Annotated in this window: 47 protein-coding genes and 1 riboswitch (2 of these 48 cut by a window edge); of the genes, 11 read left to right on the top strand and 36 right to left on the bottom strand. The window is 72.0% G+C overall.

Annotation, left to right across the window (positions count from 1 at the left end):
* The 6 genes from U5C87_RS13010 to U5C87_RS12985 all read right to left on the bottom strand — a co-directional run.
* Positions 1-174, bottom strand: the beginning of a protein-coding gene (locus U5C87_RS13010) for a pseudouridine synthase (protein WP_330472985.1). It extends 744 nt beyond the left edge of the window; only the first 174 of its 918 coding nucleotides appear in the window; the start codon lies at positions 172-174; the stop codon falls past the left edge of the window.
* 70 nt (positions 175-244) lie between these two features.
* Positions 245-1,360 carry a winged helix DNA-binding domain-containing protein gene (locus tag U5C87_RS13005; protein ID WP_330476691.1) on the bottom strand — a complete coding sequence of 372 codons (1,116 nt, stop codon included), beginning with the start codon at positions 1,358-1,360 and terminating at the stop codon, positions 245-247.
* Between the two features lie 21 nt (positions 1,361-1,381).
* Positions 1,382-4,975 carry a DNA polymerase III subunit alpha gene (dnaE, locus tag U5C87_RS13000; RefSeq protein ID WP_030199980.1) on the bottom strand — a complete coding sequence of 1,198 codons (3,594 nt, stop codon included), beginning with the start codon at positions 4,973-4,975 and terminating at the stop codon, positions 1,382-1,384.
* Between the two features lie 161 nt (positions 4,976-5,136).
* Positions 5,137-6,069: an RluA family pseudouridine synthase gene (locus U5C87_RS12995; RefSeq protein WP_330472984.1), complete on the bottom strand. Its 933-nt coding sequence runs from the start codon at positions 6,067-6,069 to the stop codon at positions 5,137-5,139.
* On the bottom strand, positions 6,062-6,829 hold the full coding sequence (gene lspA / locus U5C87_RS12990; protein WP_330472983.1) for a signal peptidase II: 768 nt from the start codon (positions 6,827-6,829) through the stop codon (positions 6,062-6,064). The genes U5C87_RS12995 and lspA overlap by 8 nt, the downstream gene beginning before the upstream one ends.
* Positions 6,830-6,912: 83 nt before the next feature.
* A complete protein-coding gene (locus U5C87_RS12985) occupies positions 6,913-7,389 on the bottom strand; it encodes a TraR/DksA family transcriptional regulator (RefSeq protein WP_330472982.1) in 477 nt (158 codons plus the stop codon).
* Between U5C87_RS12985 and U5C87_RS12980 the strand changes: the two genes are divergently transcribed.
* Positions 7,373-7,978 (top strand): hypothetical protein, encoded by a 606-nt coding sequence (locus U5C87_RS12980; RefSeq protein WP_330472981.1) that lies wholly within the window; start codon positions 7,373-7,375, stop codon positions 7,976-7,978. The two genes, U5C87_RS12985 and U5C87_RS12980, sit on opposite strands and share 17 nt — an antisense overlap.
* Positions 7,979-8,107: 129 nt before the next feature.
* On the opposite strand, the gene U5C87_RS12975 is transcribed toward U5C87_RS12980, so the two are convergent.
* The 18 genes from U5C87_RS12975 to mraZ all read right to left on the bottom strand — a co-directional run bounded on the left by U5C87_RS12975 (position 8,108) and on the right by mraZ (position 28,776).
* On the bottom strand, positions 8,108-9,343 hold the full coding sequence (locus U5C87_RS12975; RefSeq protein ID WP_330472980.1) for a DivIVA domain-containing protein: 1,236 nt from the start codon (positions 9,341-9,343) through the stop codon (positions 8,108-8,110).
* A 142-nt stretch (positions 9,344-9,485) separates the two neighbouring features.
* Positions 9,486-9,770 (bottom strand): YggT family protein, encoded by a 285-nt coding sequence (locus U5C87_RS12970; RefSeq protein ID WP_030199992.1) that lies wholly within the window; start codon positions 9,768-9,770, stop codon positions 9,486-9,488.
* Positions 9,771-9,870: 100 nt separating this feature from the next.
* Entirely contained in the window at positions 9,871-10,353 is a 483-nt protein-coding gene (locus U5C87_RS12965; RefSeq protein WP_330472979.1) for a cell division protein SepF, read from the bottom strand.
* A gap of 40 nt (positions 10,354-10,393) precedes the next feature.
* Complete coding sequence (locus U5C87_RS12960; RefSeq protein WP_330472978.1) at positions 10,394-11,122, bottom strand: YggS family pyridoxal phosphate-dependent enzyme; 729 nt, start codon at positions 11,120-11,122, stop codon at positions 10,394-10,396.
* Positions 11,119-11,865 carry a polyphenol oxidase family protein gene (locus tag U5C87_RS12955; RefSeq protein ID WP_330472977.1) on the bottom strand — a complete coding sequence of 249 codons (747 nt, stop codon included), beginning with the start codon at positions 11,863-11,865 and terminating at the stop codon, positions 11,119-11,121. Before U5C87_RS12955 ends, U5C87_RS12960 begins: the two co-directional genes overlap by 4 nt.
* Before the next feature lie 99 nt (positions 11,866-11,964).
* Complete coding sequence (gene ftsZ / locus U5C87_RS12950; RefSeq protein ID WP_330472976.1) at positions 11,965-13,281, bottom strand: cell division protein FtsZ; 1,317 nt, start codon at positions 13,279-13,281, stop codon at positions 11,965-11,967.
* A gap of 375 nt (positions 13,282-13,656) precedes the next feature.
* On the bottom strand, positions 13,657-14,430 hold the full coding sequence (locus U5C87_RS12945; protein ID WP_330476690.1) for a cell division protein FtsQ/DivIB: 774 nt from the start codon (positions 14,428-14,430) through the stop codon (positions 13,657-13,659).
* Positions 14,430-15,905 carry a UDP-N-acetylmuramate--L-alanine ligase gene (murC, locus tag U5C87_RS12940; protein WP_330472975.1) on the bottom strand — a complete coding sequence of 492 codons (1,476 nt, stop codon included), beginning with the start codon at positions 15,903-15,905 and terminating at the stop codon, positions 14,430-14,432. The genes U5C87_RS12945 and murC overlap by 1 nt, the downstream gene beginning before the upstream one ends.
* Positions 15,902-17,023, bottom strand: coding sequence for an undecaprenyldiphospho-muramoylpentapeptide beta-N-acetylglucosaminyltransferase (gene murG, locus U5C87_RS12935; RefSeq protein ID WP_330472974.1), 1,122 nt, complete (start codon positions 17,021-17,023; stop codon positions 15,902-15,904). Before murG ends, murC begins: the two co-directional genes overlap by 4 nt.
* The gene (gene ftsW, locus U5C87_RS12930; RefSeq protein WP_330472973.1) at positions 17,020-18,369 is read right to left on the bottom strand and encodes a putative lipid II flippase FtsW; all 1,350 of its coding nucleotides are present in this window, start codon (positions 18,367-18,369) and stop codon (positions 17,020-17,022) included. Before ftsW ends, murG begins: the two co-directional genes overlap by 4 nt.
* On the bottom strand, positions 18,366-19,856 hold the full coding sequence (gene murD, locus U5C87_RS12925; protein ID WP_330472972.1) for a UDP-N-acetylmuramoyl-L-alanine--D-glutamate ligase: 1,491 nt from the start codon (positions 19,854-19,856) through the stop codon (positions 18,366-18,368). Before murD ends, ftsW begins: the two co-directional genes overlap by 4 nt.
* Entirely contained in the window at positions 19,853-20,938 is a 1,086-nt protein-coding gene (gene mraY / locus U5C87_RS12920; protein ID WP_030200009.1) for a phospho-N-acetylmuramoyl-pentapeptide-transferase, read from the bottom strand. The genes murD and mraY overlap by 4 nt, the downstream gene beginning before the upstream one ends.
* Positions 20,935-22,356: a UDP-N-acetylmuramoyl-tripeptide--D-alanyl-D-alanine ligase gene (locus U5C87_RS12915; protein ID WP_330472971.1), complete on the bottom strand. Its 1,422-nt coding sequence runs from the start codon at positions 22,354-22,356 to the stop codon at positions 20,935-20,937. Before U5C87_RS12915 ends, mraY begins: the two co-directional genes overlap by 4 nt.
* Complete coding sequence (locus U5C87_RS12910) at positions 22,353-24,041, bottom strand: UDP-N-acetylmuramoyl-L-alanyl-D-glutamate--2,6-diaminopimelate ligase (protein ID WP_330472970.1); 1,689 nt, start codon at positions 24,039-24,041, stop codon at positions 22,353-22,355. Before U5C87_RS12910 ends, U5C87_RS12915 begins: the two co-directional genes overlap by 4 nt.
* An 11-nt stretch (positions 24,042-24,052) precedes the next feature.
* Entirely contained in the window at positions 24,053-26,278 is a 2,226-nt protein-coding gene (locus U5C87_RS12905) for a peptidoglycan D,D-transpeptidase FtsI family protein (protein WP_330472969.1), read from the bottom strand.
* A gap of 4 nt (positions 26,279-26,282) precedes the next feature.
* On the bottom strand, positions 26,283-26,951 hold the full coding sequence (locus tag U5C87_RS12900) for a hypothetical protein (RefSeq protein WP_330472968.1): 669 nt from the start codon (positions 26,949-26,951) through the stop codon (positions 26,283-26,285).
* Complete coding sequence (gene rsmH / locus U5C87_RS12895) at positions 26,948-27,970, bottom strand: 16S rRNA (cytosine(1402)-N(4))-methyltransferase RsmH (protein ID WP_330472967.1); 1,023 nt, start codon at positions 27,968-27,970, stop codon at positions 26,948-26,950. Before rsmH ends, U5C87_RS12900 begins: the two co-directional genes overlap by 4 nt.
* Before the next feature lie 374 nt (positions 27,971-28,344).
* Positions 28,345-28,776, bottom strand: coding sequence for a division/cell wall cluster transcriptional repressor MraZ (gene mraZ / locus U5C87_RS12890; RefSeq protein ID WP_330472966.1), 432 nt, complete (start codon positions 28,774-28,776; stop codon positions 28,345-28,347).
* A gap of 462 nt (positions 28,777-29,238) precedes the next feature.
* Between mraZ and U5C87_RS12885 the strand changes: the two genes are divergently transcribed.
* Genes U5C87_RS12885 through U5C87_RS12875 form a run of 3 tightly spaced genes read left to right on the top strand, consistent with a single transcriptional unit; the run spans position 29,239 to position 33,826 of the window.
* Entirely contained in the window at positions 29,239-30,261 is a 1,023-nt protein-coding gene (locus U5C87_RS12885; RefSeq protein ID WP_030200024.1) for an AAA family ATPase, read from the top strand.
* A 14-nt stretch (positions 30,262-30,275) separates the two neighbouring features.
* Positions 30,276-31,520: a DUF58 domain-containing protein gene (locus tag U5C87_RS12880; RefSeq protein WP_030200026.1), complete on the top strand. Its 1,245-nt coding sequence runs from the start codon at positions 30,276-30,278 to the stop codon at positions 31,518-31,520.
* Positions 31,517-33,826 (top strand): transglutaminase family protein, encoded by a 2,310-nt coding sequence (locus U5C87_RS12875; RefSeq protein ID WP_330472965.1) that lies wholly within the window; start codon positions 31,517-31,519, stop codon positions 33,824-33,826. Before U5C87_RS12880 ends, U5C87_RS12875 begins: the two co-directional genes overlap by 4 nt.
* Before the next feature lie 121 nt (positions 33,827-33,947).
* Here the strand turns inward: U5C87_RS12875 and U5C87_RS12870 are convergent, their stop codons facing one another.
* From U5C87_RS12870 to U5C87_RS12845, 6 genes are all read right to left on the bottom strand, one after another.
* Positions 33,948-35,558, bottom strand: coding sequence for an RNA polymerase sigma factor (locus U5C87_RS12870; protein WP_330476689.1), 1,611 nt, complete (start codon positions 35,556-35,558; stop codon positions 33,948-33,950).
* A gap of 349 nt (positions 35,559-35,907) precedes the next feature.
* Positions 35,908-36,306 (bottom strand): universal stress protein, encoded by a 399-nt coding sequence (locus U5C87_RS12865; RefSeq protein WP_030200032.1) that lies wholly within the window; start codon positions 36,304-36,306, stop codon positions 35,908-35,910.
* Positions 36,307-36,473: 167 nt separating this feature from the next.
* Positions 36,474-37,748, bottom strand: coding sequence for a homoserine O-acetyltransferase MetX (metX, locus tag U5C87_RS12860; protein ID WP_330472964.1), 1,275 nt, complete (start codon positions 37,746-37,748; stop codon positions 36,474-36,476).
* A gap of 15 nt (positions 37,749-37,763) precedes the next feature.
* A riboswitch (SAM riboswitch) is annotated at positions 37,764-37,878 on the bottom strand.
* A gap of 120 nt (positions 37,879-37,998) precedes the next feature.
* Positions 37,999-39,492, bottom strand: a complete 1,494-nt coding sequence (locus U5C87_RS12855) for a DUF4192 domain-containing protein (protein ID WP_330472963.1) — start codon at positions 39,490-39,492, stop codon at positions 37,999-38,001.
* A gap of 132 nt (positions 39,493-39,624) precedes the next feature.
* Positions 39,625-40,308: a YkvA family protein gene (locus U5C87_RS12850; RefSeq protein ID WP_330472962.1), complete on the bottom strand. Its 684-nt coding sequence runs from the start codon at positions 40,306-40,308 to the stop codon at positions 39,625-39,627.
* 102 nt (positions 40,309-40,410) lie between these two features.
* Positions 40,411-41,166 carry an EcsC family protein gene (locus tag U5C87_RS12845; protein ID WP_330472961.1) on the bottom strand — a complete coding sequence of 252 codons (756 nt, stop codon included), beginning with the start codon at positions 41,164-41,166 and terminating at the stop codon, positions 40,411-40,413.
* A 160-nt stretch (positions 41,167-41,326) separates the two neighbouring features.
* Between U5C87_RS12845 and U5C87_RS12840 the strand changes: the two genes are divergently transcribed.
* The gene (locus U5C87_RS12840; RefSeq protein ID WP_330472960.1) at positions 41,327-42,490 is read left to right on the top strand and encodes a MalY/PatB family protein; all 1,164 of its coding nucleotides are present in this window, start codon (positions 41,327-41,329) and stop codon (positions 42,488-42,490) included.
* A complete protein-coding gene (locus U5C87_RS12835; RefSeq protein WP_330472959.1) occupies positions 42,483-44,234 on the top strand; it encodes a DNA polymerase in 1,752 nt (583 codons plus the stop codon). The genes U5C87_RS12840 and U5C87_RS12835 overlap by 8 nt, the downstream gene beginning before the upstream one ends.
* Before the next feature lie 131 nt (positions 44,235-44,365).
* Here U5C87_RS12835 and U5C87_RS12830 read toward each other — a convergent pair whose 3' ends face one another.
* Both U5C87_RS12830 and hrpA read right to left on the bottom strand, forming a co-directional pair.
* Positions 44,366-45,331, bottom strand: coding sequence for a proteasome assembly chaperone family protein (locus U5C87_RS12830; RefSeq protein ID WP_330472958.1), 966 nt, complete (start codon positions 45,329-45,331; stop codon positions 44,366-44,368).
* An 85-nt stretch (positions 45,332-45,416) separates the two neighbouring features.
* Positions 45,417-49,352: an ATP-dependent RNA helicase HrpA gene (gene hrpA, locus U5C87_RS12825; RefSeq protein ID WP_330472957.1), complete on the bottom strand. Its 3,936-nt coding sequence runs from the start codon at positions 49,350-49,352 to the stop codon at positions 45,417-45,419.
* A 599-nt stretch (positions 49,353-49,951) separates the two neighbouring features.
* Between hrpA and U5C87_RS12820 the strand changes: the two genes are divergently transcribed.
* The 3 genes from U5C87_RS12820 (at position 49,952) to U5C87_RS12810 (ending at position 52,457) form a co-directional block, all read left to right on the top strand.
* Positions 49,952-50,416: a hypothetical protein gene (locus tag U5C87_RS12820; protein ID WP_330472956.1), complete on the top strand. Its 465-nt coding sequence runs from the start codon at positions 49,952-49,954 to the stop codon at positions 50,414-50,416.
* 91 nt (positions 50,417-50,507) lie between these two features.
* On the top strand, positions 50,508-51,401 hold the full coding sequence (locus U5C87_RS12815) for a hypothetical protein (protein WP_330472955.1): 894 nt from the start codon (positions 50,508-50,510) through the stop codon (positions 51,399-51,401).
* Positions 51,402-51,479: 78 nt separating this feature from the next.
* Positions 51,480-52,457 carry a hypothetical protein gene (locus tag U5C87_RS12810; protein ID WP_330472954.1) on the top strand — a complete coding sequence of 326 codons (978 nt, stop codon included), beginning with the start codon at positions 51,480-51,482 and terminating at the stop codon, positions 52,455-52,457.
* 48 nt (positions 52,458-52,505) lie between these two features.
* Here U5C87_RS12810 and U5C87_RS12805 read toward each other — a convergent pair whose 3' ends face one another.
* The 3 genes from U5C87_RS12805 to U5C87_RS12795 are packed head-to-tail and all read right to left on the bottom strand — an operon-like array spanning position 52,506 to position 54,627.
* Positions 52,506-53,762, bottom strand: a complete 1,257-nt coding sequence (locus tag U5C87_RS12805) for a lipid II:glycine glycyltransferase FemX (RefSeq protein WP_330472953.1) — start codon at positions 53,760-53,762, stop codon at positions 52,506-52,508.
* 24 nt (positions 53,763-53,786) lie between these two features.
* The gene (locus U5C87_RS12800; protein WP_330472952.1) at positions 53,787-54,272 is read right to left on the bottom strand and encodes a hypothetical protein; all 486 of its coding nucleotides are present in this window, start codon (positions 54,270-54,272) and stop codon (positions 53,787-53,789) included.
* On the bottom strand, positions 54,265-54,627 hold the full coding sequence (locus U5C87_RS12795) for a hypothetical protein (RefSeq protein WP_330472951.1): 363 nt from the start codon (positions 54,625-54,627) through the stop codon (positions 54,265-54,267). The genes U5C87_RS12800 and U5C87_RS12795 overlap by 8 nt, the downstream gene beginning before the upstream one ends.
* A 127-nt stretch (positions 54,628-54,754) precedes the next feature.
* On the opposite strand from U5C87_RS12795, the gene U5C87_RS12790 reads away from it, so the two are divergent.
* A complete protein-coding gene (locus tag U5C87_RS12790) occupies positions 54,755-56,200 on the top strand; it encodes an ADP-ribosylglycohydrolase family protein (protein ID WP_330472950.1) in 1,446 nt (481 codons plus the stop codon).
* Between the two features lie 57 nt (positions 56,201-56,257).
* Positions 56,258-56,713, top strand: a complete 456-nt coding sequence (locus U5C87_RS12785) for a hypothetical protein (RefSeq protein ID WP_330472949.1) — start codon at positions 56,258-56,260, stop codon at positions 56,711-56,713.
* A 78-nt stretch (positions 56,714-56,791) separates the two neighbouring features.
* On the opposite strand, the gene U5C87_RS12780 is transcribed toward U5C87_RS12785, so the two are convergent.
* Positions 56,792-57,671, bottom strand: partial view of a TM0106 family RecB-like putative nuclease gene (locus U5C87_RS12780; protein ID WP_330472948.1) — the 3' end only. Its footprint extends 2,474 nt past the window's final position; 880 of the gene's 3,354 nt are visible here — the last part of the coding sequence; the start codon falls outside the window, past its right edge — the gene reads right to left on this strand; the stop codon is at positions 56,792-56,794.

Here is a 57,671-nt window from a genome sequence, read left to right as displayed (position 1 = left end):
CGCCCAGACCGCCGACTGCGGCACGAACGGCGCGTCAGGTGCCACGGCGCGGCCGTCGGCATCGACGAACTCTCCCGCCGCGAGCATCCGGTCGACGTCGTCGGGCGTCAGCCCCGGCGCGAGGCGCTCGACGAGGTGGTCCCGCAGCGACATCCACGGGCCGGCCTGCGGCATGCGGAAGCGCTGGGCGTCCACACCGTGGCGCGGCGGGAGCGGCGAGGGTGGGACCGGCCCACGCGCCACGTCAGGTGCCCTCGTCGGCCGGCCCGACGCGTACGACCTCGGCCTCGGTGCCCAGGAACGTGCCGTAGGCAGCGGCTGTCGTCTCGACCTCGCGCCACCGGCGCGTCGACAGCTCGGCGAACGGCGAGACCTCGATGACGACGTGCGCGCGCTTCTGGACGCGGCGCCATGTGCCCGCGACCTCGCCGTCGACGACGAGCGTCGGCTTGAAGACCATGTTGCGCCCCGGCACGACCTTGTCGAAGTGCTCGGTGGGCAGACTGACGTCGCGCGACTTGAAGCCGAGGAGGAGCTCGTCCCACTGCGGCAGCAGGTGCACGCCACCGGGTCCCCCAGGGACGTCTCGGGCGTCGACGTGCGTCAGCCACGTCTGCCCGTCGAGCTCCTCGCGCTGGATCCGGTCGTCGACGAGCGCGAGCGCCTCGCGGGTCAGCCCGAGCGGCTTCAGCAGCCAGCCGGCGAGGTCCTTCTCGGTGACGGGCCCGTGGCTGCGGACGTAGCGCTCGGCCACCGTCGCCAGGCCTTCTTCGCGAGAAGGCTTGCGGGACTGAGGAACCCACGTGTCGATGAGGACGAAGCTCGGCTGCTTGCCGATGATCGGGCCTTGGCAGATGAGTCCGCTCATGCAGTGGTGGCCGATGAGGTGGTAGTTGCGCTGGTCGGTGGGGTCGATGCCGTGCTCGACGAGCAGCGCCGCGACGTCGGGCCGGCTCATCGGCTCGCGCAGGTGCTCCTCGAAGAGCCGACCGGCCAGCTCGACGTCGCGCTCGGTGAGTCCCAGCTGAGCGAACCGTGTGGCCAGGCTCGTGCTGCGCGGCGCAGCGAGCAGCTCGCACATCCAGCGGGCGTCCTCGGCCGGCACCCAGTGGATCGTGCCGCGCATCGGCCAGGTGCGCACGACCTCACGGTCGCGCACGGCCTGCTCGACCTGCTCGAGGGTGAGGCCGGAGCGCACGCCGAGCGACCACGCACCGCTCGCGTAGTCCTGGGCCTGCAGCGCCCCGAGCTCGCGGGCCACGTCGAGGGCGGAGACGGGCCCGCCGGCGTCGAGCCGAGGAGCGAGACCGAGCGCGGCCATGCGCGCCCGGCGCAGGCGCCGGCGGTCGCTCTCGCGCATCACGCCCGCATCACTCGCGCATCAGCTGAGGCAGGCCGGACCGAGCAGGGCCTTGAGGTCGCCGAAGAGCGCGGACGTCGCGTTGACCCGCAGCGAGTCGTCGAGGGACATCAGCACCGAGCGGCCGGGCTGGGTCAGCTTGACCTGCACCTCGGTCGCGCCGGGGTGCTCGCCGAGCACCCGTTTGAGGCTCTCGGCGACGGCCGGCGTCGCCCGACCGAGCGGCAGCGTCAGCACGACCGGCCCGCGCGGCCCCTCCTTGATGTCGGGGATCGTCAGCTCCTGGGCGAAGATCGAGATCGAGTCGTCGCGGGCGCTGATGCGGCCCTTCACGGCGCACACGGTGTCCTGCGCCAGCATCGTGGAGTAGGTCATGTAGGCCGACGGGAAGAAGAGGCACTCGATGGCGCCGTCGAGGTCCTCGACGGTGGCGATGGCCCAGAGGTCGCCCTTCTTGGTGCGCTTCAGCTGCAGGCTCGTGATGAGACCGGCCACGGTGACCGGCGTGCCGTCGGCCTTGGGGTCGTCGCCCATGAGCGAGGCGATCGAGGTGTCGGCGTGCGTGGCGAGGATGTGCTCGATGCCGAAGAGCGGGTGGTCGCTGACGTAGAGGCCGAGCATCTCGCGCTCGAAGGAGAGCAGGCTGGCCTTGTCCCACTCGAGCGTGGGCACGGGCGGCAGCCCGTCGAAGGCGCCCGGCCCGTCGGCGGCGCCGGCGTCGGTGTCGTCGCCGAAGCTGCCGAAGAGGCTGTCCTGGCCGATGGCCTCCTGCTTCTTCACCTCGACGAGGGCGTCGATGTAGCGCTCGTGCACCTCGACCATGCCGCGGCGGCTCTCGCCGAGCGAGTCGAACGCGCCGCCCTTGATGAGCGACTCGATGGTCCGCTTGTTGCAGACGACGGCCGGCACCTTGGAGAGGAAGTCCTTGAACGAGGCGAAGGCGCCCTTCTCCTCGCGGGCCTTGACGATCGCCTGGACGACGGGCAGGCCGACGTTGCGGATGGCGGCGAGGCCGAAACGGATGTCGGTGCCGACGGCGGCGAAGTTGGCGATCGACTCGTTGACGTCGGGCGGCAGCACCTTGATGCCCATGTGCCGGCACTCGTTGAGGTAGAGCGCCGACTTGTCCTTGTCGTCGCGCACGCTCGTCAGCAGGGCCGCCATGTACTCGGCCGGGTAGTTGGCCTTGAGGTAGCCCGTCCAGTACGACACGAGGCCGTATGCCGCCGTGTGCGCCTTGTTGAACGCGTAGTCCGAGAAGGGGACGAGGACACCCCAGAGCGCCGCGATCGAGGCCTCGTTGAAGCCCTGCGACTTCATGCCCTCGGAGAAGGGGACGTACTCGGCGTCGAGGACCTCCTTCTTCTTCTTGCCCATGGCGCGACGGAGCAGGTCGGCGTTGCCGAGCGTGTAGCCGGCGAGCTTCTGGGCGATCTCCATGACCTGCTCCTGGTAGATGACCAGGCCGTAGGTCATCCCGAGGATCGGGTCGAGGGCGTCGATCATCTCCTGCTGGAGCTTGCCCTTCAGCTGGGGGTCGAGCGGGACGACCTCCTGCTTGCCGTTCTTGCGCAGCGCGAAGTTCGTGTGGGCGTTGACGCCCATCGGGCCCGGTCGGTAGAGCGCGAGGGCGGCGGAGATGTCCTCGAAGTTGTCGGGCTGCATGAGGCGCAGCAGCGAGCGCATGCCGCCGCCGTCGAGCTGGAAGACGCCGAGGGTGTCACCGCGGCCGAGCAGCTCGTAGGTGGCGCGGTCGTCGAGGGTCTTGGACAGCTCGTCGAGGTCGATGTCCTCGTCGCGGTTGAGCTTGATGTTCTCGATGGCGTCGTCGAGGATCGTCAGGTTGCGCAGCCCGAGGAAGTCCATCTTGACCAGGCCGAGCGACTCGCAGCTCGGGTAGTCGAACTGGGTGATGATCTGGCCGTCCTGCAGGCGGCGCATGATCGGGATGACGTCGACGAGCGGCTCGCTGCTCATGATGACGCCGGCCGCGTGCACGCCCCACTGGCGCTTCAGGCCCTCGAGGCCGAGCGCCGTCGCGACGACCTCCTGGGCCTGCGGGTCCTCGTCGTGGACGACGCGGAAGTCGCCGGCCTCGTTGTAGCGCTTGGAGTCGGGCTTGAAGACGTCGGCGAGCGGCATGCCCTTGCCCATGACGTCCGGCGGCATCGCCTTGGTGAGCTTCTCGCCCATCGCGAAGGGGTGGCCGAGGACGCGGCTCGCGTCCTTGAGGGCCTGCTTGGCCTTGATCGTGCCGTACGTGACGATCTGGGCGACGCGCTCCTCGCCGTACTTCTCCGTGACGTAGCGGATGACCTCACCGCGCCGGCGCTCGTCGAAGTCGACGTCGAAGTCGGGCATCGACATGCGCTCGGGGTTGAGGAACCGCTCGAAGATCAGACCGTGCGGCACGGGGTCGAGGTCGGTGATGCCCATCGCGTAGGCGCACATCGAGCCGGCGCCCGAGCCACGGCCCGGGCCGACGCGGATGCCGTTGCGCTTGGCCCAGTTGATGAAGTCGGCGACGACGAGGAAGTAGCCGGGGTAGCCCTTGGAGACGATGACGTCCTCCTCGAAGGCCGCCTGCTTGCGGGCGTAGTCCGGCACCCCTCCGGGGAACCGGCGTGCGAGGCCGGTCTCGACCTCCTTGATGAACCACGAGGTCTCGTCCTCGCCCTCGGGGCAGGGGAACCGCGGCATGTAGCGGCCCTCCCCCTCGGTGAAGGAGACCTCGCAGCGCTCGGCGATGAGCAGGGTGTTGTCGCACGCCTCGGGCAGCTCGCGCCACAGGTGGCGCATCTCCTGGGCGGACTTGAGGTAGAAGTCGTCGGCGTCGAACTTGAACCGGTTGGGGTCCATCAGCGTCGAGCCGGACTGGACGCACAGCAGGGCCGCGTGCGCCTTGGCGTCCTCGGCCCGCGTGTAGTGCAGGTCGTTGGTGGCCACGAGCGGCAGCTTGAGGTCGCGCGCGAGCCGGATGAGCTCCTTCTGCGTGCGCCGCTCGATGTCGAGGCCGTGGTCCATCAGCTCGACGTAGACGTTCTCGTTGCCGAAGATGTCGCGCAGCTCGGCCGCGACCTCGCGGGCCTCGTCGTACATCCCGAAGCGCAGCTTGGTCTGGATCTCGCTCGACGGGCAGCCCGTCGTGACGATGAGGCCCTTGCCGTAGGTCGAGAGCAGGTCCCGGTCGATGCGGGGCCACTTCGTGTAGACCTGGTCGAGGCTCGCGATGGAGCTCATCCGGAAGAGGTTGTGCATGCCCTGGTTGTTCTGGGCGAGCATCGTCATGTGGGTGTACGCGCCACTGCCCGAGACGTCGTCGCGGCCGCCGTCACCCCAGCTGATCTTGGTGCGGTCGGTGCGGTGCGTGCCGGGGGTGATGTAGGCCTCGACGCCGATGATCGGCTTGACCCCCGTGCCCTGCGCCTTCTTCCAGAACTCGTAGGCGCCGAACACGTAGCCGTGGTCGGTCGTCGCGAGGGCCGGCATGCCCATCCGCGCCGCCTCGCTGAAGAGGTCGCCGATACGGGCGGCCCCGTCGAGCATGGAGTACTCCGTGTGCACGTGGAGGTGCACGAAGTTCGGGTCGTTTCGCGGGGCGGCTTCGGTCGACATCGTGGACGAGTCTAAGCCTCCCCGCGGACACTCCTCGCGTGTCGGGGCAGGGTGTCGGGCCGGGGTTGCGACGGCCACCCGGCACCCCGCTCACGCGCCCCCCGAAGGTGCGCTGACGGCATACGCCAGCGGGCTTCACCCTCAGGTCGAAGGTGCAGGTCTCAGAACGTCGAGACGATGTCGAGGGCCCGCTGGAGGTCCTCCGGGTAGGGGCTCTCGAAGTGGACGTACTCCCCCGTGCCCGGGTGCTCGAACCCCAGCCCCACGGCATGCAGCCACTGCCGTTCGAGCTTGAGGCGCGCCGCCAGCTTGGGGTCGGCCCCGTAGGTCAGGTCGCCGCAGCACGGGTGGTGCAGCGCCGCGAAGTGGACGCGGATCTGGTGCGTGCGACCCGTCTCGAGGTGGATCTCGAGCAGGCTCGCGTGCCGGAACGCCTCGACCACCTCGTAGTGGGTGACCGAGGGCTTGCCGCTCTTCATGACCGCGAACTTGTAGTCGTGGCCCGGGTGGCGCCCGATCGGCGCGTCGACGGTGCCGACGACGGGGTCGGGAAGCCCCTGCACGAGCGCGTGGTACGTCTTGTCGACGGTCCGGCTGCGGAAGGCCTGCTTGAGCCGGGAGTAGGCGTACTCGCTCTTCGCCACGACCATGAGGCCCGAGGTGCCGACGTCGAGACGGCTCACGATCCCCTGGCGCTCCGGCGCCCCCGAGGTGGAGATGCGGTAGCCGGCGGCGGCGAGGCCGGACACGACATCGGGCCCGCTCCAGCCCACGCTCGGGTGGGCTGCGACACCGACGGGCTTGTCGACGACGACGATGTCGTCGTCGTCGTGGACGATCGACATGCCCGGGACCGGTTGGGCGATGACCTGCAGGCTGGGGCTCTCCTCGGGCCGCGGCAGCGACACCTCGAGCATCGAGCCGGCCGAGAGCCGCTCGGACTTGGCGACGGACTTGCCGTCGAGCACGACGTGGCCCTCGGCGGCGAGGTCGGCGGCCTTGGTGCGCGAGACCCCGAAGAGTCGGGCCACCCCGGCGTCCACCCGCTCGCCCTCGAGCCCGTCCGGCACGAGCACGGTGCGCACGTCAGGCATGCTCGCCCCCCGGACGGCGCTCGTCGCGCGGGTCGGACGCCTCGGGCGTCCGGTCGGTCTGTCGGGTCATGTCGTGGTCGCCGTTCGCGGTGGTCTGGTCGGTGGGTCCGTGGGTGGGTTCGTGGGTGGGCTCGTCGGTGGCCCGGTGGCTGGCGTCGCCGGCGGTGTCGGCGGTGTCGGCGGTGGGGTCCTCGCCGCCCCGACCGGTCGGGGCGGCGACGGCCGCGCCACGGCCGTGGTCGCGGCGCCCGTCGACGCCGATCCCGACGAGCGCGAGGATCACGATGAGCCCCGCCGCCGAGACGATCCAGATGTCGGCGACGTTGCCGATGAACCACCGGTTGTAGTCGATGAAGTCGACGACGTGGCCCTGTCCGCCGCCCGGCGGTCGGACGAAGCGGTCGGTGAGGTTGCCGATCGCGGCGCCGAGCAGCAGCCCGAGCGCGATGGCCCACGCCCGGGAGCCCAGCTGGCGCGCCACGACGATGATCGCGACGAGCACCGCGAGGGCGATGCCGGTCATGACCCACGTGTTGCCCGCGCCGAGCGACAGGGCCGCCCCGGGGTTGCCGATGAGCTTGAACCGGATGACGTCGCCGATGAAGGGACGTGGCTCGCCGTCGGCGAGGACGTCGAGGGCGACCATCTTCGTCAGCTGGTCGGTGGCGTACGCGAGGACGGCGACGACGCCGAGGACGACGAAGAGCCGTCTGCGACGCTCGGGTCCCGGGCGAGGCTCCTCGGCGGCCCTCGAGCTCACGGCCTCATGGGTCGTGGACGGGGTGGTAGTGGTGGACGCGCCGTCGACCCCCGCTCGGGGGGTCGACGTGGCGTGTTCGGGCGTCAGTGGCGGTCCTGCTTCTCCTGGCATGTCATGCACAGGGTCGCACGAGGACGGGCCTGAAGTCGAAGCTTGCCGATCGGGTTGCCGCAGTTCTCGCAGATGCCGTACGTCCCGGCCTCGAGCTGCTCGAGCGCGTGCTCGGCCTGGCGCAGGCTCGCACGGGCGTTCGCGGCCACGGAGATCTCGTGCTCTCGCTCGGCGGTCTTGGCGCCGGCGTCGGCCTGGTCGTCACCCGAACCGTCACCCGAGGCGCGCAGGAGGTCGTCGAGCTCGTCCTCGGCCAGCTTGAGCTCGACGCGGTGCTGCTCGATCTCCTCGAGGAGCACGCCGCGCACCTCGCTGATCTCGTCCTCGCTCCACGGGCTCTCGTCGTCCTTGACCCGGAGCTGCTCCGCGATCTTGCGGGCGCTGGGGCGGTTCGTGCCGGCGGCCTTCTTCGCGGCCGTGCGGGGTCCTGCGGTGGAGCTCGTCGTCACTGCTGCCTTCTTGGTTCGGGTTGCCGGGGCCTTGGCTGCGGGCTTGGCGGCCGCGGCTCCAGCTGTGGTGGTCTTGGTGGCCCGCTTCGTCGCGGGGGTGGACTTCGTCGTCGATGCCTTGCCGGCCGGTGCAGCCTTGCTCGCCGACGCCTTCTTCGCGGGCGCCGCCTTGGTGGCCGGCGCCTTCTTCGCCGGGGCCTTGGTCGCCGGCGCCTTCTTGGCCGGTGCAGCCTTGCTCGCCGCCGCCTTCTTCGCCGGTGCAGCCTTGGCGGCCGAGGCCTTGGTGGCCGGTGCAGCCTTGGGGGCCGGCGACTTCTTCGCGGGCGCCGCCTTGGTGGCCGGCGCCTTCTTCGCGGGTGCAGCCTTGGCGGTCGACGCCTTCGGGGCCGGCTTGGCCTTCGTCGTCAGCGCCTTCGCGGTGGTGGCCTTCTTCGACGCAGACGTCTTGGGAGCGGGCGTGGCCTTCGTGGCTGCGCCCGTCGTCCTGCTCGTGGTTGACCGCCGGGCCGCGGTCGTCGCCGCTGCCGTCTTCTTAGCCGCCATCAGACCCTCCGTCGCTCAAGCCGTCGACGCTGACAAGTGGGGCTGACAATAAGCCCCGCACGGGTCGTGCACAAACGCGAAACGCGCATGAGGGCAAAGTGTTCGCCCCTCAGGACGACGAAGGCCGTCCGGGATGGTTCCCGGACGGCCTTCGTGCGTCTGTTCGAGGCGGGGCTCAGCCCTGGTTGCCGTCTCCGGCGCCGACGTGGGCCGGCTCCTGGGCACTCGAGTCGAGGTCGTGGAGCTGACCTTCGATGTAGGACTTGAGGTTGCTGCGGTAGTTCTTCTCGAAGCCCCGTAGCTCGGCGATCTTGCGGTCGAGCAGGCCCTTCTGCTTGTCGAGCTCCTCGAGCAGGGCGGCCTTCTTCTGCTGGGCCTCGGCGACCATGCCGGTCGCGCGCTCGCGGGCCTCGGTCAGCATCTCGTCGCGCTTGGTCGTCGCCTCGGCGATCATCTGGTCGCGGTGCGAGGTGGCCTCGGCGATCATCTGGTCACGCTGGGCGGCCGCGGCCGCCGAGATCTGCTCGGCCTGCTCGGTGGCCTCCTTGTGGCGGTTCTGACCGGTGCTGATCAGCTCGTCGTGACGAGCCTGCGCCGCCGCGAGCATCTCGCGGTGACGGTTCTCGGCCTCGGAGATGAGCTCGTCGCGCCGGGTCTCACCCGCAGCCACGTGCTCGTCGTGGAGACGCTGCGCGAGGGCGATGACGCCCGCTGCGTCGAGGTTGCCCGAGGCGGCGGCGGCCGGGGCCGCGGCCGCCGCAGCGGCGACCGGGGCCGAAGCAGGGGCCTGGGCGGCCTTGGCGGCCTGCTCACGCAGGCGGGCGGCCTCGGCGGCAGCAGCTTCGGCGTCGGCCTGGGCCTTGGCGGCACGCTCCTCGGAGGCGCGGGCGTTCTCCTGGGCCTTGGTGAGCTTGGCCTCGGCGTCGGCGACCTGCGAGTTGAGGCCGTTGAGCTTCGCCTGCGCGTCGTCGAGGGCCTGGGAGTCCACCGCGGACTTGGCGGCAGCCTCGGCGCGGTCGGCCTCGGCCTTGGCGCGCTCGATGCGCTCCTTGGCGACGCGCTCGGCGTTCTCGGCGTCGGCCTTGGCCTTGGCGGCGCGGTCCGAAGCGGCCTTGAAGGCGCGCTCGGCGTCCTGGATCTTCGCCGTGAGGCCACCGAGCTTGGCCTCGTCGCCGGGGCGACCGACGGCCGGCATGGCCGCGGTGGCGCCGTCGGCACGGACGGCCGACTGGTTCTTGCTCGCGCGGCAGTCGTTGAGCTGCTTCAGGTAGTCGTCACGCTGCTCGATGAGCGAACGCATCTCCGCCACGATCTCGTCGAGGAAGTCGTCAACATCCCGCTCCTCGTAGCCACGACGGAACTGCGTGGTCTGGAAGTGCTTGTTGAGCACCTGTTCAGGCGTAAGCGCCATGTGTCACCTCGATACAGACGTAATGGTTCGGGTCAACGGTATCTAACGTTCCGGTCACGAACCAAAGCCATGCTCACCGATCGGCGTGTGGACCCCGTGGCCCGCACGTGTCAGACGAGGGGACGAGGTGGCCGCCGGTCGGTCAGAAGAAGCTCGGCACGTTGAGAGCGAGAGAGGTCAGCAACATCAGGACGAGGAAGCTGAGGTCGAGTCGGACGCCACCGAGGTTCGGTGACGGGATCACCTTGCGCAGGGCGCGCAGCGGCGGGTCGGTCACGGTGTAGACGGCCTCGGCCAGGACGAGGACGACCCCGGAGGGCCGCCACGACCGAGCCAGCACCTGCACCCAGTCGATGACGAAGCGACCGATGAGGGCGATGAAGAAGGTGAAGACCACCACCCCGTAGATCGTCCAGAACACGTCCATGTCCGTCAGTGTCCCTGATCCGGGGGCAGGAGTGTGAACCGGGGTGCGGGAGGGCGTCGTCGCGGCACGGGTTCCTGCTCAGGACTGGGCGCCGCGCCGATCAGCTCTGGTTGAAGAATCCGCGCGTCGAGGCGGCCGGCGCCTCGGGCTCGTCGGCGGAGATCTCGACGTGGGCCGGCGAGAGGAGGAACACCTTGGAGGTGACCCGCTCGATGGTGCCGTGCAGGCCGAAGACGAGGCCGGCCGCGAAGTCGACGAGTCGCTTGGCGTCGGCGTCGTCCATGTCGCTGAGGTTCATGATGACCGGGACCTGGTCACGGAACCACTCGCCGATGTTCTTGGCCTCGTTGTACGTCCGCGGGTGGATCGTCGTGATGCGGTTGAGCGAGCCGACCTCGACGTCCCGCACGACGGCGGCCACGGGTCGCTTGGTGGGCAGCTGCGTCACGGCTGCGGTGTGCTCGGTCTCGTCGTCGTAGCGGTCGGAGTCGTCATAGGCGTCGTACTCGTCGTAACGGTCGTGACGCTGGTCCTCCTCGCTGAGTCCGAGGTACACCATCGTCTTGCGCAGTGCCCCTGCCATGGCCAACTCCCAAAACGTCGGATTGTGATCGCCCCCGACGTTACAGAAGTGACGGGCGTGAACCGAGGATTGCGGTGCCGACACGCAGGTGTGTCGCACCGTGCCGGAGGCCCGCCTCGAGATCGCCACTCATCCCGGCGGAGATCCAGTCGGCGTCCGGGTGACGAGCACGTATGCCGTCAGCGACGTCGTGCAGCCGAGCGAACGCCTCGTCGGGGTCGGCGCCCAGCGGCGCGACGGCCATGACGCCGCGCAGCTCCAGAAGTCCTTGTGCCGCAACGACGTCCGCCAGCTCGTCGGCCTGCTCCGGCAGCACCCCGCCGCGAGAGGCCGCGCCGTCGAGGCTCACCTGGAGGAGCACCTGCAGGCGTCGGTCGGCGGCGTGCGCGCCCTTGGCGAGAGCCGTCACGAGCTTGGCGCGGTCGACGGACTCGACGACGTCGGCATAGCCCGCGACGTGGGCTGCCTTGTTGCTCTGGAGCTGCCCGATGAAGTGCAGCGTGAGGTAGGGCTCGCCGGCGTCGTCGAGGGCGCGACGCACCTCTGCGAACTTCTCGCCGGCCTCCTGGTCGCGATTCTCGCCGAAGTGCCGCACCCCCAGCCGGTGGAGCAGCAGGACGTCCGAGGCCGGGAAGTACTTCGTGACGACGACGAGGGTGACGGCGCCGGGGTCGCGCCCTGCCTCGGCACAACCGCGGGCGATGCGCTCGTGGACGGCCGCGAGGTTGGCACGCAGCTGCTCCAGCCGGGCCGCGGCGTCGGCGGTCATGACGGCGCCCCGCGTCGCACGACGACGCCGGCGAACCGGCCCGTGCGGCCGTCGCGACGGTAGGAGTAGAGGTCGCCGCTCTCACGCGTGCAACCCGGAACCCATTGCACGGCAACGTTCTCGGCCGCCAGCTGCTCGACCACGCCCGCCGCGACGTCGATGGCGTGGGTGCCGGTCCACGACCGTGCGACGGACGACGCCGCGGCCTCGGCCGCCGCGCGCGCCAGGTCGTCGGGGACCTCGTAGCAGCGACCGCAGACCGACGGGCCGACGGTGGCTGACACGGACGTCGCCCCGAGGTCGCGCATGGCGTCGACGGCTCGTCCGACGATGCCTCCGACCATGCCGGGCCGGCCCGCGTGGACGGCTCCGACGACCCCCGCGTCCGCGTCGTGCAGGAGAACGGGGACGCAGTCGGCCACGAGGACCGCGAGGGCGAGGTCCGGCACGCGACTGACGATCGCGTCCACCTCGGGCGCCTCGCCGTCCCAGGGCGCGTCGACCTCGACGACGTCGCAGCCGTGCACCTGGTTCATGAAGAGCAGACGCTCGCGGGCCACGTCGACCTCGTGGGCCAGGGCGACCCGGTTGAACTCGACGTCGGCGACGTCGTCCCCGACGTGACCGCCGAGGTTGAGCCCGGCATACGCCCCGCTCCCCCGGCCCGCCGAACGGCCGGTGAAATGGAGGTCGACCACCGGGCCGCCGCCGTCGTCGGGAGTGCTGGAGCGCCAGTAGAACACGGTGACCAACCTACGTCGAGTGCTCACTTCCCCACGAGGCAACCCTGGTCAAGCGCGGCGGGCGCCACGGGCGTGGGGAAGTGAGCACTCGACTGAGGCCTACTTGAGGAAGTCCGGCACGTCGAGGTCGTCACCCTCGTCGAAGGTCACCTGGCGCGGCGGCTGCTGCACCGGCTGCGCGGCCGGAGCCGGAGCGTGGTGCTGCGGCTGCTGCTGGGCCGGCGCCGTGGCCGGCTGCTGCGTGGGCAGCTGCTGCCCCTGGGGCTGGTGCTGCTGGTGCTGCTGGGGCTGGTGCTGCTGCACGGGGGCGGCGTGCATCTGCTGCGAGGCGGGCTGCGGCACACCGTTGGTCTGGTGCTGCTGCGGCTGCTGCGGCGCCGGAGCGGCGGCGGGACGCTGCTGCTGGGCCTGCTGGGGACGTCCCATGACCTGTCCGAGCGCACGGTCGTCGTGACGCTGGGTGGGGCCGCCACTGTCGAACCCGGCCGCGATGACCGTGACGCGGACCTCGTCGCCGAGGGCGTCGTCGATGACCGCACCGAAGATGATGTTCGCCTCGGGGTGCGCGGCCTCCTGGACGAGTCGCGCAGCCTCGTTGATCTCGAAGAGACCGAGGTCGGACCCGCCCTGGATCGACAGGAGCACGCCGTGGGCGCCGTCGATGGACGCCTCCAGGAGGGGGCTGCTGATGGCCAGCTCGGCGGCCTGGACGGCACGGTCCTCGCCGCGGGCGGAGCCGATGCCCATGAGCGCCGAGCCGGCGCCCTGCATGACCGACTTGACGTCGGCGAAGTCGAGGTTGATCAGGCCGGGCGTCGTGATCAGGTCGGTGATGCCCTGGACACCGGAGAGCAGGACCTGGTCGGCCGATCGGAAGGCGTCCATCATCGAGACGTTGCGGTCGCTGATCGACAGGAGGCGGTCGTTGGGAATGACGATCAGCGTGTCGACCTCCTCGCGGAGGCTCCCGATGCCCGACTCGGCCTGGTTGGCCCGGCGACGGCCCTCGAACGTGAACGGCCGCGTCACGACACCGATCGTCAGGGCGCCCAGCTGTCGGGCGATGCGAGCCACGACGGGCGCGCCGCCTGTGCCGGTGCCGCCGCCCTCGCCTGCCGTGACGAAGACCATGTCGGCCCCCTTGAGGACCTCCTCGATCTCCTCGGCATGGTCCTCGGCGGCCTTCTTGCCGACCTCAGGGTCGGCGCCGGCACCGAGGCCGCGGGTGAGCTCGCGGCCGACGTCGAGCTTGACGTCGGCGTCGCTCATCAGCAGCGCCTGGGCATCGGTGTTGATGGCGATGAACTCGACACCCTTGAGGCCGACCTCGATCATGCGATTGATGGCATTGACGCCGCCGCCGCCGATGCCGACGACCTTGATGACGGCCAAGTAGTTCTGCGGTGCTGCTGCCACGAGAGTGGGCCTTCCTGACTGGTGGTGCCGGTGCTACGGGTGGTCTGGGGGACGAACAGGTGCGGGTGGTGCGTGCCGAGCCGCTGGCTGGGCACCGGGGCCGGGCGGGATGGGGCTGTGGAGATTGGTGCGGCTCGCGCCGTGCGTGTAGCCCTCTAACCTTAAACGTAGACATAAAGGTTACAGTTTGGTCACGAACCAGTGCCCTGACGGTATGACGAGCCACGGGGTCGTTCAACCCACGCTGCGGCGTGTCGCTGCGGGGATTGCCCCAATTCCGGGAGCGGTGCCCCACGGGCCACAGCAGCACCAACAGGCACCAGCCTCCCACGCCCGCAACGACTCTCGGCGCCGGGGCACCCGAGACGGTACCGATCAGCGGGTCACCGGGGACGACGGGACGCTGACGTCGATCGTCGAGCCGGGCTGGGTCAGGAGGATCTGGACGAGCTCGGCCTTGCGGCTGCCGTTGTCGGCGCCACCCCACACGACCGTCTTGCGCTTCTCGCCCTTGGCCTTGACCGTGAAGGACACCTGGTCTGCGGTCGACACCGAGACGCCCGATACGTCGCCACGAAGCGACGGGGACAACGACCCCAGGGCCGCGAGGGCCGCGTCGACACCGGCCTTGGTGACCTGGGCCGCGCCGGAGCTGACGAGGGGCACGCCGTCGGGGGCGGTGCCGACGGTGCGGAAGGTGAAGCCCTCGCGGTCCACGACGTCGACCTCACCTCGAGGGTTGCGCACGGCGAGCACGGCGACGCGAGGGGTCACCGTGACGACGACGGTGTCGGGGAGGCTCCGGCTGACCGAGACGCTGCTCCAGGCCCGGCCGGCGACCAGCCGGGCGGTGACGGCGTCGGTGTCGACGCGCATGAGGGGGCCGCCGAGCGGCACCTGTGCGACGGCACGCACCTGGCCCGCCGCAGCGGGAGCGACTCCACGGACCTCGACCCGAGAGGCGGTCAGGACGGTGCTGAACCATCCGAGCCACGCCACGAGCCCGGCGACGAGCAGGAGGGCGACGAGGACGCCTGCGACGAGGCGCGGACGGCGGCGGGCTGCCGCTGCCCGACGCTCGAACCGGGTGCGCGACGAGGCGAGCCCGGTGCCGGCGACCCGGCGTCGGGTGCCGCCCCGTTCGAGCATCACGGCGTCCCTCCTCCGAGGGCCCGCAGCACCTCCGGGCCGATCATCGTCACGTCGCCGGCGCCGACGGTGAGCACCAGGTCACCGGGCCGCGCCAGCGCCGCAACCGTGGGAGCCACCTCGGACCAGGAGGGCACGTAGTGGACCTCGACCTCGGGCCGGGCAGCCGTGACCGCGTCGGCGACGAGCCGGCCGGACACCCCGGGCACGGGATCCTCGCGCGCGGCGTAGACGTCCATGACGAGCACCACGTCCGCGGGCGACAGACCCGCCCCGAGCTCGGCGGCAAAGTCACGTGTGCGGCTGTAGAGGTGCGGCTGGAAGACGACGACGAGACGGCCGCTGTCGCCGACGAGGTCCTTGGCCGTGCTGACGACCGCGGCGACCTTGCCGGCGTTGTGGGCGTAGTCGTCGACGACGACGACTCCCCCGGCCTCGCCCTTGGGCTCGAACCGGCGGCGGGTGCCGGTGAAGGACGCGAGCCCGGACAGGACCCGCTCGGGGGCCTGGCCGAGTCCGTGGACGGCTGCGACGTAGGCAGCCGCGGCGTTGAGGGCGTTGTGGCGGCCGGGCACGCCGAGCGTCATCCGGCGCTCGACCCCCTCGTCGCGCAGGGTCACCGACGAGGTGACGCCGTCCTGCCGGTGGTCGCCGAGCACGACGTCGGATGCCGGGTCGAAGCCGTAGGTGAACACCCGCGTGCCGGCAGCCCGGGCCCGGTCGGCCAGCGCCACGGCCCCCGCGTCGTCCGCGCAGGTGACGAGCAGCCCGCCGGGCCTGATCGTGTCGACGAAGGCGTCGTAGGCGGCCTGCACAACAGTGAAGTTCGAGTAGAAGTCCAGGTGGTCCGGCTGCACGTTGGTGACGATCGCGACCTCGGGCCGGTAGACGACGAAGGACCCGTCGCTCTCGTCGGCCTCGACGACGAAGATGTCGTCGGAGCCGTCGTGGGCGTTCGTGCCGTGCTTGGCCAGCTCGCCTCCGACGGCGAAGGACGGGTCGAGTCCGCAACCCTGGAGGGCCACCGTCAGCATCGAGGTCGTCGTCGTCTTGCCGTTGGCGCCGGCCACGGCGACGGGCCGTCGGCCGTGCATGAGCGCGGCGAGGCCCTGGGCCCGGTGCAGGACCGGGACCCCCCGCTCCCGGGCGGCGACGAGCTCGACGTTGTCGTCACGGATCGAGGAGCTCATGACGATCGCGTCGGCGCGCTCCTGGTGTCCCTCGTGGAACCCGACCCAGACACCGGCCCCCTCGCTCTCGAGGGCCTTGAGCACCGGCACGTCCTTGGCGTCGCTTCCGGTGACGCGGATCCCCCGGGCGAGCATGATGCGGGCGACACCCGACATCCCGGCGCCGCCGATGGCGAGGAAGTGCACGCGACCGAGGTCGGCGACGTCGGGCACCGGCGCCCTGAAGTGGAAGCGGGCGGCGGCGAACGGGTCGTCGACGGTCGGCTGGTGCGGGGTCTGGGTCACGAGCGGTTCCTGCCTTGTCCAGCGTCCTGAACAGCGCGGTCGACGAGGTCGGCGAGCGTCTCGTCGGCCGTGGGCTCGCCCAGCGTCCTGGCGGCCGCCGCCATCGCGGTCAGCCGGTCCCGGTCGGTCGCGAGCGGGAGCAGGACGGTGTCGATCCATTCCGGCGTGAACGCGGCGTCGTCGACGAGGACGCCCCCACCCGCGGCGACGACGTCGGACGCGTTGAGCACCTGCTCGCCGTTGCCCACCGGCAGCGGCACGTAGACCGCGGGCAGGCCCACCGCAGTCAGCTCGCAGACGGTGTTGGCGCCCGAGCGTGCGACGACCAGGTCGGCGACGGCATACGCGAGCTCCATCCGGTCCGCGTAGGGGACGACGACGTAGGGCGCGCCCGAGGAGGACTCCGGGACGAACTCCTTGCCGAGGCCCGTCACGTGGAGCACCTGCACCCCGCTCTCGGAGAGCCGGGCGACCCGGGTCCGGAAGGCGTCGTTGAGCCGCTGCGCGCCCAGCGAACCGCCGGTGACGAGCACCGTGGGCCACTGCGGCTCGAGCCCTAAGTGCTCGAGCGCCTCGGACCGGACGGCCGCCCGGTCGAGGGTGCTGACCTCGCGGCGCAGGGGCATGCCGACCCTCTGGGCGTGCGGCAGGGACGTGCTGGAGAACGTCGTGGCCACGGCGCTGGCCCAACGCGCGCCGAGGCGGTTGGCCAGGCCCGGGCGGGCGTTCTGCTCGTGCACGACGATCGGCACGCGGCGACGGCGTGCCGCGAGGTAGGCCGGGGTGCTGACGTAGCCGCCGAAGCCGACGACGACCTCGGCGCCGGTCTCGTCGATGGCGGCGCCTGCCGCGTCGACGGCGGCTTTGAGGCGACCTGGGAGCCGGAGCAGGTCAGCGCTCGGACGGCGGGGCAGCGGCACCTTCGGGACGAACCTCAGGTCGTAGCCGCGCGCCGGCACGAGGCGTGCCTCGAGGCCCTCCTGCGTGCCGAGCGCCGTCACCCGCACATCGGGGTGACGGCGGCGCAGGGCGTCGGCGAGGGCGAGGAGCGGCGACACGTGGCCGGCACTCCCTCCCCCGGCGAGCAGGACGGAGGTGGGCGAGGACAGCGGGATCACCGGCTTCTACGACGTTGCGGGACGGTACGGACGCGGGACGGTAGCACCGCGAGGGATCGGCGGACCAGGCTGGGACGGGCGTCGAGCAGGGCCTTGCAGCCCGGCTCGTGGCGCGCGAAGGACAGCAGGATGCCGAGGGCGACCAGGGTCGTCACGAGTGACGAGCCGCCGGCCGAGACGAGCGGGAGCGGGACGCCGATGACGGGGAAGAGACCGATGACCGCGCCGATGTTGATGATGGCCTGACCGAGCAGCCACGCCATGATGCCGAAGCCGGCTATGCGCACGAAGCGGTCCTGGGTGCGGCTCACGAGCCGGAAGCAGGCCCACGCGAGGATGCCGAAGAGCAGCAGGATCATCAGGGTGCCCGGGAGCCCGAGCTCCTCGCCGATGATGGCGAAGATGAAGTCGTTGTGCGCCTCGGAGAGCCACTCCCACTTCTCCTTGGACGCACCCAGCCCGACCCCCCACCAGCCGCCGTCGGCCAGCGCGTAGAGACCGTGCACTGACTGTCCGCACCACCCGTCGGGGTCGGCGTTGCAGGCGGGGCTGAGCCAGTTGGAGATGCGGCTGGTGCGGTTGCTGCTGCCCGTGACCATGAGCAGGACACCGACGGCCGCGAAGCCACCCGCGATGGCGAAGACGCGCTTGGGCGCGCCGGCCACGAGCAGGACCGCCGCGACGATGACGAGCACGACCATGGCCGTGCCGAGGTCGTGGCCGGCGAGGATGAGGCCGATGACGACGGTGGCGATGGGCACGAGGTAGGGCAGCACGACGTGGAGCATGCTCGTCATGCGCGAGGACTTGTTGGCGAAGATGACCGCCCCGACGAGCACGAGCCCGACCTTGGCGAACTCGGCCGGCTGGAACTGGACCGGGCCGATCGCGAGCCAGTTGCGGTTGCCGTTGACGCTCCGGCCGAACGGGATGACCGCGGCGAGCAGGACGACGGACACGAGCATCGTCGGGAAGGCGTAGCGCTTCCACGCCGCCACCGGGACGCGGCTGGCCACCGTGGCCGCGACGGCACCGATGACCGCGAAGAGCAGCTGGCGCAGGAAGACGGTGTACGAGGCCTCGTCGGCGAGCAGCTGCTCGACGCTCGAGGCCGAGAAGACCATGATCAGGCCGAAGACGACGAGCGTCGAGGTGGCGCCGAGGATGAGGTAGTAGGTCGTCAGCGGCGACTCGAGCTTGCCGATGACCGGCAGGGATCGCGGACCGCTCGTGTCAGCCGCCGCGCCGCCCTTGCCAGGCTTGGTGGCCGTCCTGGCGCGCGCCTTCGGGCTGGTCTTGACGCCGCCTTTGGCACCCGCCTTGTCGTCGGCCGTCGTCGTGCTCACTCCAGACCCCCGTGTGCCTCGAGGTGGCGCCGGACCGCCTCCTCGAAGGCGTCGCCGCGGGCCCCGTAGTTGGTGAACATGTCCATCGACGCCGCAGCAGGCGCGAGCAGCACGACGTCGCCCGGCTGGGCGAGGCGCGCGGCCTCCCTGACGACTCGGTCCATGACTCCAGTGTCGGTCTCGGACAGGTCGACGACCGGGACATCCGGCGCGTGTCGGGAAAGGGCCTGGGCGATCTGGTCACGGTCCGCGCCGATGAGGACGACACCGCGCAGCCGCGAGGCCATCTCCTCGACGAGGCTGTCGACGTCGGCGCCCTTGAGCAGGCCGCCGGCGATCCACACGACCGAGTCGAAGGACCGGATCGCCGCCGCTGCCGCGTGGGGATTGGTGGCCTTGGAGTCGTTGACGAACCGGACGCCCTTGACCGTCGCGATCTCGGCGATCCGGTGCCGGTCGGGACGGAAGGCGCGCAGACCGTCGCGCACCGCGATGGGCCCGACGCCGTAGGCGCGAGCCAGGGCCGCGGCGGCGAGGGCGTTGGCGATGTAGTGCGGCGCGATGGACGGGGCGTCGCCCTGGAGGTCGGCGATCGTGCAGAGCTCGGCGGCAGAGCGCTGACGCTGCTCGACGAAGGCCCGGTCGGCGAGGACGTCCTCGACGACCCCGACCATCGACGGGGCCGGGATGCCGGTCGTGAACCCGACGGCGCGGCAGCCCTCGACGACGTTGGCCTCCATGACGAGCTGCTCGGTCTGGATGTCCGCGACGTTGTAGATGCAGGCGAGATGGGTGTTCTCGTAGATCTTGCCCTTGGCCCGGAGGTACTCCGCGTAGCTGCCGTGCCAGTCGATGTGGTCCGGCGCGACGTTGAGGACCGCCGACGCGACGGCCGAGACCGAGCGCTGCCAGTGCAGCTGGAAGCTCGAGAGCTCGACCGCGAGCACGTCGTAGGGCTCCGGGTGGAGCACCGCCTCGAGCAGCGGGGTGCCGACGTTGCCGGCGGAGGTGGCGCGCAGCCCCGCGTGGCGCAGGATCGAGGCGAGCATGTTGACGGTCGTCGTCTTGCCGTTGGTGCCCGTGACGGTGAGCCACGGCGCGGCGCCCTCCTTGGCGCGCATGCGCCAGGCGAGCTCGACCTCGCCCCACACCGGGATGCCGGCCGTGGCCGCAGCGAGCATGAGGGGGTCGTGCGGCGGGACACCCGGGGAGGTGACGACGAGCTCGGTCCCGGGGGGCGGCGACACCATGTGCTCGGGGCCGAGCCGGACGTCGACGTCGAGGATCTCGAGGATCGTCGCGCGCTCCCGGATCGCCTCGGTCTCGTCGCGCGAGACCGCGACGACGTGCGCGCCGCGGTCGGCGAGGGCGTCGGCGGCCGCGAAGCCGGACACGCCGAGGCCGACGACGAGGACGTTGATCCCCGACCAGTCGGCGTCGCGGTGGGTCAGTCCCTCACGGGGCTCGTAGAGCGGGTCGTAGCTCACTGGGACCCCACCACCCACTCGGCGTAGAACACGCCGAGGCCGAAGGCGGCGAAGAGCCCGGCGATGATCCAGAAGCGGACCACGACCGTCACCTCGTTCCACCCGACCATCTCGAAGTGGTGGTGCAACGGTGCCATCCTCAGCACCCGTTTACCGGTGGTCTTGAACGAGGCGACCTGCGCGACCACGGAGAGCGTCTCGAGGACGAACATGCCACCTAGGATGACGAGCAGCAGCTCGGTGTGGGTCGTGATGGCGAGGCCGGCGAGGGCGCCACCGAGGGCGAGCGAGCCGGTGTCACCCATGAAGATCTTGGCGGGCGTCGCGTTCCACCAGAGGAAGCCGAAGCAGGCCCCCATGCCGGCCGCGGCGACGAGCGCGAGGTCGTGGGAGTCGCGCACCTCGTAGCACTTGATGCCCGGGTTGGTCTGGCAGTTCTGGTTGTAGGTCCAGATGCTGATGAGGACGTACGCGCCAAAGACCATCGTGGACACGCCGGTGGCGAGGCCGTCGAGACCGTCGGTGAGGTTCACGCCGTTGGACGCCCCCGCGATCATGACGTTGGCGAAGATGACGAAGAGGATCACCCCGACGACGGTGCTGCCGCCGAGCGCGAGGCTGATGTTGGTGTCGCGCACGAACGACACGAGCAGCGACGCGGGCGTGCGGTACTGCTCGTTGGGGAACTGGAGCGCGAGGCCAGCGAAGGTGACGCCGACGAGGGCCTGCCCGAGCAGCTTCTGCTTGGACCGGAGGCCGAGACTGCGCTGCTTGCTGATCTTGATGAAGTCGTCGAGGAAGCCGACGAACCCGAGCCCCGCCATGAGGAAGAGCACGAGCAGACCGCTCGCGGTCGGCGGGTTGAGGGTCAGCAGGTGGGCCAGGAAGTAGGCGCCGAGCGTCGCGGCGAGGATGACGGCGCCGCCCATCGTCGGCGTGCCGCGCTTCGTGTGGTGCGAGGTGGGGCCGTCGTCGCGGATGAACTGGCCGTAGCCGCGCTTGACGAGGAACTTGATGAACAGCGGCGTGCCGAACAACGAGATGAGCAGCGAGACCGACGCTGCGAGCAGGACGCCCTTCACGGCCTTGCCTCCTCTCGGGACGTCGGTGCGTCCGGTGTCGCCGCGACGTCCCCACCCTCGGCCGCGAGCCGTTCGCCGAGCCAGCGCAGTCCGCTGTCGCGGCTCGACTTGAGCAGGACGACGTCGCCTGCGCGCAGGCGGGGGGCGAGCAGGTCGTGGGCTGCGTCGGTGTCGGGCACCCACTCCGAGCCGGGGAACGCGTCGGCGAGCGGGCGGGCGCCCTCGCCGACGGCCACGACGTGGTCGAAACCGAGCGACGCGGCATACGACCCCACGCCCGCGTGCTCGGCGTCGCTGTCGGGACCGAGCTCGAGCATGCCGCCGAGGACCGCCCAGCGCTCCCCCGCGACGTGCATGGCGGCGACCGCGTCGAGCGCGGCGCGCATCGAGTGGGGGTTGGCGTTGTAGGCGTCGTTGACGACGACGACCCCGTCGGGGCGGTCGGTGATCTCCATGCGCCAGCGGCTCGCGGGCTCCGCGGCGACGAGGCCGGCGACGACCTGGTCGAGCGAGAGGCCGAGCTCGAGCGCCGCGGCAGCGACGGCGAGCGAGTTGCCGACGTGGTGGGCACCGCTCTGCTGCAAGGTGACCCGGGCGGTGCCCTGCGGGCAGACGATGGTGTATGCCGCCCTCCCGCGCTCGTCGAGGTGGACGTCCTCCGCGCGCACGTCCGCCTGCGGGGCGAGCCCCACGAGCTGGACGCGGGAGGCGAGACCGGCGGCCATGGCCGCGACGAGGTCGTCGTCGGCGTTGAGGATCGACAGGCCCTCGGCCGGCACGGCGCGGGGCAGCTCGGACTTGGCGCGGGCGATGTTCTCGCGCGAACCGAACTCGCCGATGTGGGCGGTGCCGACGTTGAGCACGATCGCGACCTGCGGAGGCGCGATGCGCGTCAGGTAGTCGATGTGGCCGATGCCGCGGGCACCCATCTCGGCGACGAGGAAGCGCGTGGTCGGGGTCACCCGGCAGACGGTGAGCGGCACGCCGATCTCGCCGTTGAGCGAGTTGACCGGTGCGACGGTCTCGGCGACGGACGACAGGACGGACGCGAGCAGGTCCTTGACGCTCGTCTTGCCGGACGAGCCGGTGACGCCGACGATGCGCAGCTCGGGCGCCCGGTCCACGACGCCGCGCGCGACGCGACCGAAGGCGGTCTGGACGTCGTCGACGACGACGCACGGCACGCCGTCGACCGGACGGGAGGTCAGCGCGGCCGCGGCGCCTGCCTCCACGGCGGACGCGACGAAGTCGTGACCGTCGGCGGTCTCGCCGACGCGTGCCACGTAGAGGCTGCCCGGTCCGCACTCGCGCGAGTCGGTGGTGACGGTGCCGTCGATGACGACGGCCTCGGGGCTCTGGGTGCCGTGCACCTCACCACCGGTGAGGTCACGGATCTCGCTGAGCGACAGGGAGATCACGACGTCACCCCCGACGAGGTGACGGCTGCGAGGGCGGCGCGCACGGCGTCGCGGTCGTCGAACGGGTGCTTCACTCCGTGGATCTCCTGACCCTTCTCGTGTCCCTTGCCGAGCACCACGACGGTGTCGACAGGGCGGTCCTCCCCCGCATCGACCACCGCGAGCGCGATGGCCTCGGCGATGGCGCTCGAACGCGGCCCACCGTCGATGATCTCGGTCGCCCCCAGTGCCCGGTCCGGGCCCTCGTCCTGGCCCTCGACTTGGCCCTCGACTTGGCTCCCGTCCTGGCTCGCGCCCTGTGCCGCGTCTCGGACCGCCTCGCGTGCCCCGGCGATCACCGCTGCCCGGATCTCACCCGGGTCCTCGGAGCGGGGGTTGTCGTCGGTGACGACGACGACGTCGGCCCGACGCGCGGCCGCCGCGCCCATGGCGGGGCGCTTGCCCCGGTCGCGGTCCCCGCCGGCGCCCAGGACGGCGATGAGCCGCCCCGGGGTCGAGCCGCGGAGCGCTGCGAGGGCGGCGTCCACTGCATCGGGGGTGTGCGCGAAGTCGACGACGCACCGCGGACCCTCCGGTCCACCCGGCGCGACGACCTCCATGCGTCCCGGCACGTCCGGGGCCACGGACATCGCAGCCTCGACCTCGGCCGGTGACAGACCGATCTGCAGCAGCCCGAGGGCGGCAAGGGCGGTGTTGGCGACGTTGAAGCCGCCGGGCAGGTGGGAGACGAGTCGCAGCACGCGACCGGTCGCCGGCTCGCGCAGCGAGAACGCACCCGGTGCGTCCCTCTCCTCGACCCGGTCGGCGACCCAGTCGCTCTCGCCGCCACCCTCGGGCTTCGTCCCCAGGGTGGTCGTCGGCACGGTGGCCTGGGCCGCAAGACGCCGACCCCAGGCGTCGTCGACGCACACGACCGCGGCGCGGGAGCGCTCCGGCGTGAAGAGGGACGCCTTGGCGACGAAGTAGTCCTCCATCGTGGGATGGAAGTCCAAGTGGTCCTGGGAGAGGTTGGTGAAGAGCGCCACGTCGTAGACGACGCCGTCGACCCGGCGCAGCTCGAGGGCGTGGCTCGAGACCTCCATGACGCAGGCGTCGAGGTCTCGCTCGCGCATGAGGCCGAGCAGCGCGTGCAGGTCGGTTGCCTCGGGGGTCGTGCGCACCGACTCGATGCGCTCGTCGCCGATCCGCGTCTCGACCGTGCCGATGAGGCCGGTGCGCTGCCCGTGGGCGCGCAGCGCCGACTCGACGAGGTAGGCCGTCGTCGTCTTGCCGTTGGTGCCCGTGATGCCGACCATCGTCAGCTCCTCGGACGGGTGCCCGTAGACCTCGGCGGCGATGGCGCCGAGGACCGCACGGGGGTCGTCGGCCACGATGACGGGCACGTCCGACGCCACGGTCGTCGACAGCTCGGCGAGGCCGGCCTCGTCCGTGAGGACGGTCACGGCGCCGGCGGCCACCGCGTCGCCGGCGAAGCGGGCGCCGTGCACGTTGAAGCCGGGCAGGGCGGCATACAGATCGCCGGGGAGGACGGCACGGCTGTCGAGCGTCACACCGGTGACGGCCACGTCGGCACCGTCGGCACCGTCGGGCCAGGCGTCGCGCAGGCGGGAGCCGGTCCCGATCCGGGCGGTCAGGTCGCGAAGGAGCACGCCCGAGCTGGCGGGTCGGAGAGGGGAAGGTGACACGTCATCCCAACTTACAGGCCATCCCGCTTGGCCCGCGCATTGCTGATGACCGCAGGGTCGTCGGACGACAGCGGCTTGTCGGCCCAGACGTGGTAGTCCAGGTTCGACTTCGGGCTGGGCGGAGCGGCGGTGCGCTCGAGGAGGTAGGACATCACCTGGTTGAAGACCGGCCCGGCGAGGGCGCCACCGAACATGCCGGCGCTCGGCTTCTGGATGAAGACGGCGACGACGTACTTGGGCGCCTCGGCCGGCGCGAAGCCGATGAAGGAGGCCGTGAAGCCGTTGTAGCGCTTGAGCTTGTCGTCGTAGCGGTCGGCGGTGCCCGTCTTGCCGGCGACGCGGTAGCCCTTGATGCGGGCCGCGCTCGCCGTGCCGTTCTCGCCCGTGACCTCCTCCATCATCCGCGACAGCTTGACCGCCGTGTCCTCGGTGACGACGCGCGAGGGCGTCGTCGCGGGCGACGGGATGAAGGTCCCGCTGTCGTTGACCGTGCCCTCGACGAGGGACGGCGGCACGCGTACGCCCTTGTTGGCGATGGCCTGGAAGACACCGGCCTGCTGGATGGCCGTCACGGCATAGCCCTGGCCGAAGAGGATGGTGTAGCGGCGGGTGGAGACCCAGTCCTTGGCGCCGGCGAGCAGGCCGGCCGACTCGCCGGGGAAGCCGACGGGCGTCTTGGACCCGATCCCGAACTTGCGGTAGTACGCCTCCATGATCGCCGGCGAGACGCGCTCGCCGATGAGGATCGTGCCCATGTTGGAGGACTTGGCGAGCACGCCGGTCGCCGTCATGTTCTCGACGCCGTGCGGCTCGTTGTCCTTGAACGAGGTGCCGGCCCGCGGCAGTCGCGGCGGGACGATGACGCCGGTGTCGGGGGTGATGACGCCCTGCTCGAGCGCAGCGGCCATGGTCATGAGCTTGCCGGTGGAACCGGGCTCGAACGCGTCGTTGAAGGCGTAGTTGCCCAGGGCTGCCGACTTGGCGTCCGCGAGGTCGTTGGGGTCGAACGTCGGGTAGCTCGCGGCGGCCCGGACCTTGCCGGTGGCGACCTCCAGCACGACGGCGGTGCCGGACTCGGCGCCGACCGCGGTGACCTGCTTGGCGAGGGCGTTCTGGGCGTACCACTGCAGGTCGGCGTCGATCGTCAGCTTGACGTCGCGCCCGTTGACGACGGGGGTGTCGACGCGCTGGGAGCCGGGGATGATGTAGCCGTCGCGAGCCCGCTCGGCGACGCTGCGACCGGGGGTGCCCCGCAGCGCGGTGTCGAGCATCTGCTCGATGCCGCCGGCGCCGCTCTGGTCGTCGGGGCGGACGAAGCCGACGAGCTGGCCGAGGGCCATGGAGGTCGGGTAGATGCGCTGCGCCGTGCGCTCACCGGTGATGCCGGGGATGCCGAGGGCCCGGATCTCGCGGTAGATCGCCGGGTTGACCTCCTTCTTGATGACGACGTAGCGCGTGCCCGAGCGGGTGAAGAGCTTGGTCAGGGCGGTCGGCGTCATCTGGAGCAGCGGCGCGAGGTCCGCGGCGGCGCGGGTGACGCCGACCTTGGTGCGCACGCCGTCGATCCGGACGACGTACTCGGGGATGATCTTCGGGTCCGCGGCGATGGTGAAGCGCTCGACGGAGTCGGCGAGGACCTGGCCGTTGGTGTCGAGGATCTGGCCGCGCATGGCCGGCGTGATGGTCTGGACCGAGCGCTTGAACAGCGCCGCCTCCTGAGTCGCCGACGCGTCGAACGCCTGGATGCGCAGCAGCTGTCCGGCGAAGATCGTGAAGACGAAGAGGATCGCGACGAAGATGACCCGCGCACGGCGGCGCGGGTTCGCACGCGAGATCCGCAGCTGGCGGCGTGGTCGACGAGGGCCCCGAGGTCCACCCGGACCCGACGCGGTCCCGCGCTTCGGCGCCGGCCCGCGGCCCCGCGCAGCGGGCGCGGACCTGGCAGGTGCCGGCCGACCGGCCCCGGGCGCTCCGCTCCGGGTCGGCGCAGCACCCCGGCCGGCCGACGTCGCTCGCGCCGAGGTGCCCGCCTTGGGGTTGGTGGGACGACCGGCAGCGCCCTGACGGGCCTGGCCGGGCTGGGTGGCGCGGCCCTGGGTCGTGCGCCCCTGGCCGGTGCGTGCCTGGGTCGTGCGTGCCTGGGTCGTGCGCCCCTGGGCAGACCGTGGCTGGGTCGCTCGTGCAGGCGCAGCGCCCCGACCGGTCCTTCGTGGATCGGTCCCTCGGGTCTGCGTCACGGGATCACCTCACCGTCGTCTGCTGGGCCTGCCCGCTCGGGTCCGACGTGGCACCGCCCGTGGGTCGGCCCGTCGCCGCACCCGGCGTCGTGCCCAGTGTGGGTGCTGCGGTGGCCTGCGCCCCGGCACCCGGCGTCGTCGGCGTGGCGGCCGACCCGTTCGCCGCGGCGGACGCCGCCGACGCGTTGGCTCCGACCTTGCTGGCGGAGGACAGGATCTTCTTCACCGAGGCGGTGACAGCGGGCGGCGTCGGGCTCGTGACGATCGGGAAGGCGTTGTTCTTCGTCGCCGCCTCGGGCTCGCCCGTGACGGTGCCCTTCGCCAGGTCGACGTAGCCGCGGGTGTTCATCCGCACCATCCCGAGCTCGGCGGCGCTGCGCGCGAGCGCGCCGGTCGCGGACGCCCGGTCGATCTCCTCCTGGAGGTTGCCCGCGGTGTCGCTGAGGCGGGCGGACTCGCGCTGCAGGTCACCGAGGGCGAGCGAGCCCTGGGCCAGGGCGGTGTTGAGCAGCAGCAGGGCGATGAGGCCCGCGATGAGCAGCGCGATGCACGTCGAGGCGAAGGCGCCGTTGCCCGTGCGCGTGATGCTGCTCGGGATGACCCGGAGCGGAGTCGGGGCTGGCCCGCGCCGCGGCGCGCGGAGCGGCCGGGCCGTGGCGGTCATCTGGCTCATCGGGTGGTTCCCTTCCTGGTCCTGCTGTCCGTGCTGCTGGCTGAGGTGCTCGTGGAGGTGTCGCGGATGCGTTCCGCGACCCGGAGTCGGGCCGACGCGGCCCGGGGGTTGGTGGTGACCTCCTCGTCCGACGGCGCCTCGGCGCCGCGCGTGACGAGGGAGAGGTACGCCGCGTGCTCGGGGAGCTCGACGGGCAGACCCGGCGGGGTGCTGGAGGTGGCACCCGCGGCGAACGCGCGCTTCGTCGCGCGGTCCTCGAGCGAGTGGTAGGACAGCACCGCGATCCGGCCGCCGACGGCGAGGACGTCGATCGCCTCGTCGATGGCACGGCGCCAGACCTCGAGCTCGTCGTTGACCTCGATGCGCAGGGCCTGGAAGGTCCGCTTGGCCGGGTGCCCGCTCTGCCGCTGCGAGGCCGCCGGGATGACGCGCCGCAGCATCTCGACGAGGCGGCCCGAGGAGGAGTAGGGCTCGATCTCACGGTCGTGGACGACCGCCTTGGCGATCTTGCGGGCGAAGCGCTCCTCGCCGTAGTCGCGCAGGATGCGGGTGAGGTCCTCGACCGAGTAGGTGTTGAGGACGTCCGCCGCGGTGATCCCGCTCGACTGGTCCATGCGCATGTCGAGCGGTGCGTCGACGCGGTAGGCGAAGCCGCGGTCGGTCTCGTCGAGCTGGAGCGAGCTGACGCCGAGGTCGAAGAGGATGCCGTCGACGGTAGGCACGTCGAGGTCGGCGACGACCTGCTTGATGTCGTCGTAGACGGCGTGCACCGGCCGGAACCGGTCGCCGAAGCGTGCGAGGCGCCCCCCCGCGAGCGCCAGGGCCTCACGGTCGCGGTCGATGCCGACGACGGTGCACTCCGGGAAGCGCTCGAGCACGCCCTCGGCGTGGCCGCCCATGCCGAGCGTGCCGTCGACGTGCAGGGCGCCGGGACGCTCCAGGGCGGGCGCGAGCAGGTCGAGGATCCGGTCGCGCATGACGGGGACGTGGCGTCCCTGCGCCGGTCCTCGATCGCTCATGGTGCGTCCCTCTCACGGTGGTGCTGCGGATGCCCGGTCGGTCGTGCGCCTGTGGTGCACGGGGGCTGTGTGGCTGGTGTGGCTGGTGTGACCAAGACGCGGGTAGAGCCGTGCTCTCGGTGCGGGGTGGGGGTGGCCGGTCGGCCGGTGCTGGCGACGATCAGGTGGAGGGTGCTGATCGCTGCCGGGTGTGAGGTGGTCGTGCTGCTCGTGTCCACCTGGGGGCTGGTCCCCATCCGCTACCTCGCCCGGGACGGGGGAAGTCGTCCCGGGAGCGGAGCGGCTGGAGGCCGGCACTCAGGTGCAGTCAATCGGTCTCGGTCGGTGTCGGTCGGGGTGCGGTGGGTGGCTGGTCGGGGGCGGCGGTCCGGGGCTCAGAAGAGCCCGGGGATCACCTCCTCCGCCGTGTCGGCGAAGCTCTGCTCGGTCTGCTCGAGGTAGGCGTTCCAGACCGCGCTGTCCCAGACCTCGAGGCGGGAGCCGGCACCGATGACCGTGACCTCGCGGTCGAGGCCGGCGTACTGGCGCAGGTTGGCCGGGATGGTGAAGCGCCCCTGCTTGTCCGGGATCTCGTCGGAGGCACCGGAGAGGAAGACGCGCATGTAGTCGCGAGCGACCTTGCTCGTCGTCGGGGCCTGGCGCATCTGGTCGGCGACCCGGACGAACTCGTCCATCGGGTAGATGAACAGGCTGCGCTCCTGGCCCCGGGTGACGACGAGGCCACCGGCCATCCGCTCGCGGTACTTCGCGGGCAGGAACAGTCGGCCCTTCTCGTCGAGCCGGGGTGTGTGCGTCCCGAGAAACATGGACCGCCACCTCCCCTTTGTCGACCCTCAGGCGCACCCATTCACTACCTTGATGCTCCACGATACTCCACTCTCCTCCACCGTCAACGATCTTTTACCCAATTTGCTCCGGCGAGTTGCACGTTTGCGCAGGTCAGATGTGGTGGAGCGAAGTGGAGTACTTCGAGCCCGCGCAGGACGCAGGCGACGCAGCCCCACCGCCCGCTCCCCCGTCGCACGCGCACGAACCACACGGCATACGCCCGGGAACGAACCGAACGGCTCCCCCGGACGTTGCAGGTGGAGGAAAGTGGAGGCAGGGTGCTCGGCCCTGTTGCCCCAGTCCCTGCAGGTCTCCATCCGGTCACGACCGGGTCGGCCCTACCGGTGACGTGGGTCCATGGGAGAAGATCACCTGACGGGTGGCCAGCCCGCCACGAACGGCTCTGCGCCACGACATGGGGACGACAAGCGGAGGACAGTGTGACGACGACGGACACGGGGCTCGAGACCACGGCATCGGCCGGCTCGCCCGCGGGCGCCAGCGGTGACGGGGCCGACCTCGGCCTGATCCACGACGTGGCCGACCGCCTCATCGGTGCGATGACGAGCGTCATCGAGGGCAAGGCCGACGTCGTCCGCACCACCGTGACCGTGCTCTTCGCCGGTGGGCACCTGCTCATCGAGGACGTTCCCGGCGTCGGCAAGACGATGCTCGCCAAGACGCTGGCCCGTTCGATCGACGCCACGGTGCGCCGCATCCAGTTCACGCCGGACCTGCTGCCGAGCGACGTGACGGGCGTCAGCATCTTCAACCAGGACGCGCGCCGCTTCGAGTTCCGGCCGGGCGCCATCTTCGCCAACGTCGTCGTCGGCGACGAGATCAACCGCGCCTCCCCCAAGACCCAGTCGGCGCTGCTCGAGTCGATGGAGGAGCGCCAGGTCACCGTCGACGGCACGACCTACACGCTGCAGGCCCCCTTCATCGTCATGGCCACCCAGAACCCCATCGAGATGGAGGGCACCTACCCCCTCCCCGAGGCCCAGCGCGACCGGTTCATGGCCCGCATCTCGATGGGCTACCCCTCCCCCCGCGCGGAGCTCGACCTGCTCGAGACCCACGGCTCGACCTCGCCGCTCGACGCGCTGACCCCGGTGACCGACGCCGAGACGATCAACCGCGTCGTGCAGTCCGTCAGCCACGTCCACGCGAGCCCGGCGGTGCGCCAGTACATCGTCGACCTCGTCACCCGCTCTCGGTCCACGACGGCGCTGCGGCTCGGCGCGTCCCCCCGCGCGGCCCTGCACCTGCTGCGTGCCTCGCGGGCGTACGCCGCGCTCGAGGGGCGCGACCACGTGATCCCCGACGACGTCCAGGTCCTGGCCGGTCCCGTGCTCGCGCACCGGCTCATGCCCTCGAGCGAGACCCAGCTCGCGCGCCGCACGACCGCCGAGGTGGTCACCGACCTGCTCCGCCAGGTGCCGGTGCCGCCCACAGCCCGCTGAGCGGGGACGCGTACATGCGCTCGCTGTGGAGCGTGCTGACGACGAGGGGCCGGGCCTTCATGGGCTCCGGCGCCGTCCTCGTGCTCGCCGGCGTCATCTTCGGCTTCCGTGACCTCACGCGCTTCGGGGTGCTGCTCGTCGCACTGCCCATCATCTCGGCGGTGCTCGTGCGCACGCGCAAGACGCGCATGCGCATCGAGCGGCACACCCACCCGGAACGGATCAGCGTCGGCCAGGACGCCCACGTCACCCTCTCCTTCGAGAACGTCTCGAGCGCCACGACCCCGATCTTCCTCGCGGAGGAGCGCCTCGACTACGTCCTCGGTGACCGGCCGCGCTTCGTCGTCGGCCGTATCCCGTCCGGACGGGTGCGCGCCATCGACTATGCCGTCCGCTCCCACCTGCGCGGACGCCACCACCTCGGCCCCCTCGGCGTGCAGGTGCAGGACCCCTTCGGCCTCGCCAACCGCAACGCGGTGCTCGAGGGGACGGCGGACCTCATCGTGCTCCCGGCCGTGCACCCGCTCTCGTCCAACCGTCAGCCGAGCGCCGGGGTCGGCTCGGAGGGCGAGCAGGCCCAGCTCATCTCCCTGCACGGCGAGGACGACGTCACCATCCGCGAGTACCGCGACGGCGACGACCTGCGTCGCATCCACTGGCCGGCGACGGCCCGCACGGGTGACCTCATGGTGCGCCAGGAGGACCGACCGGCCCAGCGTCGCGCCGTCGTCATCATCGACCCGCGCCCCTCCGCCCACGGTGGCACTGGAGCGAGCAGCTCGTTCGAGTGGGCGGTGACGGCCGCGGCCTCCGTGGCGGTCCACCTGTGCGACTCGGGGTATGCCGTCCACCTCGTCTGCGCCGAGACGGTCGAGACGTCGCGGGCCGCCGAGACGATGACGCCCGACGAGATCCTCGACGTGCTGGCCGTGGCCACGACGCGGGACGACACCGGTGAGGACGAGATCCTCCGCGCCGGGCAGGCCCTCGCCTCTGCGGGCGGCTTCCTCGTGGCCATCGTCGGCCCGTCCGGCAGGGACGTCACCTCGCGCGTGGCGAGCCTGCGCCAGCCCGGCACCACCGGGCTCGCGCTCGTCCTCGACGCGCGCAGCTTCGGCACCACCGACGCCGAGGAGGCCGAGCCGCACGTCGACGCGCTGCGACTCGCCGGGTGGCGGGCCGTCGCCGTCCAGCGCGACGAGGACGTCGCGCACGCCTGGGCCGTGCTGACGGCCGCGACCGTGGGAGGCAGCCGATGACCCGTCGTCGCTGGAGGATCACCGTGCTCGCCGCACTCGCGACGCTCGGCGCGGTCTACCCCATCACCAGCCTCTTCGTCGAGACGACGTGGCTGCCCCAGGCGGTCTTCGTCATCGCCCTCGTGGCCGGGCTCGGCCTCGTCGGCCGGGGGCTGACCCGCTCACGGGTGCTCGTCGTGCTCGCGCAGGTGCTCGTCACCGCCTACGTCATCCTCGCCCGTTGGACCGGCGAGACGTTCGTGCTGCTCGTGCCCACGCCTGCGACCCTCGAGGCTGCCAACTCCCTCGCGCTGCAGGCCCTCGACACGATCAACCGCTACTCCGCGCCCGCACCGCTCAACGACGGCGTCACCTTCTGCCTCGTCGTCGCCGTCGCCCTCGTCGCGATCGCGGTCGACGCGATGGCGGCGACGTGGCGCAGTCCCGCGGCCGCAGGGCTCCCGCTGCTCACGGCCTACCTCATCACGGCCGCCAACGGCGAGGCCGCGCTGGCCCTGCGCTTCTTCCTCGTCCCCGTCGGCCTGTGGCTCGTCATGCTGCACACGACGGCGCGCGCGCAGTTCGGCCGCTGGGGCACGGCCAGCGCCGCGGAGCACAGCGAGATCGACGAGGCCGCCCACGACCGGGACGCCCTGCGCTCCTTCACTGCCGGCGCGCTCAAGCTCGGCGCTGCCGGGGTCGTCATCGCGCTGCTCGTGCCGGCGGTCGTGCCGCACTTCCCGCCCCGCTACCTCACCGAGGGCCTCGGGCGCACCGGCGACGGTGGCGGCGAGGGCTCCGTCGGCTTCAACGACACCCTCGACCTGTCCCGCAGCCTCAACAACCAGGACCAGTCACCCGTCCTGACCTACACGACGACCGCGTTCACGCGGGCCCCGCTGCGCGTGCTCGCCACGTCGTACTACTCCCGCGGCGAGTGGAGCGTCGTCGGCGCGACCGGTGCGCGCCCCGAGAGCCCGACACCCCTGCCGCCGCAGGACAAGCGACGCGACTACGTCATCACCGTCTCGGACAACACCCTCGCGGCACCGCGGATCGCCGCCCCCTACCCCGTCGTGGCCGTGGCCATGGAGGGCACGCCGTGGACCATCGACCCGGTCACCCGCGACGTGCGGGTGGGCCGTGCGGTCAGCAGCTACCGCGTCACCTACGCCGACCTCGCCCCCACGCCTCCCCAGCTGCGCGAGGCGGGCCCGCCGGACTCCCCCGACATCACCGAGGACGACCTCAACGTCCCCGAGCGCTCGCGCGACCTCGTGCAGCGCTGGTCCGATGAGGTGACCCGCGGCAAGGACAACGCGCTCGACAAGGCCATCGCGATCCAGAACCACCTGCGCGACACGAGCCGCTACACCTACTCGCTCGACCTCGGCGAGCAGCTCCGCGACAGCGAGGGCCGGCCGCTCGAGCCGATCCAGAGCTTCTACCAGACCCGGCGCGGCTACTGCGTGCAGTTCGCGACGGCGATGATCATGATGGCCCGGGCCCAGGGCATCCCCGCGCGCATGGCCATCGGCTTCCTGCCGGGCCAGCTCTCCGACGAGCACTACGTCGTGCGGGCCAGCGACGCCCACGCGTGGCCCGAGCTGTACTTCCAGGGCTACGGCTGGCTGCGTTTCGAGCCGACACCGGGCGCCCGCGCCGGCACCCCGCCGCCGTATGCCGTGGTCGGTTCGGACTCCGGAGCCACGGGCGGCGGCCGCGAGGTCAGCGAGTCGGCCTCGCGCAGCGCCTCGAGCGCAGTGCCCACCACGAGCACCCAGGCCACGGCTGCGCCGGTCCAGCAGCAGCGGGGCCTGCTCGACACCATCGGCGCCGCGTTCACCGTGCGCAACCTCCTGCTCCTCGTCGCCGTGCTCGTCGGGCTGCTCGCAGCCTTCGCCATGCCCATCACGGCCTGGCTGCTCCGACTGCGACGGCGACGAGCCGCCGTCACCCAGCAACAGCTCATCGAGGCCGAGTGGGACGACCTCACCTCGCACCTCGGCGACCTCGGCATCGAGGCCCCCGAGGGAGTCACGCTGCGACAGCTGCGCGAGCGCTACGTCACCGACGGACACCTCGACGAGGAGAACGCCACGGCGATGCGACGCGTCACGGCGACGCTTGAGAAGTCCCGCTACGACCGGCCCGAGCGCACGACGCCGCAGGAAGCGGTCCGGCTGCACGACGACATCCGCTCGATCCGGCGCCAGGTGGGCCGCACCCGGGCGTGGCAGGCCAGGGCCAGGTCGTTCTTCTGGCCGGCGGTCGGCGTGTCGTTCTGGCGGTCCCTGCCCGAACGCCTGCTGGCCCGGCGCCGCTGACCGCGGCACACGGCATACGTCAAACGGCGGACGACGGCGGTGTGCCGCAGACGCGAAGGAGCCCACGACGGTCTGTCGTGGGCTCCTTCGTCGTGTCCGGGCTTGTCCGGTGCGGCCGACCTCAGTCGAGGTAGTCGCGCAGGACCTGGCTCCGGCTCGGGTGACGCAGCTTGCTCATCGTCTTGGACTCGATCTGGCGGATGCGCTCACGCGTCACGCCGTAGACCTTGCCGATCTCGTCGAGCGTCTTCGGCTGACCGTCGGTCAGGCCGAAACGCATCGACACGACGCCCGCCTCGCGCTCCGAGAGTGTGTCGAGGACCGAGTGCAGCTGCTCCTGCAGGAGCGTGAAGCTCACGGCGTCGGCCGGGACGACGGCCTCGGAGTCCTCGATGAGGTCACCGAACTCACTGTCGCCGTCCTCGCCGAGCGGGGTGTGCAGCGAGATCGGCTCACGGCCGTACTTCTGGACCTCGACGACCTTCTCGGGCGTCATGTCGAGCTCCTTGGCGAGCTCCTCCGGGGTGGGCTCGCGGCCCAGGTCCTGAAGCATCTGGCGCTGCACGCGGGCGAGCTTGTTGATGACCTCGACCATGTGCACCGGGATGCGGATGGTGCGCGCCTGGTCGGCCATGGCGCGGGTGATGGCCTGACGGATCCACCACGTCGCGTAGGTCGAGAACTTGTAGCCCTTGGTGTAGTCGAACTTCTCGACCGCACGGATGAGGCCGAGGTTGCCCTCCTGGATGAGGTCGAGGAAGAGCATGCCGCGACCGGTGTAGCGCTTGGCCAGCGAGACGACGAGTCGCAGGTTGGCCTCGAGCAGGTGGTTCTTGGCCTTCTTGCCGTCCTGGGCGATCCACCACAGCTCGCGCTTGAGCTTCATGTCGATCTTGTCGCCGGAGTTGAGCTTCTCCTCGGCGAACAGGCCGGCCTCGATGCGCTTGGCGAGCTCGACCTCCTGCTCGGCGTTGAGGAGGGCGACCTTGCCGATCTGCTTGAGGTAGTCCTTGACCGGGTCGGCCGTGGCACCCGCGGTGACGACCTGCTGGGCCGGGGCGTCGTCCTCGTCGTCGTCACGGATGACGAAGCCGGACTCCTCGGTCTCCTCGGTCTTGGCGGCAGCGGCCGGGGCGGCGCCGTCCTCGGCGTCCTCGTCGGCGTCGTCGACACCCTCGACGGGCTCGACGACGACGTCCTCGAGCTCACCGACGGGGGCGTCGTCGGGCTCGGCCTCGTCGCCCTCGTCGCCGCCGGTGGCGACGCCGTCGGCGGAGGTCGTGGCCTTCTTGGCCGCGGTCTTGCGGGCAGCCGTCTTCTTCGCGGCCACCGGCTTGGCCGCTGCCTTGGCGACGCCCGCGTTGGTCGCAGCCTTCTTGGCGGTGCGCGGCGCGGCGGTCGTGGCGGCCTCGTCCTCCGTGGTCGCGGCCGTCTTGGTCGTCGCCTTCTTGGCGGCGGTCTTGGTCGTCGCGGTCGTGGTGCGCGTCGCGGACTTCGTCGCGGCGGCGGTGCTCGTGCGTGCGGTGGCCACATTGCCTCCCTTGATCCCTGTTCGGGTCTTCTTCGTCGTGGTGACGTGCGGAGCGTCGACGACGATCTCGATGTCGTGGGCCTCGAGGGTCACGAGGACCGGCTTCATCTGCTTCAGGTCGAGTCCGGCGTCGACCTGGGCGCGAGCGATCTCCGTTCCCGTGATGGTGCCACTACTGCTGCCCTTGACCAGGAGCTGCATGATCGCCTCGTGCTGGAACACCTTCGGCAGGGTTTTGGGAGCTCCAGCGGTTGTTGCCTTGGGCACGGATGCAGTCGCCTTTCGTCGCAGGTCTCGTCATGATCGACCCGGTTCCGGGCATGCATCATCACAACGAACGAGAATGGGGGTTGGTGCCGGAAAGGCTTGGCCAGTTGGAGTCGATCCCTGTTTCGAGCTCTCGGTGCGCCTTGTGCGATCCCGTACTCCGACATTATAAAACGGCACACGCCTCCGGAGCGAACGCACGCGGAACACGCGCATGGCGCGAGCACGTCGACGGGCCCTGCGAGACCTGTCGTGAGGTGCCGGTCGAGCTGGCAGTGTGGCGTCAGTCGCCCTTGACCGCGAGCACGGGACAGCTCGCGTCGAGCAGGATGCGCTGCGCGTTGGACCCGAGGATGAGCTTGCCCACCGGGCTGCGACGACGGAGACCGATGACGATGAAGTCGGCGTTCTCCTCCTCGGCGACCGAGATGAGGTCCTCGGCGGGGTCGTTGCCCCGGACGAGCTGACGCACCTCGTGCTCCAGACCCTTCTCCTCGAGAACGGCCTGCACGCGGGACAGCTCGGTCTCGAACTGCCTGGCCTCGTCCGCGTCAAAGTCCTTGCCCCCTCGGTGGGAGCTGATGACGACGAGCTTCGCACCGCGCAGGACGCATTCCTCGGCAGCTCTCTTGAGCGCCGCACGACCTTCCTTGGTGGCGACATAACCAACGACGATGGCCACTTTCCCGGACCTCCTTGGGACGGAAACAACCAGTGCTCGCACCGTACCCGATAACGGGTCACCGGGCGCGTCCCCCGCGCGCACTGCCGACACGCCTTCGTCACATCCTGTCGGCCGGTCTGCCGGCCGGCGTCCGGGAGGCGAACCGGCCCGTCGCGCAGCAGGGTTCAGTCGCGACGCCGGTCGAGCGCGTCGCGGATGATGCGCCCCACCTGGTCCTCCTCGATGAGGAAGCCGTCGTGGCCGAAGTCGGAGACGATGTGCGCCCGACGCGAGACGGGAAGCGCGTCGTGCATGTCATCGGACAGGCGCGGCGGGTAGAGACGGTCGGTGTCCACCGAGACGATCGTGCAGTCGGCCCTGACGCGTCCGAGCGCCGCCTGCACGCCGCCGCGGTCGCGACCCACGTCGTGGGAGTTCATCGCCTCGGTGAGCACGAGGTAGGAGTTGGCGTCGAACCGGCGGGCGAGCTTGCCGGCGTGGTGGTCGAGGTAGGACTCGACGGCGAACCGGCCGCGCTCCCCCGCCTGCAGCGGGTCCTCGCCGAGCTGGTGCGACCGACCGAAGCGCTCGTCGAGCTCGGTCTCGGTGCGGTAGGTGATGTGGGCGATGCGCCGTGCGAGACCGAGTCCGGTGTCGGGGCGGCGGTCGGTCGAGTAGTAGTCACCGCCCGCGAAGTCCGGGTCGTGCCGGATGGCCAGCAGCTGGGGCTGGCACCAGGCGATCTGGTCGGCCGTGGCCCGGGGCGTCGACGCGAGGACGATGCAGCGGTCGACGTCGTCCGGGTACGTGACGGCCCACTCGATGGCTCGCATGCCACCCATCGAGCCGCCCACCACCGCAGCGACCCGGCGGATGCCGAGGTGGTCGAGCAGCAGTCGCTCGGCGGCGACCTGGTCGCGGACCGTGACGTAGGGGAAGCGGCTCCCCCAGGGCTGCCCGTCCGGCGCCGGGCTCGCGGGTCCGGTGCTGCCCTGGCAGCCGCCCAGGACGTTGGAGGCGATGACGAACCACTCGTCGGGGTCGACGGGCCCGCCGGCACCGATGAGGGAGTTCCACCAGCCGGGTGAGGCGTGTCCGGGTCCGGCCTCGCCGACGACGTGGCTGTCGCCGGTCAGGGCGTGCTCGACGAGGACGACGTTGTCACCGGCCTCGTTGAGCCGGCCCCAGGTCTCGTAGGCGATGATGACGTCAGGCAGCACGCCGCCGCGCTCGAGCTCGACGTCGCCGATGTGGGCGAACTGCCTCCGGCCCACCGGGTCACCGACCCGCCAGGCACCGTCGGGAGCCGACGGGCGGGACGTCGGAGCCGAGTCGACCGCGCCGTCCTCACGGTCGCGCGTCGCCTGACCGGGCACCGTGGTGCCGTCGGTCGAGGCGCTGCCAACGGTCGCGTGCCGCGCGGGACGGCGCGTGCTCTGCTTCCGGTGGGTGACGGTCATCGGGGTACTCCTCGGTCCTCGCGCTTGCTCGCAACCGGGACGGGTGCGGCCAGGTCCTCACCCGGGGCACCCCACCGCGAAGGAGGGTTGCCGACCAGCGAGCCGGGGCTTGTCGCTGGTACTCGTGACCTGCCCCAACCATACGCGAGGGCGCCCCGGCACGAGATCCGCCGTTCCACGACATGGACGCGCGCGTCCCTGTGCCGGCCTGTACCGGCCCGACTGGCCCGGCACCGCCACGGTCCGGCGCTCAGGCGCAGCGGGACGGCCGGATGCCGTGGTCGAGCGACTGACGCACGAGGAGGCTGAGCCGGTGGTCCGGCTCGAGGTCGAGCGCCTGGTCGACGGCCACCCCGGCCCGGGCGCCGTCACCGCACCACCACGCGAGCGACGCGACGACGGACAGCAGCGGCGCCGCGTGCGCTGCAGGGGTGAGCCGACACACCTGCTCGAGACGTCCGAGCAGCAGGCGCGGCAGGCTCGCCTCGTCCCAGTCCTCCCAGCTGTCGCCGGTCACCTCGTCCGTCATCTCGTCGGTCATCTCGTCGGTCATGTCGTCGGTCACATCGCCGGTCAGGTCGGTCGGGTCGGTCAGGCTGGAGCCGGCCGGTGCCTTGTCGGGCGTGGCAGGGGACGACTCGAGGTCGAGCAGGGCATGGAGCGCCCGCAGTGCCTCGACGTCCGACGCCGCCAGTCTCGAGATGACGTCATCGCCCGAGCCGAGGGCGTCCCAGTCGGGCCCACCGGCGAGCCCCTCGTCCCACTCGCCCTCAGGCTCCCCCTCAGCGTCCAGACCACGGGCACGGCCACGGTCACGGTCGGGGACCGCGTCGCCTCCCGCGGGGACGAGACGCAGCTCCGGCCCGAGCAGGACGTCGAGCATCACGACGAGGTCGGCGGGGACGTTCTCCAGGGGCACCGTGCCCGGGCAGAGCCACCCGATGAGCGCGTCCCGAAGCTCGACGTCGCGCAGCGGTCCCACGAGGGACGGCAGCCAGTGCTCGAGGCCGTAGCCCTCGATGTCACCGCGCAGCGCCCCTCCCCACGCGACGAGGAAGTCGTTGACGAGGAACTGGCGGGCGGTGAGCTCTCCGCCGTCGAGGAGCCCGACCCCCTCGGCTGCCGGCCACGTCCGCCTCGCGGACCGGCGCCGCTGCGCAGGCTGCTGCGGCAGGTCGTCCACCGAGCCGCCGGCGGCGGCGTAGCGACGCTGCCAGTGCTCGATGGCCGTGCGCGTGAGCTCGTGCCGCAGGTCCGTCGCCGGCAGCGGCTCGACGAGGCGGGAGAGCTCGTCACGGTCCGGCAGCACCGCGTGGCCGAGCGCGACGTAGCTCGCCACCGCCGGCACGTCGGACGTCTCCGGCAGGAGCCATCCCTCGTCGGGGCAGCAGTCGCAGCCGACGGAGTGCCAGCGACCGCCGCGCAGGACGAGACGCTCACGGACCACGACCCGCTCGGCCTCGACGCCGGAGGCGAGGGCCTCGAGCAGCGGCAGGGACTCGTCGGGGATGTCCTCGAAGCCCACAAGGGCGACGGACGACGGCTCGCCCTGGAGCAGCGTCGGCAACGTCTGGGCGGCGGCCTCGGCCGCGAGCCCGGCATCGACGACGTCGAGGCGCGCCACCAGCCCGAGGCGCTTGCCGTGGAAGCAGACCACGACGACGCTGCGCACCGGCTGGAAGCCCAGGTGAAAGGGGATGATGGTCAGCAGCTCGGCCGGCCCGGACAGTGAGATCTTCGGCATGCGCTGAGCCTCGCCGCCCCGGTCATCCCTGGGCAGACCCAGGAATCCGCCTGTGGACGAACGACCGTCGGCTCGAGGGGATGTGGACCGAGCCGCCCGGCCGGGTCGTCAGCCCGTGCCCGAGGGCCGGTCTCAGCGTTCGAGGCGCTTGCGCACCGACTCCAGGACGTAGTCGGTCGCGGCCTGGCGCGTGCCCTCCGGCAGTCGGAGCCCCTCTTCCCCGCCGGGGCGCGCTCCCCCGGCCCGCACACGCGACAGACCAGGGAGGCGGCGCGGAGCCGCCGCTCCGGTCGCATCACGGTCGCGATGCAGGTGCGCGTCCTGGCCGTCGGGCCGCACCACCCCGAGCGACCCGTCCGAGCCGCCCGCGGGGGCGCCCAACGGGGCGACCGGCGCGGTGCCCGTCGAACGCGCCGCGTTGGGCGGCGCACTCGTCCACGTGGACCGGCCACCGCGGTTGGCCGACGGACGTGCGCCGCTCGCACCCCGGCCCGCCTCCCACGCGAGGAACCGGTCGGTCTCCTCGAAGAAGGCCCGAACCGCCCAGGTGATGACGACGGCGTCGTCGGCCGCCCCGACGACAGGCAGGAAGGCCTCGGGCACCAGGTCGACCGGCGACGCGACGTAGGCCACCGCCCCGGCGACGAGCCCGAGCCGCTTGAGGGTCGTGCCGGCATACGTCCGGTCGAGCGTGCAGCGCACGAGTCGCGGCACGGCCTGCACCCGCTCCGGCAGGCTCGGGCCGCCGGGACGCGTGGCAGCGCGCACGACCGACGCGACGGTCGCGGCCATCTTGATGCGGGACGCGGTCTTCATGCCCGGCCCAACGAGCAGGCGAACGGCGCCATTCCCTGCCGGTGGCGGCGATGCGAAACGGTGATCTGCGTGCTCCTCACGGGCGGGGCCCGGCGCCCCGGATCAGTGGCCGAAGGTCTCGACGGGCGGGAACTCCTTGGCGGCCTGCTTGCCGATGCGGTTCAGCATGTAGACGTCGAGCCCCGCGCCGATGAGGCCACCGACGAGCGGGACCGCGCGACCGAGTCTGGCGAACGTGCCCTGGCCTATGCGACCGAGCAGGCGGAAGCCCACGGCCTTATTGAGGACCATGAGGGCCGGCGCGGGCAGCCGGTCGAACGCCACCGACGAGAGCTTGCCGCCGGCGGCCGCGAGCCCGGCCTTCTTGAGCAGGTCGTCGCTGTCGGCGCCGGCGAGCGTCAGCAGGATCGCCGAGCGGATCTCGGGCTGGTCGATGTCGTAGCCGCGCACCTTGGCCGTGGCCGCCGTCATGCGCGTCGCGAGGAGGTAGAACTCGAGCACGTTGGCCGGGAGCGACACCGGCATCGTGAAGAAGCCGCCGAGCCCCGTCGCGAAACCGCCCACCGCGCCGAGCTGGCGGTGGTCGCGCACGATGACGCGCAGGGCCTGGTCGGCGTCGGAACGGGCGTGCTTGAGGGCGCTGGCGGCGACCTCATGGGCGGAGTCGAAGGGGCCCTTGCCGTCGATGCCGACGTCGAGGAGGCGCTCGACGAGCCGCGTCGCGGCCCCGGACAGGCCTCCCTCAGCCGGCAGCGCGGCGCGCTCGAGCGCGCCGGCGTCCTTCGATCGCCGCAGCTTCGCGGCGGTCGCGTCCGATGCCGCGACCGTCTCGTCCCTGCTCCAGCCCAAGATGCCCACCAGTTCCCACCCTCTTCGTCCGACGTCGTGTGTTTCCGGCTCCTGCTCGCCGCCGACGACACCGTATGCCGTAGCGGTCGCCCGTGGCAGCCTCGTACCCACTCGCCCCCGCGGCGGGACCGCGCGAGACGTCGTCCGTCGGCTCTCGTAGGGTCGCCCCATGGGTGAGACGACAGCACAGCCACCGATCCTCGGCGTGCCGTTGGCCGACCTCCGACGTGACCGCACGTCCGTCAAGTGGGGCGTGCACGGCCCCGACGTCATCCCGATGTGGATCGCCGAGATGGACTGCGCCCCGTGTCCGGCCGTCGTCGAGGCGGTCAGCGCCGCCGTGGCGCGGGGAGACACGGGCTACGCCCTGACGGAGGAGTATGCCGCCGCGGCCGCCGCGTTCGCCGAGGCCGAGTGGGCGTGGGGCTTCGACCCACGCACGACGACGCGCGTGGCCGACGTGCTGACCGGCGTGACGCACCTGCTCGGGCTCTTCACCGACCCCGGTGGTCCGGTGGTCGTGAGCCCGCCCGTCTACAACGCCTTCTACGAGGTGATCGAGGCGTGCGGCCGACGCGTCGTCGAGGCGCCGCTCGGGCCGGACCACCGGCTCGACGTCGACGGTCTCGCCGAGGTCTTCGCCCGCGTGACCGCCGATGGTTCCCGGACGGCATACCTCCTGTCCAACCCGCACAACCCGACGGGCACCGTGCACACGCCGGCCGAGCTCGGGGCGCTCGCTCGCGTGGCCGACGAGCACGGCGTGCGCGTCGTGTCCGACGAGATCCACGGACCCCTGGTCCTTCCGACGAGCACGTTCACGCCCTATCTGACGGTGCCGGGCACCGAGCGCGGCGTCACGGTGACGTCGGCCTCCAAGGCGTGGAACCTCGCCGGGCTCAAGGCCGCGATCATCGTGCCCGGCGACGACGCCGTCGACGACGTGCGCCGGCTGCACCCCTACGTCACGTTCGGGGCGAGCCACCTCGGCGTCATCGCGCAGACGGCCGCCTACCGCGACGGGCGCGACTGGTGCCACCGCCTCGTCGGCGAGCTGGACGCCAACCGTCACCTGCTCGCCGAGCTCGTCGCCGACCACCTTCCCGGCGCCGGTCTCGTCGTGCCCGAGGCCACCTACCTCGCGTGGCTCGACCTCTCCGGGCTGGGACTCGGCGACGACCCCGCCGGTGAGGTGCTGCGCCGCGCCCGGGTCGCGCTCTCCCCCGGGCCCATCTTCGGCTCGGGCGGCCAGGGGCACGCGCGGGTCAACTACGCCACCTCGCCGGAGATCCTGCGCGAGGCCGTCGGCCGGATCGCGAGCATCGTTGCCTGACAACGGTTCCGGGCCGCCGCTCGTCGCGCTCGTGGTCGGGCCGCGGGGGGCGTATGCCGTGGGGCCGGGCCTCGACGAGACGTGGCCGCTCGACGACGTCGTGGCACGCTTCAGGCAGGCCACCGAGGAGCTGGGCCCGCGATGGGTCGTGTGGTCCGCTGCGTCGACGCTGCGCGGGGTGGTCGGCGCGGGCGTCGACGTCTCGCGCACGTGGGACCTCGCGGAGGCGCACCGCCTCGTGCACGGCGGCTGGTGGGCGACCCCGGGACACGTCGTCGCGGGGTGCCGCGGCCTCGACGAGGCGACGGTTCCGCCCCCACGCGCACCGCGGCTCAGCGGCTTCGACGGTGACCTCTTCGACGTGGCGGCCGGCGACGACGTCGCGCTCCTCACCGCCGACGGACACCTGCGCGCCGACGCCCTCGGCTGGGCGACGGACGACACGCGGCTGCGCGAGCTCGGGGTGCTGGCGCTGGAGTGCCAGCAGGCGCAGCGCGAGGCGCTGGGCCGCATCGGCGGCTCGCACCTCCCGCGCCTCGAACGCACCGTCTGGTCCGAGTCCGCGGCCGCCGTGCTCTGCCTCGAGCTCGAGCGCGACGGGCTGCCCGTCGACCGGGCGGCGGCCGAGGACCTCATCGCCTCCTCCGCCGGAGCCCGACCGGTCGACGACGCGGACGCCGCACGCATCCGCGCCGAGCGCGACGCCCTCGTCCTGCGGCACGCGCCCGGCCGCGAGCGCACCGACCTGCGCAACCCCACGCAGGTGCGCGACCTGCTGCTCTCCGCCGGAGTCGACGTGCCCAACACCCGGGCCTGGGTGCTCGAGCCCTACCGGCACACCCACCCGCTCGTCGACGCCCTGCTGCGGTGGCGCAAGGACGAGCGGATCGCGACCACCTACGGCTACCGCTGGCTCGACGACCACGTCGGCACCGACGACCGGCTCCGCGGCGGCTGGACCGCGTGCGACGGCGCCGCCGGGCGCATGACGGCCCAGAACGGCCTGCACAACCTGCCCGCCCCGCTGCGTCCGGCCATCTGCGCGGCGCCCGGGCACGTCTTCGTGCGCGCCGACCTCGGCCAGATCGAGCCCCGGGTGCTTGCCGTCGTCAGCGCCGACCGGGCCTTCGCCGAGGCGACCCGCGCCGACGACCTCTACGCCCCGGTCGCGGCCAAGCTCGGCGCCGACAGGCCCAAGGCCAAGATCGCGGTGCTCGCCGCGATGTACGGCCAGCGCTCCGGCGCTGCCGGCGAGGCCCTCAAGGACCTCGAGCGCGCCTACCCCGTGGCCATGGGACTGCTCGACCGGGCCTACGCCGACGGGGTCGCCCGCCGACCCGTGCGCACGTGGGGTGGGCGTCTCATCCGTTTCGGCGGGGTGCCCGTGCCGCCACTGGAGCCGGGCGCGCCGGAGCCGTCGGGCAGCGCCGAGTTCTCGGCCACCGGCGCCGACGGCGCGCGCGGACGCTATGCGCGCAACGCGATCATCCAGGGATCCGCCGCCGAGCTGTTCAAGGCCTGGGCGGCGACGGTGCGACACGCGGTGCGCCCACTCGGCGGCCAGATCGTGCTGTGCCTGCACGACGAGCTGCTCGTCCACGTCCCCGAGCAGCACGCCCCGGCGGCGGCAGCGGCCGTCGAGCACACCCTAACGAGCGCCGCCCGCACCTGGGCCGGCACCGACGAGGTCCGCTTCGTCGCGGACACCTCGATCGTCCGCCGCTGGAGCGAAGCCAAGGGCTGACTGGCCACTCGACTGCGCCCGACCCACGAACCTTGGCCTCTCGACGGTTGGGGGCCGGAGCCCCGTGAGCGCGCCGCGGAGACGACGAAGCGGGCCCGACCGTGAGGTCGGACCCGCTTCGTCAGGGTGGCTCAGCCGCGGTCGTCGCCGGTTTCGTCGTCGCGCTCGTCCCCGTGTTCGTCGTCCTCGGTGACGTCCTTGAGGAACGCCTCGAACTCCGCGCCGATCTCGTCGGCCGTCGGGAGGTCGGACAGGTCGGTGGCGAGCAGGTTGCGCTGCTGGCGCCCCTCGAGGAAGGTGTCGTACTGCTGCTCGAGGGCCCGGACCACCGCGGAGATCTCGTCGGACTCCTCCATCTGGCGGCTGATCTCGGCCCGGTTGAGGCCGGCGGTCGCGGCGAGCTCGCGCAGGTCGAGGTCGAGCCCGGTCGCGGCACGCACCCGCTCGAGCCCGAGCACGGCGGCGTCGGCGAACTCGCTCTGGCCGAGGTAGTGCGGCACGTGGACGGCGAAGCCGATGGCGTCGAGCCCGGCCTCACCGAGGCGGAACTCGAGCAGCGACGAGAAGCTGGCCGGCACCTGCACGGTGCCGAAGGCCGGGTCGTTGCCGGTGACGAGGTGCGGGTTGGTGCCGTGGGCGGTGACGCCGAGCGGCCGGGTGTGCGGCACGGCCATGGGGATGCCGTGGACGCTGACGGTCAGGTCGACGCCGAAGGTCTTGATGAGCGTCGAGGTGGCCTCGACCATGCGGTTCCACTGGTAGTCCGGCTCGGGGCCGACGAGGAGCAGGAAGGGCACGCCCTCCTTGTCGACGACGCGGTGCAGCAGCAGGCTCGGGTCGTCGTAGCTGCTCCAGTGGTCGCGGTCGAAGACCATGACGGGACGGCGGCCGCGGTAGTCGAGCAGCTGGTCGACGTCGAAGGAGGCGATGACGCGCGACTCGTGCGTCTCGAGGATGTGGTCGGCCATGAGTCGCTGGGTGTGGCCGGCGTCGATGAATCCGCCGAGGGCGACGACGAGCACCGAGGCCTGCAGCTCCTGGAGCTGGCTGGGCGAGGTGTCGCTCTCGAACTGGAAGAGCTCGGTCGGGTCCTGCACGGGTCTGGCCTTTCGTCGAACGGGGTCGAAGGGTGCAACGCCCCGCCTCATCCCATGATTCCCTGCCGACGGACGGGCGGACCGGTCAGGCGGCGACCTTGGCGATCGCCTTGAGGATGCGCTGCGGGGAGACGCTGTATGCCGTGCCGACCGTCTGCGCGAAGAGCGAGACCCGCAGCTCCTCGATCATCCAGCCGATGTCGACGATCTCGGCCGCGCCGCGCTGGGCGGGCCGGAGGGACTCGAGCAGGTCGGCGTAGCGGCCCTCGACGAGGTCGACCTGGTCGAGAGCCTGGGCGTCGCGGGTCAGGTTGGCCGGGGCCTTGTCGAGCCGGTGGGCGATGGCGCGCAGGTAGCGGTCGAGGTCGGGAAGGCGGCGCAGGCCGGTGTCGGCGACGAAGCCGGGACGCACGAGCTCCCCCAATTGCGCGCGGACGTCGGCGAGCATGGGCCGGATCGCGGGGCTGCTCGAGCGGTCCAGCTCGGCGAGCCGGTTGGTCAGCGCCAGGTGCTTGGCGAGGATCGGCTCCACGAGGCCGACGACCTGCACGACCTTGGCCGTGGTGTGCGTGCGCACGGCTGACAGTGCCCACTCGAAGTCCTCGCGGCTGCGCACCGCGTGGTCCTCCCGGTCGGTGACCGCGTCGTCGCGGATTGCGTCGACTGCTGCGGCCAGGCAGTCGTCGAGCAGGGCGGGGACGCTGCCGTGCGGGTTGTGGCCGAGGGCGAGCTTCTGGGTGTTGGTGAGGCGGGCGAGGATCTGCTTCCACGGCGGGGTGATGCCGAGCAGCAGCAGCCGGCGCACGCCGAGGCGGTGCTCGGCGTCGGCCTCGGCCCGGGTCGGCAGCACCCGGAGGTCGACGGCCGACCCGGTGTCGACGAGGGCCGGGAAGCCCTGGACGCCCTGGGCGCTCTCGAAGGTCTCGGGCACGCCCGCGTCGGGGAACGACGTGAGTCCTGCCTGCTCGACGCGCGAACCGGCCCGGCTGACCTGGCGACGCAGCTGGGGCGTGGCGGTGTCGCGCACGGCCTCGAGGTCCTTGCCGGTCGCCACGGCGCGGCCGTCGGACCCGTCGACCTGGAAGGTGACGGTCAGGTGCGCGGGCACCCGCTCGAGGTCGAAGTCGGCCGGCGTGACGGCCACGCCGGCACGCCGCCGCAGCACCGTGGCGAGCGCCACGAGCAGCGGCCCCGACGTCGGGTCGAGCTCCGGCAGGACGGCACGAGCGTGATCAGGTGCGGGGACGAGGTTGCGGCGGATCCCCTTGGGGAGACTGCGGATCAGAGCGGTGACGAGCTCCTCGCGGAAGCCCGGGACCTGCCAGTCGAAGCCGTCCGGGGTCACCTGGTTGAGGCGCTCGACGGGGATGTGGACGGTCACGCCGTCCTGGGCCGACCCGGGCTCGAACTGGTAGGTCACGGGCAGGACGTTCTCGCCCTGCGTCCACGTCGTCGGGTGGTCCTCGTCGGCGAGGCTGCCCGCGCTCTCGCGCAGCAGCAGCTCCTCGGTGAAGGTGAGCAGGTCAGGGGTCTGGCGCCGCGCCTTCTTCCACCACGAGTCGAAGTGGCGCCCCGACACGACGTCAGCGGGGATCCGCTTGTCGTAGAAGGCGATCAGGGTGCTGTCGTCGACGACGATGTCGCGGCGACGGGTGCGGGCCTCGAGCTCGCCGAGGCGCTCGACGAGGGCGGCGTTGTCGCGCAGGAACGCGTGCTCGGTGTGCCAGTCGCCCTCGACGAGGGCGTGCCTGACGAAGAGGTCGCGGGCGAGCTCGGGGTCGACGCGGCCGAGGCCGACGACGCGGCCGACGACGAGAGGCACGCCGTAGAGCGTGACCCGCTCGGTCGCGACGGCCGAGCCGCGTTTGCCCGACCAGCGCGGCTCGGAGTACTGCCGCTTCACGAGGTGCGTACCCAGCTGCTCGGCCCACACCGGGTCGATCCGCGCGTTGACGCGCGCCCACAGGCGGCTCGTCTCGACGAGCTCCTCGGCCATGACGAACTGGGGCTGCTTGCGGAAGAGCGCCGACCCGGGACTGATGCCGAAGCGAGTGCCGCGCGCCCCGGCATACTCCCGCTTCTGCTCGTCACGGACACCGACGTGCGACAGGAGCCCGGCGAGCAGCGACTGGTGGATGGCGTCCGCGTCGATCTCACCCTCGCCGACGTGGACGGTGCCGCGGCTGACGTCGAGACCGGCCTGCTTGGCGGCCTGCTTGACCTGGCTGTGGAGGTCCTGCCACTCGCGGATGCGCAGGTAGTGGAGGAACTCCGCCTTGCACATCCGGCGGAAGGCGCTGCTGCTCAGCTCCTTCTGCTGTTCCTTGAGGTAGGCCCACAGGTTCAGCCACGTGACGAAGTCGCTCGTCTCGTCGGCGAAGCGCTTGTGCGAGGCGTTGGCGAGCTCCTGCTTGTCCTGCGGCCGCTCGCGCGGGTCCTGGATCGACAGCGCCGCGACGATGACGAGCACCTCGCGCAGCACGCCGCGCTTGTCGGCCTCGATGACCATGCGGGCGTGGCGCGGGTCGATCGGCAGCGCCGCGATGGTGCGGCCGTATGCCGTGAGGCGGCGTCCCGGACATCGCCTCCCTCGCCCGGTGGCGGGCTCGTCGTCCTCGGGAGCGAAGGCCTGCAGCTCCTCGAGCAGGCGCACGCCGTCGGTGATCTGGCGGCTGTCCGGCGGGTCGACGAACGGGAAGCGCGCGATGTCGCCGAGCCCGAGGCTCGTCATCTGGAGGATGACCGAGGCGAGGTTGGTGCGCAGGATCTCGGGGTCGGTGAACTCGGGGCGGCTGTCGTAGTCGTCCTCGGAGTAGAGCCGGATCGCGATGCCGTCGGCGACGCGGCCACAGCGGCCCGAGCGCTGGTTGGCCGACGCCTGGCTGACCGGCTCGATGGGCAGGCGCTGGACCTTGGTGCGCTGGCTGTAGCGGCTGATGCGCGCCGTGCCGGTGTCGATGACGTAGCGGATGCCCGGCACGGTGAGCGAGGTCTCGGCGACGTTGGTGGCCAGGACGATGCGTCGACCGGTGTGCCTCGAGAAGACGCGGTGCTGCTCCGCGGCGGACAGCCGGCCGTAGAGCGGGACGACCTCCGTGACGGGCAGCTTCATCCCGTTGAGCGCGTCCGCCGCGTCACGGATCTCCCGCTCGCCGGAGAAGAAGACGAGGATGTCGCTGCTCGTGCCGGAGTGCCGCTCGGTCCACAGCTCCTCGACGGCCTCGCAGACACCGGTCACCATGTCGCGCTCCTCCGCGTCGGGGCGGTCGGGGTCGACGAGCGGGCGGTAGCGGATCTCGACGGGGAAGGTGCGGCCGGAGACCTCGATGATCGGGGCCGGCTCGCCCGTGGCCGGGTCGGCGAAGTGCTCGGCGAAGCGCTGCGGGTCGATCGTCGCCGAGGTGATGATGACCTTGAGGTCGGGCCGGCGCGGCAGCAGCTGCTTGAGGTAGCCGAGGATGAAGTCGATGTTGAGGCTGCGCTCGTGGGCCTCGTCGATGATGATCGTGTCGTAGCGCCGCAGCTCGCGGTCACGCTGCATCTCGGCGAGCAGGATGCCGTCGGTCATGACCTTGACGAGGGTGTCGCGGCTGCTCTGGTCGGTGAAGCGCACCTGGTAGCCGACGGCGCTGCCGAGCTCGACGGCCAGCTCCTCGGAGAGGCGCTCGGCGACGGCACGCGCTGCGATGCGCCTCGGCTGGGTGTGGCCGATGACGCCGTCGAGCCCGCGGCCGAGCTCGAGGCAGATCTTGGGGATCTGGGTCGTCTTGCCCGACCCGGTCTCCCCCGCGATGACGACGACCTGGTGGTCGCGGATCGCGGCGGCGATGTCGTCGCGCCGCTCGACGACCGGCAGGTGCTCCGGATAGGTGATCGGCGGGACCGTGGCGGCGCGGGCGGCGCGACGGGCCTGCTGCTGCTCGGTCGACGGAGTGCCCCCACCCTGCACGGTCGGCCGGCGGCGGCCGCGACGCCGGGGTGGCCGCGAACGTGCCGGGGCGTTCGCGGGCTGGTCGGACATGGTGGACAGGATAGGCGCGGGAGGCCGGTGGCTCCGAACCGATATCCCGGCACCGGGTGCGCGTCCGGGGGTGACCGCGGGTCGCACCGGGCTCGCGAGGCTCGCCGGGCTCACCTCCGCGGCCGTGCCCGGGACGGGCGATGGTTGGATGGGCGGACCGTCACCACAACCAGGGGATTGCCGTGACCGACCAGACCGTGCCCGAATCGCCGTCGACCGCCGACCCGCTGAGCTCCGATCCGCTCGCGGACGACTACGGCACCGTGGTGCCTCCTCCCCCGGCGGGCTCCGCGATCCCGCCCGCGCCTCGGACACCGCCGCGGCCCCTGCCGGACCCGACCACCGACCGCTTCTCGGCGTTCGACGACCCGGCGGCGGTGTCCGCGAGCGCCTCCGGTCCCGGTGCCGCGAAGCCTGCTGGGCCGCCCGCCGGTGGCAGCAAGCCGAAGCGGCGGAGGAAGCGTGGCGGGGCTCCCCGACCGGGCCCCGCGGCGACACCGCAGCGCAGCACATCGGGACCTGTGAAGACCGCTGTGCCGCGAAAGGGTTCGCCCTCCACAGTCAGCGGCACCCCGAAGACGAAGTCGCGATTGGGCCGCGTGGTGCTGGTCGTCGTCGGTGCCCTCGTCCTGCTCCCCGTGGTCGTGGGCGTCCTGCTGAGCCGCTTCGTCGGCGACAGCGACACGAAGCGCTCCCCCGACCCGGCGGGTCGTTCGCTCGTCGCCACCGAGGTGACCGCGTCGCCCTCCACCGTGGCGGAGCTGCCCGCGACCGTCACGACCCTCCGGGTCGAGTTCCAGGGCCCCGGCCGCACGGCAGACGTCCGCCTCTACACCCCGGAGGGGTCGGCCAACCTCGCCAACCGGACGCTGCCGTATGCCGTCGACCTGCCCGTCAGGTCGGACGACGCCTACGTCTCGGTGTCGGCCGACGACTACGGCTACCGCGGGAGCCAGCCGATGCGTTGCACGATCTCGGTCGGCGACACCGTGCTCGCGACGGCCGTGGGGACCAAGAGCGTCGACTGCAAGGTGACGGACGGGACCTGGCGACGCGACCGCTGAGGGAACGGGGTGCGGACTGGCATGGTCTGAGATGCGACGACACAGGCACCTGAGGACCTACCGTGGTCCCACCCGTCGAAGCGAGGCACCGTTGTCCGACCCCGACCAGAGCCGTCCCAGCCTGCCGGATCCCCAGCGGGACCGGCACGTCGCCTTCGTCGGCGACGGCCCGGAGGGCGACCCGGACAGCAACCCGGGTGGAACCGCCCCACGAGAGTCCTCGGCGACGTCGGTGCCCTCGGGCTCGACGTGGGCCACCGCGCTCCCCGTCGCGACGACGCTGCCGGCCGAGGCCTGGGCTCCGCGGACGTCCACCTCCGAGGCCTCGCCGAGCGCTCCCTCGTGGAGTCGCGACCCCGGACCCGCGCCCTCGGTCCTCACCACGCCGCCGGTCCGGCCGGCAACCGGACGTCGTCGACCGCGCTGGCTGGCGCTCCTGCTCGTGCCGCTGCTCATCGGCCTCGCCAACAACCAGGACGACGGCAGCCAGACCGACGGCTGCACGATCTCCGACGACACGGGGACCTACGAGTGCAGCTCCTACGACGGCATGTCCGGCGGCACGAGCGGCATGGGAGCCGAACAGGGCGTCAGGGTCTGGACCGACGACGTCACCGAGTCGACCAAGCCGCTGGCGCCGCTGCTCAAGGGCTCACCGAAGGTCTCCCCCGTGCCTGCGGATGCCACTGTCCTGCGCGTCGAGATCGTCTCGAGCACGGACGGTGTGGCGTCGCGTGGCGACTCACCATCAGCTCCCCTGCAGACACAGGTCGACACGAGCGCCGGCGGCATGCCGATCGACGCGTGGGATCAGGGCACCCCTCATGCGCTCGACGTCCACCTCGACGAGCGACCCACCGACCTGCAGGTCTCCGTGACGGTCACGGCAGGATCGGGCACCGTGCAGTGCCGGGTCTATGCCGGCAGCACGCTCGTGGCCGTCGACACCTCCACCGCGACCGCCATGTGCACGCCCGAGCTCTGACCACCGCCACGCTGCGACCGGCGCAGCGACTGACCCAGCTACCAACTCAGCGACCGACGCACGAGACAAGGGGACCCCGTGTCAGACATCCCGCCGTACCAACCGGACCCGACGCGCGACGCGACCGGTGACGCGACCGGTGACCTGACGGGTGAATCCGGCGAGGACGTCTCCGCGGTCGAGCCCGTCCCGGGGGACGACAGCGCCGCGGACCCGGCCGACCTGCCCACCGCGACGTCGGCACCCGAGGGGGTGACGGCATACGACACGACGTTCGGCCTGCAGCAGCCGCCGGCGCCCAGCTGGCTGCCCCAGCGCGTCGGTGCACAGAGCCCGCCCCCGGGACCGACAGCCCCCGTCGCACCGATCGATTCCGGCGCGCGCACCGTCACCCTGCCGGGGGTGGCGGCCCGCCTGCTCGGCGGCAGGCTCCAGGCGTGGCACGTCGTCGCGGTCGTCGTCGGGCTGCTCGTGCCGATCGGCTTCTGGGCCGCGACGGGTCTTGCCGACGACCTCGACCCCGTGGCACGGCCGGTCGTCAGCGTCACCCAGCACCGTCCGCTCGTGACGCCGACGATCCCCCTCCCGACGATCAGCTCGGCGGTCCCGGGGCAGGGCCTCCCACGTCCGGGCGCGACGAAGTCCCTGACCGTGCCGCCCCGTCCGTCGACGCCGGCCATGCCCCTGCAGCCCACGCTGGTCACGGTCCCCGGCATCCCCGTCACGCCCGTCCCCACGAACGCCCGCAGGATCCGCTTCGAGACGTATGCCGAGAACGGCGCCCGCATCGAGGTGTCCCTCGCGGACGCGAAGCACCGGCGCATCGACTTCCCGGTGCAGGCGGCGCCGCTCGCCTTCGAGACGCCCGTCGACCCCGGGGCGACGAGCAGCGACTACTACAGCCTCCGGGTGCGCATCAGCGACCCGACCGGATCGGGTGCCCGGGGGGCGGTGTCGTGCCGCGTGCTCGTCGACGGGGTCGTCATCAGGACCGAGCAGGGGCAGGGCTACGCGACGTGCTCGATCAGCCCGTACTTCGACATCCGGCGACGCTGAGGCGCCGCCCGGTCGGACACCGCCTCAGAGGTCGGGTCAGACGTCGGGTCAGATGTCGGCGGAGTCGGCAGAGGCGCGAGCAGCCTTGCGACGCTTGTTGATCGCGATGCGTGCCGCCATCGCCCGCTCGAAGGCGAGGTGCCAGAACCGGCTGATGACCAGCTCCCGCTCGCCCACCATCTCGACGACGTCGGCGCCGGCCCCGAGCTTGAAGAGGAGCAGCCCGGTCAGCGGGCTCGTGGAGCCGAGCGAGGTGTTGAAGCCGCGGAAGTCATAGGCCTCGCAGCCGGCCGCCGCGGCGTCGCGCATCGCCTGCCACTGCAGCGCGTTGGAGGCGCGCGCGTCGCGGTTGCGCTCGGTGGAGCCGCCGTAGAGATAGGAGAACGTGCGGCCGAAGCGGATCATCAGGGCCGACGCGAGCACGTCGCCGTCGACGTGGGCCTCGTAGAAGCGAGCCGACACGGCGCCGCCACCGGCGCTGCCGCCCTCGCCCCGCTCGGAGTCGAACGAGCGAGCCATGACGTCGAAGTAGGACTTGGGTCGGGGCAGGAAGTTGTCGCGCTCGGCCGACTCGACGTAGAGGGCGTGGAAGGTGTCGAGGCCCTCGGGACCGACCGTGCGCACCTGCACCCCGGCCTTCTCGGACTTCTTGACGTTGCGGCGCCACTGCTGGTTCATGCCCTTGAGCAGCTCGGCGTCCGTGCGGCCCCGCAGGTCGACGACGCACAGCAGCCGGGGCTGGCCGACCGCGACGCCGTCGGCGCCCAGCGGGAGCCAGTGGTTGGCGTCCAGCCAGGCCTCGAGGCGGCGGGCGGCGGGGTTGTCGACGGCGGTGGGCAGGCTCGTGAAGCTGAGCAGGCCGTTCTCGACGACCTGCTTCTTGACCGGCTCGCGGTCCCAGATGCGCGAGACGACGGGGTAGCCGAGCCGGAGCGCGAACGCCTTGTTGGCCTTGGCCCAGTCGACGAGCGGGTCGATCCAGGCGGCCGGGTCGGTCGACACGACGTCCCACGGCAGCCCCGGGCCCTCGGGCAGGTAGGCGTACGAGCGGGACAGGCGCGGGATGGTGCGCGAGAGCACGAGACCCGCGCCGACGCGGCGGCCGGAGGCGTCGAACCAGCCGAGGTGCGTGCGGCGCCACCCCGCCTTGGCGCGGCCCCAGGCCGGGGTCTGCAGGAAGCTGCCCCCGAGCTCGAGGAGCGTCTCGACGGCCTCGTCGGCGCTGATCTCGCGGACCGTCAGCGGGCCGGCGACGGGCGCGGGCGAGTCGGTCGTCGACACAGGGGCAGGGCTCTGCTCGGTCATGGCGGACACCCTATCGGCGTGGGCTCAGTGCGCTGACCGCGCCACGTCCGCGTCCGCGGCGGCGCTCGCGCGGGCCGTGCGGCGGATCCACCAGAGGCCGACGAGCGGGAGCACGAGGGGCACGTAGCCGTAGCCCTGACCGAAGTGCGACCACACGGTCTTCTCGGGGAAGGCTCCCTTGTCGGCGAGGCTCCAGACCCCGACCGTGAGCACCCCGACGAGCTCGACCGTCAGCGCGATGGTCGCGAGGCGCACCGAGGCGCGGTCGCCGCGGGCCAGCCCGATGGTGGCCACGAGGTAGATGACGGCTGCCAGGGCCGAGAGCAGGAACGGGACGGGCGCCCGGTCGAAGTACTCGACGATCTGCAGGATCGAGCGGCCGGTCGCCGCGAGCGCCAGCAGGCCGTAGACGGCCACGAGCAGCCGTCCGAAGCCGTGCCCGGTGTGCGGGCGCTCCGGGACGGGCTCGGTGGCCGAGGACGAGGACGAGGCGGGCGTCGGTTCAGACATTGAGGCTCCAGACCTGTTGCAGGCGGGCGACGAGGATCGCCACGACGAGCGCGCCGCCGAGCACGACCGCCATGGCCCACTGCGTCTTCTCCTTGACGGCGATGACGACGCTGACGGGGATGACGAGCAGCACGGTGAAGAGGTAGGCGATGAAGGTCGCCCGCTCGGCGCCGTCGGCGATGGCCGAGGCCTTGGTCAGGCCCACGACGAGCTGGACGAGCAGGGCCAGCTCGATGACGGCGCCGACGATGATGAGCGGGTCGTCGACGAGGCGGCTCCGCAGGAGGTGGTGGGCGGCCAGCACGCCGAGCACGCCGCTGGCCACGAGCAGCACGACGGTCAGGGGTTGGAGCACGCGAGAAGCCTACGGCGTCGACGCCCTCGTCCAGCACGCGCGTCGAGGGTCGGACCGCGCAGGCCGAGTGCGGACGTGGACGGTAGTTTTCATCCGGACCACCAGCCGCCGTGCCTGAGGAGCAGCCGTGCCGAACCGCCCCATCGCTGTCGACCGCGCGGCCGGGGTCCTCGTGGGCGAGGCCTGCGGCGACGCCCTCGGAGTCCCGTACGAGATGGCGGCCCCACCCGTCGGCGAGGCCGTCATGAAGGGCGGCGGGCTCGGTCCCTACGACCCGGGTGAGTGGAGCGACGACACGCAGATGACCCTGTGCATCGCCCGGGTGGCGGCCCAGGGCGTCGGCCTCGCCTCCGCCGAGGCGCTGGACGCCGTCGCCGAGGCGTTCACGTCCTGGCTCGACGGGGGCGCCACCGACGTCGGGACCCAGACGCGGCACGTCCTGACCGAGGCGAAACGACTCACGGGCGCTCCGCACGAGCGCCTCACCCGCGCGAGCGAGGCCCTGCACGAGCGGACCGGGCTGACGGCCGGCAACGGCGCGCTCATGCGGACCTCCATCGTCGGCATCTCGGCTCTGCGGGACCGCGAGGCCACCGCGCGGGCTGCCCGGGCGATCGCGCTGCTCACCCACGCCGACCCCCTGGCCGGTGACTCGGCCGTGCTGTGGTCGGAGGCCATCAGGGTGGCGGTCACGGAGGGCCGTCTCGACCTGGCCGCGGGCCTCGACCTCGTCAGTCCCGCCCACGTCGGCCACTGGGGTGACTGGATCGAGGCAGCGACCGGGGCCGAGCCGGGCGGGTTCGGCGACAACGGCTTCACCGTGACGGCGCTGCAGGACGCCTGGGCCGCCATCACGACGACCGACCGCGGCGACGCCTCCGCCATGCACCTGCAGCGCGGCCTGCAGGCAGCCGTCCGCGCCGGCCACGACACCGACACCGTCGCGGCCATCGCGGGCTCGCTGCTCGGGGCGCGCTACGGCGTCTCGGCCGTGCCCACGCAGTGGCGCCGGATGGTGCACGGGTGGCCGGGGCTGCGTGCCCACGACCTCGTCGAGCTCGCGGTCTCGACGTCCGCGGGCGGGCGACGGCACGGCGAGTGGCCGTCGGTAGCTTCCATGGGTGACCCGCAGATCCCCACCCTGGGCATCGCTCACCCCATCGACCCCGACATCGTGCTGGGCACCATCTCGGACCTCGGCCGGGTCCGCGAGCTCGACGTGCAGGCCATCGTCTCCCTCTGCGCGCTCGGCCTCGACGACATCCCGGCAACGGGCATGACCGCACGCGACCACATCGAGTTCTGGATCAACGACGAGAGCCAGGAGGAGACGAACCCGCACCTCGACTTCGTCCTCGACGACGTGTCGTCCGCGCTCCGGCAGTTCCGGGCCGAGGGCAAGCGGGTCCTCGTGCACTGCCGACACGGTGTCCAGCGCACCCCCGCCGTGGCGCTTCGGTATGCCGTCGACCTCGGTGTCGCTCCCGAGCTCGCCGAGCGCTCGATCCGGGCCGCCCTGCCGGGCATCCGCGGTGAGGGCCGTCTGTGGGAGGTCGCGGCCCACGGGGCCTGACCGTCTCCGGCGGCACGCGTCCTTCTCCACGCCGGGGCGTCGCGCTAGGTTCCCGCCATGGGCGATCTCGACCACCGGCAGCTCGGTGTGGACCTCTACAACGCGACATGGGACCTGCTGGGTCGTGAGGACCGGTCGGCCGAGGAGGACGACGCGATGCTCGCCCGGGCCTACGCGTCCTTCCACCACTGGGGCCAGGTCGCGGGCGTGCGCCCCGAGAACGTCGGACGCGGCCACTGGCTGTGCTCCCGCGTGCACGCGGTGCTCGGCCACGCCGACGCGGCGGCCCACCACGCCGCGCGCTACGTCGCCATCGCCCGCGCCAGGGACGTCGCCGACTGGGACCTCGCCGCGGCCCTCGAGGCCTCCGCCCGCGCCGCTGCGGTCGGCGGGGACTTCGACGCGGCGGAGCGCTTCGAGGCCGAGGCCCGGCAGGTCTGCGCCGGTGTCAGCGACGCCGAGGACCGCGAGGTCGTGGAGGCCGACCTCGCCACCCTCCCCCGCCGCCCCTGACCCGCCCCGCCTCGACCACGGCCATGACCCTGGCTCCCACTCCGACGTCGACGCAGAGCCACGTTCGGCGGCGCACCGTCAGACGGTCTTGGCCTCGTCGACGTAGCGGCACAGCGCGTTGACGGCGCGCAGCTCCTCCGGCGTGTGGACCTCGGCGTCGGTGAGCAGCGGGCTGCCGACGACGACGGCCATCACCCTGGCCCGTGAGATGGCGACGTTGAGACGGTGCAGGTCGTAGAGGAACGAGACCCCGCGCGGCGCGAGCGCCGCCGTGGTGCTGGCCATCGAGTAGATGACCACCGCGCCCTGCTGGCCCTGGAACTTGTCGACCGTGCCGACCCGCGCACCGACCGGCAGCTCCGCGGCCAGGGTCGCGACGTGCGCGTTGTAGGGAGCCACGACGAGGATGTCGTCGAGGTCGATCGGCCGCGAGTCCCCTTCTGCCGTGGTCCAGCTGCCCGTCAACAGGTCGTCGACGAGGCCGCGCACGACGAGTGCCTCCTGGCGGCTCGACTGCTCGCTCAGCACCTCGTGCTCGACGGGCACCCAGCGCAGGCCGTCACCGGACAGCGCGCCCGGTGCCTCGACCGAGAGCCGCTCACGTCCCGGCGCCGACTCGAGGCGGCCCTCGTAGGCCAGCTGCGAGACGAACGCCGTCAGGCTCGGGTGCATGCGGTGCGTGCGGTCGAGGAAGACGCCTCGGTCGTCGGGGATGACGTCGTGGACGATCTCGTCGTCGGTGGTGCGGAGGTGGTCGAGCGCGGACACGCCTGACCCGTAGGGGTGGACCGCCTTGGTCGGCTGGGTCAGCTGCTGGGGGTCACCGAGCAGGACGAGCGACCGCGCGGCCGGTGCCACGGCGACGGCGTTGGCGAGGGAGAACTGCCCGGCCTCGTCGATGACCAGCACGTCCACCGCGTCGACCATGTCGTCGCGCGACCAGAGCCAGGCCGTCCCG

Source organism: Terrabacter sp. C0L_2, from assembly GCF_036352015.1.
Lineage (GTDB): Bacteria > Actinomycetota > Actinomycetes > Actinomycetales > Dermatophilaceae > Terrabacter > Terrabacter tumescens.
Note: the sequence above shows the minus strand (reverse complement) of the source record. Positions and strands in the feature narration are given on the sequence as shown.

Excerpts from the sequence above, each read along its gene's own strand:
- U5C87_RS13005 (WP_330476691.1), bottom strand. The coding sequence starts at position 1,360 with ATGCGCGAGAGCGACCGCCGGCGCCTGCGCCGGGCGCGCATGGCCGCG.
- dnaE (WP_030199980.1), bottom strand. The coding sequence starts at position 4,975 with ATGTCGACCGAAGCCGCCCCGCGAAACGACCCGAACTTCGTGCACCTC.
- U5C87_RS12995 (WP_330472984.1), bottom strand. The coding sequence starts at position 6,069 with ATGCCTGACGTGCGCACCGTGCTCGTGCCGGACGGGCTCGAGGGCGAG.
- U5C87_RS12975 (WP_330472980.1), bottom strand. The coding sequence starts at position 9,343 with ATGGCGCTTACGCCTGAACAGGTGCTCAACAAGCACTTCCAGACCACG.
- U5C87_RS12970 (WP_030199992.1), bottom strand. The coding sequence starts at position 9,770 with ATGGACGTGTTCTGGACGATCTACGGGGTGGTGGTCTTCACCTTCTTC.
- U5C87_RS12965 (WP_330472979.1), bottom strand. The coding sequence starts at position 10,353 with ATGGCAGGGGCACTGCGCAAGACGATGGTGTACCTCGGACTCAGCGAG.
- U5C87_RS12960 (WP_330472978.1), bottom strand. The coding sequence starts at position 11,122 with ATGACCGCCGACGCCGCGGCCCGGCTGGAGCAGCTGCGTGCCAACCTC.
- U5C87_RS12945 (WP_330476690.1), bottom strand. The coding sequence starts at position 14,430 with ATGCTCGAACGGGGCGGCACCCGACGCCGGGTCGCCGGCACCGGGCTC.
- U5C87_RS12900 (WP_330472968.1), bottom strand. The coding sequence starts at position 26,951 with ATGAGCCAGATGACCGCCACGGCCCGGCCGCTCCGCGCGCCGCGGCGC.
- rsmH (WP_330472967.1), bottom strand. The coding sequence starts at position 27,970 with ATGAGCGATCGAGGACCGGCGCAGGGACGCCACGTCCCCGTCATGCGC.
- mraZ (WP_330472966.1), bottom strand. The coding sequence starts at position 28,776 with ATGTTTCTCGGGACGCACACACCCCGGCTCGACGAGAAGGGCCGACTG.
- U5C87_RS12880 (WP_030200026.1), top strand. The coding sequence starts at position 30,276 with ATGCGCTCGCTGTGGAGCGTGCTGACGACGAGGGGCCGGGCCTTCATG.
- U5C87_RS12875 (WP_330472965.1), top strand. The coding sequence starts at position 31,517 with ATGACCCGTCGTCGCTGGAGGATCACCGTGCTCGCCGCACTCGCGACG.
- U5C87_RS12870 (WP_330476689.1), bottom strand. The coding sequence starts at position 35,558 with ATGCAGCTCCTGGTCAAGGGCAGCAGTAGTGGCACCATCACGGGAACG.
- metX (WP_330472964.1), bottom strand. The coding sequence starts at position 37,748 with ATGACCGTCACCCACCGGAAGCAGAGCACGCGCCGTCCCGCGCGGCAC.
- U5C87_RS12855 (WP_330472963.1), bottom strand. The coding sequence starts at position 39,492 with ATGCCGAAGATCTCACTGTCCGGGCCGGCCGAGCTGCTGACCATCATC.
- U5C87_RS12850 (WP_330472962.1), bottom strand. The coding sequence starts at position 40,308 with ATGAAGACCGCGTCCCGCATCAAGATGGCCGCGACCGTCGCGTCGGTC.
- U5C87_RS12840 (WP_330472960.1), top strand. The coding sequence starts at position 41,327 with ATGGGTGAGACGACAGCACAGCCACCGATCCTCGGCGTGCCGTTGGCC.
- hrpA (WP_330472957.1), bottom strand. The coding sequence starts at position 49,352 with ATGTCCGACCAGCCCGCGAACGCCCCGGCACGTTCGCGGCCACCCCGG.
- U5C87_RS12805 (WP_330472953.1), bottom strand. The coding sequence starts at position 53,762 with ATGACCGAGCAGAGCCCTGCCCCTGTGTCGACGACCGACTCGCCCGCG.
- U5C87_RS12800 (WP_330472952.1), bottom strand. The coding sequence starts at position 54,272 with ATGTCTGAACCGACGCCCGCCTCGTCCTCGTCCTCGGCCACCGAGCCC.
- U5C87_RS12785 (WP_330472949.1), top strand. The coding sequence starts at position 56,258 with ATGGGCGATCTCGACCACCGGCAGCTCGGTGTGGACCTCTACAACGCG.